Raw genomic sequence first — 57,671 nt, forward strand, 5'->3', positions numbered from 1 at the left:
ACGGCCGGATCGCGGCCATTTACATCGTGCGCAATCCCGACAAGCTGCGCCATCTTGCGACGGAATTTGGCGAAAGCGGTCGTTTATCGCTTGACCCCTGAATGTCTGGACCTGGTCGCGTGCAGACGTTAGGTGGAGATAAGCCCGACCTGGCAGCTTCCGACCAGAATACGTCTTTCGACGAGCAGCACGCGAATGGCGGCTCCGTACAGGAGCGGCCATCCCGAGGCGCTACAGAGAAAAAGCTGCAAGCGCCTGCTCTGCTCAGGGTAGTTCTGGTTCAGCCCGCCGATTTGTATTCAGACCTGCGGACGGTCGGGACCAATTGATGCCATGGTTAGCCTGCGGCCGGATGCCTGTCCGCCGCCCTCCGCTGCATGTCCAGAAGTGCGTTCATGCGGTCTCGATTCGACGATTGCTGCGTCAGACACTGCCGACGTCGGCAGGCGCCAACACCATCTGGCCCCGGCTTGCATCGAGAGTGCGGCTCAGGATTTGCGCCCTCGCGTCCGCTCCGACGTGATCGACGGACCTCTGACCCAGGTCTGCTCGACCGCGACGACCTGCCCCTATTGGTTCCGCGGTCATAGCGAGAGTCTGCCGGTTTGTGCTCTGCTTCTCAACCTCGGATTGGTCGGGGCTAGAGCTTTCGGCCTGGCCCGGGTGCAACTCATCATCGTGTTAAACTGCCCTTGCTAACAAAAGACGTCGAGCTACATTTCGCAAAAAAGGGGGCACTTTTATGAGTCGGATGGTAATCTCAATAGGAACAACACTCGCGACTCTGTTTTCCTTGCTGTCAGTTGCTCCGGGCGTAGCGCTGGCGCAGACTGAATGCGATCCTACCAAGTATTTCGACTCTGTCGGATTGCAGACCTTTGAGCTTCAAAACTTGGCGCTGGCCTATAACATCACGGAAGCGAGGTGGAATCGAGAGCTTCAAAGCGGAGGAGCAAATGCAAGGATTTATGGGATACCGGTGGGTGCAGATTATAGTTCATTCCGCACGCGCGTAATGCAGCGTGCGGAAACCCTTAATTACTCGAATTTCGAACAGCGGTCACTGGCACTCGCGACCAGTACACTCAGTGGTAATGGGCTGAGCGGGTACAAGGCCTGCCTTGCGTACAATGGCGGTTTCGACTTGTTGTTAGAAAAGATGACCGCAAGTGGCTATGAAATTTCGGCAGTTTATGTTCCGCCCTTAAATGCCCGAAGAACGCGTGCTCGGATCATAAACTACGCGAATCTGCAATTGACAGATATCAAAAAAATCAAGAAGTACCTGCGTTCGCTGAGGCCTGAGAGGATGAGTGGCGGTCTTGCGGTTAGACCTATCGACGCGACCAGCGAGGCGATGATCAATATCGCGGTGGGGCAGCACTCACTTCCACTTACACTCCCACCGATCAACCCGCCGCTCAATCCGACCATGGTGGTTTTGCCGACCTTGATTGACCGCATTAGAGGCGGAGCACCCTTTACCATCGTTATAGACGAACCGTCTTGCCAGAAAATGCAGTTCGGAAGCATTGGCTGTGGGCATCTATATAGTGGACAATACAATGGTGCTACGAACACGTGGACCATTGCCGGGTACAACATCGGTCGAAAAAAATGGACGCGATACTCGTACAACAATGCACCAAACGTTCCGGGAGCGGTTTCGCACTGGGGTGTAGTCATGTCGTTCGACAATGCAGGTGTACTGAGCCGAGACGGACAGGGAGTAGGCCGAGTCATCCTGCAATAATCTCATCATCGATTGAAGATGATCTGACACCATTCTCTGGATCACCCCGGGTTAGGGTTTTCCGGTTGCAGAGCTGACCCGTAGCAAGGACTTACGCGGCTATACGAATGACCAGTCTCGGAAAGACTGGACGTTCTTACTAGGCGCTGCGATCGGCTGCTAAGTCCCAGCCCACGTCATTCAAGCGCCCCGCGGCAACTCGCCATGAGTGCGGCAGACAAAGCTTCGTCAAGCCATTTTACCGGTGAGTGCCTTCCTAGCATAAGCACCGAAAATGGCACGCACTCAGTGTTTGCGACTCAGTGCACGGCGAACATCGGCCCAGCTGACCAGCTTGAAGTTCTGGGCCGCCGGCGTGTTATCACCGTCCTGTGCGATGAACAGCCCGCGCGGATATGCGCGTCCGAAATTGCCGGGGGCGAGGGCGATGCCATCGGTTTCTTCGGTGCCGCCGAACTGGCCGGGCACGATGCGGAACCGGCCTGCCGGTACAAGATCCGGTAGCCGGAACAGCGCATAGGCATTGTCGCCCTGGCTGGAGGCGATCAGCCAACCGCCTCGGACCCCGTCGGGCGCGATGGCCAGCCCTTCCACATCTGCCAGAAGATGCTGTCCATCAACTTGTGCCACCAGAGTGGCCCGGCGATCATCCTCATGCGTGGAGAAGGCCCAGATGCCGCGATCTTCCTCCCCGACGTAGAGTGTGTCGGTGCGTGGATCGGCGACGCAGCCTTCGGTCTGTGTCTGTAACTGGAGGCTGCGCACGATGCGGCCGGAGGCACGGTTCGCGTCTAGCGAGATCCGCACCTGATGAATCGCACCATGCTTGAGCACCGAGAAGGCATCCAGCCCGTCTGGGCGTGGTAGCAAACATACACCGTAGGCTTCGCCCGCCCCCCCCGTGACTGCACCGAGTGAAACGAGCGTGGCCGCGCGAGTATCAAGCCGGTAGACTTGCAGCTTCGCCTGCGCCTCATCGTTGCGATCGCTTGCCACCACGATCACGCCAGCCGGGCCGAGATCAATCAGATCTACGTTATTGACCCGACCGGCCGCCACGAAGGAGCGCGACCGACCATCCAGCCCATAAACGTAGAGGCCGGCCTTCTTGTCGGTGGCCACGATGAGGCTCGCCTGCGGACGCGCGGGATTGCGCCAGATCGCCGGATCGTCGGCCGCATCGCCCTGCGTCGTGGCCACGGGACGGGTCTCGCTGCGGGCCTTGACCGAAGCTGTTGGATAGCTGTGCGCCGCCGCCGCCCGACCCTGGACCGGCCAAGCAGCAGCAAACAGCGCAAACGCCATGGCCAGTTCGCGCCCGCGCATCAGAAGGTCACCCGCACGCCGCCGCTAAAGCGCCGGCCGAACCGCTCCCATTCGATGGTTTGGGACTTGATCATCGCTGTTGGCGTGCCGAGCGCTGTGAGGATGCCCGAGGGATCCGAGAAGCGGCGGCCGGGCTGGTTGGTCAGGTTGGAAGCATCGAAATAGATCTCGAACTGCTTGTTGACCGCGTAACGGGCCGAGAAGTCCAGTTCCTCGTCGGCGTCCCAATAAGTATCGCCGCCATCGACATCGCTGTCGGCAATGGCATCCAGCCAGAGACTGCGACGCTGGTACTGCAGTCGCAGCGACAGGCCATACTTCTCGTAGTAGACGCCGATGTTGTAGACGGTGTCCGAAGTGTTGGGCAGCCGCACTTTGCGCGCGGGTACCGCCCCGATGGCCGGCTTGGTGATCTCGCTGTCGTTGAGCGTCAGGTTGGCGCTGATGCCGAACCCGCCCATCCAGTCGGGCAAGCCGAGCGACCGGGTCCACGGGTCAAGCTGTAGTTGCGCGGCCGCTTCGAAGCCGATCAGTCTGCCCTTGCCGCCGTTGGTGATGCCGGTGAAGATGTACCCCGACCGGTCCACTCCGCCGAAGTTGAGCGCATCCGACCCGAACGTCCGCGTCTGGGTGAACAGGACATCAGTCACGTCCTTGTAGAAGGCGCCGATCGAGATGTAGCCTTGTGGACGGACGTACCACTCGAAATAGGCGTCGATGCCCTTGGCCCGCTCGGGCTTGACCGCCGGATTGCCACCCGAGATCGTCTGCGCGAGATCGTTGTACGTGATGTTCGGCCGCATCTGGTCATAGTCCGCGCGGGCAGCCCCGGTGTTGAACGACAAGCGCAGCTTCTTGGTCTCGTCCAGATTGTAGTTCAGGTGCAGACTTGGGAAGACAAGCGTCTGGTCAGTCTGGGCAGTGATGCCTGTGGCGATCCCGCGGTTGGTCACCTTCTCTACGCGCACGCCCCCGATGACCGAGCCCCAGTCGTAACGCAGCGTGCCCATCAGGTAGCCGGCATAGACCCGCTCGCGCACGTCGTAGAGATTGGCGGTGTTCGGGGTGAAGGCGTAGAGTTGCCGCACAGCGTTACCGGCCGCGCGCATCTTGTCCGTATCGAAATAGTGGAAGGTGTAGCCCATCCGGATCTTGCCCATGAAAGGCTGGGTGATCGAGAACTGGTTATAGTCGGTCGGCACGCCGATCGCGGCGAGGCGCACGCTATCCGTTCCGGCAATCGTCAGGGCATTCTCGTCGACTACCTTCGTGCGCTGATCGAACTGGAAGCCGGCCTTGAAGGTAGCCTCGCCACCGAGCAGCGGCAGCGACTTGGTAACGACCAGACGGCCGGTGTAGGCCGTGGTCGTGTCGACGGCATCGAGAAAGCTGATCGAGCTCAGCGGCTTGGTGAAGGTGTCGATCGCCGTCACCGCCGTGCCCGCCTGGTAGCGAGTGGGGTTCGATAGCTGCAGCGTCGTGCTGAGGTTCAGCAGTGCGAGCTGCGGGTTCGTGAAATCATAACCCACGGTCGGCCGCAGGGTGCGAGTGCTCGGGCTTTCCCACGAGGCTTCGCCGATCACGGTCCGGTCATCCTTGGACCGGGTATAGTTGCCCAGCCAGTCGATTTGCCAGCCATCGCCAAGCGTGTGTGTGCCTTCGAGCGTGTTGGTGAAGATGGACTGCTTGTAGGCGCGCAGCGTCGAGCGCTGGCGGATGTCGATGCCGTAGATCGTGCCCTTGTAAGGATCATTGCCGATGCAGACGTCGGCATAGCCGCTGGTCCGGGGGGTCGTATTGACCGTTGTTGCGCAGTCTGCGGTGTTGGCGACAAGATCGCTCTGGCGGTCATCAAGGTCGAAACGATAGTTGTCGCGCGCCTCGTCGTCTGTGAAGATCGTGTAGATCGAGCGCAGCGAGACGATGTTGTTGTCGTCGGCCTTCCAGTCGAGCCTCCCCGAAACCGACCAGTTCTTGCGCGTCAGCCGGTAGAGCTTGTTTTCGGTTTCCTGCACCCAGTAGCGGGTGGCGGCGCCAGGGCGCTGGTCGGCACTGACCTTTTCCCAGTCGTTTTCGAAGTTGTCGGTGATCATGTTGCGCTCGTAATAGCTGCCCGAGACGAGGATCCCGAGTTCGCCATTGCCGAGCGGCAGCCGGTGCGCGAGCACCAGCGACCCTTCGTATTCAGGGCGGTTGCCATATTCGGCCACGCCATAGCCAGCCTTGCCGGCAATGTGGAAGCCGCTGTAATCAAAGGCGGAACGCGTCACGATATTGACGTTGCCGGCCACCGTCTCGCCCGGCATGTCGGGGGTCACAGCCTTGGACACGATCACCTGCTTGGCGATCGCGGAGGGGATCGAATCGAATCTCGCATCGCGGCCTTCGGGGCTCACGACGTTGATCCCGTCAAACGACAGGGTCGTCCATGTCTTGGGGGCACCGCGCAGCGAGATGTAGCGCGCCTGGCCCTGATCGCGCTCCACGGCCACACCGGGCAAGCGACTGGTCGCCTGAGCGATGTTCTGGTCAGGCAGACGTCCGATTCCGTCAGAGGCAAGCACCGTGACCAGCGAGTCCGAACTCTTCTGGACCTGCAAGGCCGCCGCTTCGGATTCAGCGATCGGCCGCGATCCGGTGACCACGATTTGGTTGCCTGCGTCCTCTTCGGCAGCTTCCGCAGCCCTGGCTGGGACCGCCGTTGCCAGCAGCATTGCGGCTGAAGTCAGTAGCTGAAGGTGGAAACGCGACGATGCGTTGCGTCGGTGATGCTGGATCATGGGGGCCCCTGAACATTGCGGATTGGTAATGTTTGGGGCTGCTAGTGCGTGACGGTTGCAACAAAAGGTCGCTCCCTTGACGAGGATGTGACGCTCTTGACTGGGCTTTGACATCCACGGTTAGACTGAGGGCCGATCAACGCTTTTGGCCCGGCAGCTACCCGCCGTTCATTGACCGAGCGCATGACGCTGAGCAGTATCAGTCGGGCAACTTTTCCCGGAGCCCTTGATTAAAACCGTCGCTTGCCATGCCGCGGGCGAATGGCTTCTTAGTCCCAAGCTAAGTCTTTCCGCCGCTGTTTAGGCCGGCTGAACGAATGGTGGGAATTGATGACGCTTGATCAGGCTGGGAACGGCCGTCTTTGCGGCGCCTTCCGCCGGTCGCTCAATGATCGAGCAGCGATGGAACGACGAAATCGGCGAGCATTTCGCGCTGTTGTGCCTCGTTGTAATCATTGCGCATGTTAAGCATGGCGTGCACGTTTCGAATCCAGTCGACAGCCTGATCAGAGGTCATGCCTTTGCGCAATCGCCCAGTGTCGCGCGCGCTATCGAAAACTGGCCCCCAGATTTCGAGCATGACGGACTGCACCTTCGGCGAGCCACGGAACATGTATTGATCGACCGCGTGGTTTGCTTGCTCCTGGATCTCGACCAGGATCGAATCGGTCCTGCCTACGGCTAGCGACAGCAGTGACCCCTCTATAATTGCATCCTCGATCGTTTCGAATTTTGAAAACTCGCGCGCCAATTGGACGGCAAGTTTCTCGATGCGGACGTCTGCAACCGCCTCGATCAGCTCGTTGCGTGTCTCAAACAGCCGGTGGACGGTCTGCCTGGTCACCCCGAGCACGCGCGCGACGTCCGTCATCGAAGTCTTCGCAACACCGAACCGCTCTATGCAACTGATGGCGGCCTCGATCACCTCGGCCTTGGTCAGCGGGTTTCGATTGCTTGCCAAGCCTAGCTCCAAGTTTGTGCCGATCCGTGACGTCATATGCACCGATCCCGGAACCAAACAATGCAATTTGTCATTTGACACCTAACGATATGTGTAAGATGTAATCTCCCGAGCGAGAGACTCGCAATGGGAGAGATTGATGGCGCATTTTGACATCCTGATCAGGGATGGCTGGCTGGTGGATGGTACCGGCGGTCCCGCGCGTCGCGCTGATGTTGGCATAGCCGCAGGAAAGGTGGTCGAGGTAGGCAATCTGGCCACTTCAACTGCTTCAGAGACGATTGACGCAGCTGGACGCATCGTGGCTCCAGGCCATGTCACCCAGCACGCGCATTATGATGCAGCGGTGTTCTGGAGCCCGACCTGCCTGGACTCCGCCGAGCACGGTGTGACTACGATCCTCAATGCCAATTGCGGGTTCAGTATTGCACCGGCGCGCCCTGCAGACCGCGAACGGTTGATGCTGATGCTGTCCACGACCGAACAGGTGCCGGTGGAGCAGCAGCGGCTGGCGCTGCCATGGACCTGGGAGACTTTTCCCGAGTTCATGGATCATCTGCGCGCGCTCCCCAAGAGCGTGAACTTGATGACCTATGTGCCGGTCAACCCGCTGCTGGTTTACGTCATGGGTGTGGATGCGGCGAAGAACCGTCGTCCCAACGGGGCCGAGATCGCAGAGATGCATCGGTTGGTTGATGAGGCGATGGATCTTGGTGCCGTCGGCATCGCACTCTCTGTCATGGGCATCGAAGGCAATTCTCACGTCGACTACGATGGCTCGGCCATGCCGACCGACGTTATGCACGATGATGACATCGTCGCACTCGCTGAAGGTTTGGCCCAGCGCGGCAGTGGCATCGTCCAGTTACTCGCGCAGATCGGAAGCAACGGAAACAAGGAAGTCTCTGCCAAAGTGGCTCGCATGGCCAAGGGCACAGGCGTCCGCGTGATCCACAACATCTTCATGGCGCTCGACGGGCACGAGGAGATGATCAACGACGACCTTGCATGGCTCGACGATCTGAGATCCGAAGGGCTCGACATCGTCGGAGCAACTCTCCTGCACGCTGGCTGGGTTGAGGCTGGGATCCGCGATCTCGATACCGCAGCGGGACAGATGGCCGGGGTTCGGGCGATCGTTGCCTGTCAGAATGATGACGAAGTGCGCGCCCTGCTGGCGGACCCGGCCTTCGTAAAGTCATTCTCCGATGAATACCTCCGCGATGGTCCGACCAATGGTGCCGGTGGCTTCGAGGGGCAAATCATCATCGATGTCGGCACGGGTCCTGAACTCCAGTACTATCTGGGCAAGTCGCTGGGGGAAGTCGCTAATTACGAGCGCCGAACAGTTGTTGAGGTTCTTTGCGACCTTGCATTGCGATCGGATCTTGCTCTCCAAATAAAGTCACAACCTTACGCTGCGACGGATGCGCGGCTCGGCGCCAAATTGTTGGCGCATCCTTGTGTCACCTCGGGCGTGTCGGACGGCGGAGCGCATACCAAGGCGTTCTCCAGCGGCTTCTACGGCACCGAGATGCTGATCCGGATGGTGCGGGAACAGAAGGCCATGACGGTCGAAGCCATGCATCACCAGCTGGCGTTCAAGGTTGCGAGAGCGCTCAACCTGGCCGACCGCGGCGCGATCCTTCCCGGCTACTGGGCCGACATCCTGATCTATTCGCTCGAAGACCTCTACTTCGACCGGTCTCGCTACATGATCGTCAACGACATGCCAGGTGGCGACTGGCGCAGGCTGGCAAAGGCTGGGGGATACCACCGCATCCTCGTCAACGGTGTCACCACCTTCGCGGATGGAGTGAACTCTGGAGCAACGCCGGGCCGCTTCCTCGCTGCGAATGACAGCGAACCGGCTCAGGCGCTCGAAGCAGCGGAATAAAAGATAACTATGGGGAGAGGACGACAATCATGAAAATCAAAGCATTTCTGCGTGCTGGTGCGACGCTGGCGGTCTGCGTTCCGACCATCGCAATCGCCCAGGAAGCGCCAGCCGCCACCAGCGAAGAGATCGTGGTGACAGCGATGAAGCGCAGCCAGAACCTGCAAGATATCCCTGCGGCAGTCTCAGCCGTATCGGGCGAAGCCCTGGCGGCGCGCGGATTGATCGATGTGCAGACTCTCACGCAGGCGGTGCCAAGCGTGAATTTCGGTCAGCATGCTGGCACAACCCTGATTTCCATCCGCGGGGTCGGCTCCACGGTCGATTCCGGCGTAACCGAGCCAACCGTCGCCACTTATGTCGATGGGGTGTTCATGCCGCGTGCTACCATGGGCTTCCTGCGCGCGGTCGACCTCGATCGCATCGAGGTTCTGCGTGGTCCTCAAGGTACGCTTTACGGGCGAAATGCGACTGGTGGGGCGATCAACTTTATCTCGGCGGCGCCCACAAAAACGTTGAGCGCCGGTGTCAATCTATCGGCAGGAAGCCGACAGATGTTCGGTGCCAGCGGCTTCGTTTCAGGCCCCATTAACGACACCGTCCTTGTGCGCTTGAGTGGCGGTCATGAGGAAGACGACGGCTTCGTGAAGCTCCTGCCGAACAAGGGACGGATCGGAAACACTAACGTCGATTACGTACGTGGCGCGATCCGCTTCCAGCCTTCGAGCACCTTCTCGCTGGATTTGTCCGCGCGTTACGAACAGCTCGATGGTGCCAATGCATTCCAGCAACTGTTGACACCCTCAGCGCTTCCGGTGCCGCAATCGACGGTTCCCAACGAGATCTACGGCGACGCACCCTACGCGGCGCATGTGAAAACCCTTGTCCTTGCGGGCACCATGAACTGGGCCGTTAGTGATACGGTCAGCCTCAAGTCGGTTACCAGCTATGTTGACCATAAGAGCTCGGTCGATTTCGATGCGGACGCAACCGACGTGCCTGGGCTTTACGTTACCGATTTTTCGCGTCCTTCCAAATCGTTTGGCCAGGAACTGAACCTGGTCGGTGAAAGCGGACCGCTGAAGTGGATTCTCGGTGCGTATTATTTCGACGAGAGAGCTGGCAATGCCCTGCCGCTAGGTATTGGCGCTGCGTTCGCGCCGGGCTTTGGCGTTCCTGCTGACACCTACCTGACGCAGGGCGTGAAGACCAAAACCAAGTCGTTCGCGTTGTTCGGCGATGCGACCTATTCGCTGACCGACGCGCTACGCTTGAACCTTGGCCTGCGCTACAACCACGAAGATAAGGACTTCCGGCAGGATCTCTTCCTGGCTCTGCCGGGCGGAACAATTGCTCCGATCGCTACCGATGTCAGGACGAGCACAAAGACCGACCGTGTCTTGCCCAAGGTGAACCTGCAGTTTGACGTGACACCGAATGTCAACGCTTATGCCCAGTGGTCGCGCGGCTTCAAGTCGGGCGGACAGAACCTGCCGGGTGGCGATGGTGGCAATCTCGGCGCGGCCGGCTTCTACCTCCCTGAAACGCTCGATGCCTACGAAGTCGGCCTGAAGACCCAGACGGCCGATCGGCGGTTTACCGCAAACTTTGCGGCGTTCTACTACGACTACAAGAACCTGCAACTGACCATCACGGTCCCGCCTACCACTACCCTGGTTCAGAATGCTCCGGCCGAAGTTTATGGCCTCGAGAGCGAGTTCGCGTTCAAGTTTAGCGACGCCTTCAAAATCGAGGCGTCGGCCAATCTGCTGCACGCCCGCTTCAAGAAGTTCCTTGCGTTCGACGACGCTCAGCCGGGTCTGGGCACGCAGAACCTGAAGGGGCGGGCATTGCCGCATGCACCAGACTTCGCCGGAAACATTGGGGCCGAATACCGCCTCGGTCTCGGCGGCGGGTTGCTTTCGTCGGTCACCTTCCGAGGGGATCTATACTACACCAGTCGTGTAGTGCTGCGGTACTTCGGCACCGATAACGACGCCCAGAAGGCTTATGCGCTGGGCAACCTCTCGCTGACGCTGGCAGGTGCCGATGATAAGGCAAGGCTGCGGCTGTTTGTGAACAATGTGACTGACCGCAAGTACCGCCAGAACAGCACCTATCTAGGAGCTTTTGGTGCCTACTTCGGCAATTATGGGCCCCCGCGCACTTGGGGCGCGGCCTTCAGCTACCGATACTGAGCCGAGCCACCTCTCCGGCAATCGGCGATACTTTCCGAAGGCAGGTCGGCGCCTGCCTTCGGAACTTTCCAATCGAACAAGGAGCGCTGCTTTGCCGCAACGTGATGCAAAGTCGATCGGCAACGCGTTGGTAAGTCCAGCCGTTCATGCAAATCCTGATCAATATCATGAACTTCTGACCGAGCTTCGCGCAAACGCTCCCGTCAGTTGGGCAGAGCCGGACCAATACGCTCCGTTCTGGGTTGTCACGCGGCACGCCGACATCATGGAAGTCGAACGCAATCCTGACGCCTTCATCAATAGCCCGCGGACCCTGCTACGGAAAACCGCGGTGGACGATCAGATCCGCAAGGTGACCGGTGGCCGGCCTTTCCTGCTGAACAATCTGACGAACATGGATGGAGCAGAACATAGGCGCCATCGCAAGCTTACCCAGGCATGGTTCGCCCCCTCGCGGATCAAGGTACTCGAACACGAACTGCGCCAATACGCGCGCGACCTGTTCGAGCGCACGCTTTCGCAGGGCGGCCAGATCGACTTCATGAAAGCGGTGGCGAGCTGGTATCCGTTGCGGGTGATCATGCGGATCATCGGCGTGCCTGCGCAAGATCAAGCGATGATTCTGCAGATGACTCAACAACTGTTCGGACCCGACGACCCTGACATCAAGACCGAAAGGGTCGATGTCATTTCCACAGTCCAAGGCTTCTTCGCCTATTTCCGTGAACTCATGGCAGCGCGTCGCAATACCCCGCAGGATGATCTTGCCACTCTGCTTTCCGACGCAGAAATCGGTGAGCAGGAGGCGCTGTCCTACTTCATCCTGGCCGCGACGGCCGGACATGACACGACGAGTTCCTCGATCGCTGGGGGCTTGCTTGCCTTGCTGCAAAATCCCGACCAATTCGCGCGTCTGCGTGCGGAACCGTCGCTTCTGACCACGGCAATCGACGAGATGATTCGGTGGGTTTCACCGGTCACGCACTTCTTCCGGACGGCGGTCGCTGACTGCGAAGTGCGCGGCCAGTCCGTTCGTGCAGGCGAGGCGCTGATGATGTGCTATCCGTCCGCCAATCGCGATGAAGACGTGTTCGAAGATCCGTTCCGCTTCAACATCACTCGCCCGCCATCCAAGCATCTCGCATTTGGTTATGGCCCTCATGTGTGCCTCGGGCAGCACCTGGCTCGCATGGAAATGCGGATCTTCTTCGAGGAGCTCCTGGCCCGAAACGAGCGCCTTAGGTTGAGCGGAACACCCAGTTGGGTCCAGACCAACTTTGTTGGCGGCCTGAAGCGCCTCCCCGTCCATCTCGGCAACTGACCCAGCGCCCTTCCCATGACGGCAGATCCCATGACCGAACTCCATGCTCTTCTGGAACGCCAGCGGCGCGCGCACCTTCTGGAGGGAGCGCCAGACCTCAAGACACGTATCGATCGGCTTGATCGCTGCATCGCGCTCATCAAGGAAAACGCTGGCCCGCTCGAAAATGCGATGAGCGCCGACTTCGGCAATCGGTCACGCCATGCGTCGGCGCTCACCGACATCATGACCCCGGTCCTGTCGCTGCAACATGCGCGCAAGCACCTTCGTAAATGGATGCACCCGGAACGCCGCCGCGTAGACCCATGGTTGCTGGGCCTTCTCGGGGCAAAGGCCGAAATCCATTTCCAGCCCAAAGGCGTTGTCGGCGTAGTTGCGCCGTGGAATTTCCCGGTCGGGCTGGTTTTCTCGCCACTCGCGTCGATCTTCGCGTCGGGCAATCGGGCTATCGTCAAGCCGTCGGAGCATACCCCGCGTACCTCTGAACTCCTGCAGGAACTGGTGACGCATCGGTTCGCGACTGAAGAGCTCACCGTCGTCATCGGGGGGGCAGACATCGGCGCTGCGTTCACAAGTCTCCCGTTCGATCACCTGATCTTTACTGGCGCGGGCGCAATTGCCAGCCATGTGCTGCGCGCCGCAGCCGACAATCTGGTTCCGGTTACCCTTGAACTGGGCGGCAAAAGCCCGGTGGTGATCGGCAGGGACGCCGATCTTGAGGTGTCTGCAGCCCGCATCATGGCGGGAAAGCTGCTCAACGCCGGCCAGATCTGCCTGGCACCCGATCACGTCTATGTGCCCGAGGAAATGCGGGACACCTTCGTTATGCAAGCGCGATCCGCGACCGCAACGATGCTGCCGACCCTGCGCGACAACCCCGATTACACCGCGATTATCGCCGACAGGCATCTTGAGCGTTTGCAGGGGTATCTGGCCGACGCCAGGGCGAAGGGGGCAACGCTCGTCGAGATCAATCCCGCCGGTGAGGATCTGACCCAGCAAGAGCATCGCAAGCTGGCGCCCACCCTGATCCTCGACGCCACGCCTGATATGCAGGTGATGCAAGAGGAGATCTTCGGTCCGATCCTCCCAGTGGTCACCTACCGCTCGATCGACGAGACCGTCGCGCACATCACTGCGACGGATCGTCCGTTGGCGCTCTATTACTTTGGCAATGACCGCACCGAATTAGATCGCCTGCAGCGCGAAACGACATCGGGCGGAATGTGCGTCAACGACGTCATCATGCACTGTGCGCAGGAAAATCTGCCGTTCGGCGGGATCGGCCCCTCTGGCATGGGCGCCTACCATGGCCGCGACGGCTTTCTCGAGTTCAGCCACCGCAAGGCTGTCTACCACCAGATCCGCCGTGACCTTAGTCCTCTCAAAGCGTTCCGCCCTCCTTACTCGCAAGCCGTCCGTAAGATGATCCGCCAGACGATCGGGAAATAGGCCGCGTCCCGCGCAAAACGACAAGCAACAGGTGATCCATGAGTTCTCGCGTCAATGACCTTGCGCGGCTGATCGAGCGCGAAGCTGCTGCCCAGCCGGATTTCCCAGTACTGACGTTTGTCCATGTCGAGGCAGATGGTTCGCTCGGCTCGACGGTTCGCAACTACGGCTCGCTGTGGTCGAACGGCCGGAAGTTTGCCGCCTGGCTGCAACAGCAGGGTGTGGCGCCGGGCGACAGTGTCGTGGTGATGATGCGCAACTATCCCGAGTTCGTAGAAGTCATGGTCGCAAGCGCGCTCATCGGCGCCGTCCTAGTCCCGATCGATTCGCGCAGCATGGGCGAAAAGCTCGCCTACATGATCGATCATGTTGGCGCCGAAGTGGTTATAGCTGAGGCTTCCGCGCTTCCGGCGCTTGATGCCGTGATGCCTCAACTGGTCGCGAAGCCGACGCTTCTTTCGATTGATGACTATGCTGGCCTTGCGCTTGTGAACATCACTCCGCGCCCTGTCGAAGACGTCTGGAATACATGCGACACCAGGCTGGCTCCCCTCATGCCCGATCCGCATGCGCCGATGTACCTGATGTTCACATCGGGAACGACCGGCAATCCCAAGGCTGTCGTGAGGACCCACGCGAGCTACATGAAGGGGCTCAAGGGCTTGCGCGCCTTGGGCGTCCAGCAAGGTGATGTGCTCTATACCGGCTTGCCGCTGTGCCACATCAATGCGCATTCCACGCTGGCAGCAGGCCTCTCGATGGGCCTTCGCACCGTGATCAGCCGCCAGTTCACCAAGAGCCGTTTGTGGGAAGTCTGCCGTGCGCACGGCTGTACTGTCTTCACCTTGCTGGGCGGCATGATCCCCGAAATCTACGCTGTGCCCGCACGTGACGATGACGCCGCCAACCCGGTTCGTCTGGTGATCTCCTCAGGTATGCCGGCGGATCTATGGGAGAAGTACGAAAAGCGCTTCGGAGTAACGATCACTGAAGTCTACGGCAGCACCGAGAACGGCGGTACCTTGATCAACCGCATGGGCGAAGGACCGCGCGGATCGATGGGTAAACCGCCCAAGGGCCTGATCGCAGCGGTACTCGATGAGCAAGACCGGCCCTGCGCACCCTACCAGCCCGGCAATCTGTGCTTCCGCAAGGAAGTCGGCGGCACCGAACCAATCGCCTACTTCGGCAACGCCAAGGCTAGCGCAGAAAAAGTGGCGGGCGGCTGGTTCCGGTCGGGCGACATCGCTTATGTCGACGAGAACGGCTGGTTCTACTTCCAGCACCGTGTCGGAGGCGGGGTTCGTCGCAATGGCGATTTCGTGAATACCGCGCTTGTCGAAACGGTATTGGCCCAATCGCCGGCAGTGCTCGATGTGTATGTTTATGGCGTCGCGACAGCGCGAAATGTTGCGGGTGAAAAGGCGCTGGTTGCCGCTGTCGTACTGGCTGAAGGCAATGGCATCGCCGACGTTCAGGTGTGGGCTGCTGGTCACTTGCAGCGCAACGAAATTCCCGAAATCTGGCAGGTTCTGCCCGACATTCCCAAAACCGTATCACAGAAGCCGGTGGAGCGAGAATGCATCGCTCTGCTGCAATCGGTCGGCCTGCTGTCCGCTTACGAGGAGCGTCGCGCATGATCGAACTGCTGACCGCACCCACGCCCAATGGGTGGAAGATCTCGATCATGCTCGAGGAGTGCGGCCTGCCGTACAAGGTTCGGTGGATCAACATCGGCAAGGGCGAGCAGTTTGCGCCCGATTTCCTGGCCGTAAGCCCCAACAACCGCATTCCGGCGATCATCGACCATGAGCCTGCTGATGGTGGCGCACCGATCCCCGTCTTCGAAACCGGAGCGGTCCTGGTCTATCTGGCCGAGAAAACCGGACAGTTCCTGCCAAGCGACATTCGCAGCCGCAAGCAGGTGATGGAGTGGCTGTTCTGGCAAGTCGGCGGACTAGGGCCGATGCTGGGGCAGCATGGGCACTTCAAGCTCTATGCACCTGAAAGGATTGCCTACGCCACCGATCGTTACCGCAACGAAGCCTTGCGGCTCTATGGCGTGCTCGATCGTCGACTTGCCCAGTCGCGCTTCGTCGCAGGAGACAGCTACACGATCGCGGACATGGCGTGCTTCCCCTGGGTGCAGACGTGGAAGGCGCAGGACATCCCCTTGGCTGACTACCCCGCGATCACGGACTGGTACGAACGTTTGAAGGAGCGACCCGGCCTCCGCAGGGGGATGGAGCTAGGGCGCAAGCACATCAACAAGCGTCCGCAGGATGATGCGGAAACCCGCCGGCTCCTGTTCGGCATCAAGGAGGAGGAACAGTGAGCTCAAGTGTCGAATTCTTCTTTGACCTGTCGTCTCCTTGGACCCGCATCGCCTTCGCCAATTTTCGCAAGGCGATCGGAGGAAAAGATGTGGTCGTCACCTGGCGACCCTTCCTGGTTGGCGGCGTCTTTAATGCAGTGAACGACAGCGTGTACGAAGGGCGCAAGAACCCAAACAATCCCAAGTTCCGGCTGACATTTGTCTGGCTCAGGGAGTGGGCAAAACTGGCGGGCGTGGCGATGAATTTCCCGTCCCCCCATCACCCGGTCAAGTCGGTCAACGCCATGCGCTTCTGCTGCGCGCTCGAGGATGACCAGGCTGCGCTCGAGCGGTTCAGCGACGCTGCCTTTGAGGCATACTTCGCCAGTCAGCGGAACATCGATGATCCCGGCGAACTGGAGCAGATCGCCAACGCCTGCGGCCTGGACGGCGCCAGCCTGCGCGCCATAGCTTCGGGTGAGCCCTGCAAACAGCGTTTGCGGGAAAACACACAGGAGGCGATAGACCGCGGCGCCTTCGGCTCACCCACGATCTTCGTTGATGGCAAGTTCATGTATTTCGGCAACGACCAGCTTCCGTTGGTACGGCAGCGCATCGCGCAAGGGTGAATAGAATGGCCAAGAGATTCGTTGTCTGTGGCGCATTTGGCACCTTGGGTGGCGCTCTCAGCAAGACCCTCAGTGCGACCGGACATCATGTCGTCGGAATAGACATGGCACCCCGACCGGAATTCTTCTCCGGGGAAGCGATTGGCGGGGTCGACCTGACGAGCGAACAGCAGGTTGTCGAAGCTTTTGAAAAGGCCGCATCGGCAGAGGGGCAGTTCGATGGCCTGGTCAATGTGGTCGGCGGCTTTGCTTGGGAAAGCATCGCTGGCGGGGTCATCGACACTTGGGATAAAATGTACGCGGTCAACCTGCGGACGATAGCAATAGCTTGTAAGACAGCGGTTGCGCATCTGCCATCGGGCGGCGCAATTGTTAACGTGGGCGCCGCAGCAGCAACGCAGGCAGCTGCGGGAATGGGCCCCTATGCTGCGGCAAAAGCAGGCGTCATGGCGCTTACACAGAGCTTGGCAGATGAATTGCGAAGCACACGAATCCGGGTCAATGCAGTATTGCCGACGATTATTGATACGGCACAAAATCGCCGGGATATGCCTGATGCCCACTTCGGTACTTGGGTCTCGCCCGACGCGATCGCTCGGGTCATTAGATTTCTGCTATCCGAAGATGGTTCTTCGATTAGCGGAGTCGGGATTCCCGTTTCTCTACCTTAATTTTCAGACCCATCCCGCCCGCAATCTCCCGACGGCGTGGCCAAAGAATCCCCGCTCCTCTGCAAGTTCGGTGCAGGCGAGACGCCTGGCTGAAGAGGAGAAGAGCTTTCGCGGCTGGTAGGACGGTTTCGGATACATCGTGGCTCAAGACCTGTACAAATCGGTGGGATCGAGGTTCCGAGGAAAAGCTAGTCTGTTAATCGCCACTGAGAATTGACCCGGGTAGGCATGTGCCCCCCGGTGCAGGGGTAAGGGTCAAGCGGGTAATTTGGCCTTTCATGATTTAGGGCTTGCGGCGCTGCCAGCCCTGAAGCGGAAGCTGTCGTTTCCGGTCTCCAGGATGTGGCAGTGATGGTTGAGCCGATTGAAGAGCGCGGTGCCATGACGACTAAAAGCTGGACCAATCGTCAGCGATCGCGAGCGCAGCGTTACCGGCGCCGGCCTTCACCGGCCGTAAAGCAGCGCGCTTGGTGTGCGCGCTATTATCGCCAAGTGAAACGACGTTCGACGGCGATATTCTGAACTCGCTGACCAGCCGCGACAAGTTCGCGGATTGCTCGGCAAGCTGGCGTGACGCTGCGCTGTTTTCCTCAACCATCGCGGCATTCTGCTGCGTCATCACGTCCATCTGGTGGATTGCGTCCATGACACTCGCAAGCGCTTCTGACTGGGTGGTCGAGCTCGACGCGATGACGTTGATGGAGTCGACAGTGCTGTCAATCCGGGCGGCAATAGCCGTCAGTGCTCGGCCGGTCGCATCGACCAGTCCTACGCCTTCCTGAACTTGCGCAGTGCTGGCCTGGATAATCCGTCGTATCTGCGTGGCCGCCTCCCCTGACCGCTGCGCCAGCGCGCGAACTTCAGTCGCTACGACGGCGAAGCCTTTGCCGCTTTCACCAGCGCGTGCGGCCTCCACGCCCGCGTTGAGCGCAAGAAGGTTGGTTTGGAACGCGATGCCATCGATCACTGCGACGATCTGGGAAATCTCCTCGGATGATCCCTGGATCTTGGCCATTGCATCGATCGCCTGGCTCACCACATCGTTCCCGTCGCTGGCTTGATTCTGCACATCCCGGACGGCGTGCGACGCCGCCACTGCAGCTTCGGCATTCGAGGTGATAGCCCTCGAAACCAACGATAGACTTGACGCACTATGTGCGAGCGATGCGGCCTGTTCTTCGGTCCGGGCCGCGACATCGTTTGACGCAGTCTGAACTTCTCGGGAGCCACCAAGGATGTCAGCAGCTGCTCCCGCGACGCTGGACATCGTGCGGTCCAAGGCGATCGCTGCCGAGTTGAAGTTTTCTCGGATGTCAGCGTATTCGGCGGGGAGCCCCTCGTGCATGCGGGCATCCAGTTCGTTTGCTGCAAGTCGCCGAAGGCTTGCGGAGGTGGCGCGGACCACTTCTGCCTGTGCGATGGAAGACCGCTGCAGTTCAAGAGCCTGATCACGGAACACTGCCAGCGCTTTAGTAAGCCTTCCGACGCAATCCTCGTAGTCGGTGTAGGCAATGGGCGATGTAAGGTCGCCCGCGACAAGCGCCTCGATCCGCTCGACCGTTGCAACATACGGGTCGCTAATAAGCTTGCCAGCGTATGAGATGATGATGGGTCCCGCTATTGCGCAACCCACGACCACCAGCGTCGCCAGATGGCTGGTCACGATGTCCTCGACAGACATCACCGTCAGGATTGCTGTGACTATGCCCATCGCGAGCTGTGCGACGCTTAACACGCGAAACTTAAGCCGAATGGGGGCGACCTTCTTGAACCAAAGCAGCATGGCGAACTCCGCGGGTCGCTGACACCGTGTCACGCGTGACCAACACGGATTGCTCGTTTAAAATCGGTCGCTTGCAGAAATTGTAATCGATTGCGGCGCCGTCCACGGAGGAACAAGTTAGTGTCAGGTTAAACAAACATTGCCCTTTGGTGCATAGTCAAAAAGGCATATATAACTATAGTTTACCTGAACCGGAAGTAAGATCATCACCCATCCAGGGTGTCACAGATAATCTGGTTTTACGTGGAATGAATCTTTTGCAATTGGCGCTTGTTTGGTAAAAATACGTAAACCGGCCAAGTAACTGTTATTAGGACATAACGTCAGGTTTGCAGTTGACTCTGCGTCAGTGGAAGACCTGACGTCGCCATTGCCGCCCGTGGCAACCTGGATTTCTTATCAGCGCCCGCACGATCCGTTCCTGATTCAGTGACAGACCAGAGGTGAGGCAATGAAACTCAACGAGCGCCTTAAAGCGGGCGGGGCGATGCTCGCCCTTGCCTTTCTTGTCCAGGTCGGCGTCACAACGTTCATGGAACGCCGTCTTGTTGGCGCTAATGATGCCGAAAGGCTCAATTCGGCCGCCATGCACAATCACATGCAGGCGGATATGTTGCACGATGCCATCCGTGGCTCAGTCTATCGCGCGCTTCACGCGGCTCAGCAGGGTAATGCCAAGGAACGTGACGAAGCGATCGGCGAGGTTTCCGACTACATTCGAGACATGCGCAGTTATCTCAATGCCAATCGTGCGCTGGACCTCGACCGCGACATCAAGGCGGGCCTTGAAACAGTCGCGCGCGACCTTGATGCCTATACCGGCAGCGCGAAGAATGTCGCGAACCTTGTCCGTGCTAATCCAATCGAGGCGGAGCAGAACGTAGGTGAGGTCGAACAGGCGTTTAAAACCTTGGAAGGCAGTCAGGATAGGGTCGCTAAGGCGCTTGAGGCGCGCCAAGCGTTGCTCGACGACACCTCAGACAGTCTCGGCATCACCTCACTCGTCGCGAGCGCGCTTGTCTCTCTCACCTTTGCGGCCTTCCTGGTCTGGGCGATACTTCAACTCAGGCGGTTCGTGGTGAGCCCCTTGCAACGTCTTGCCATTCAATTGGAAATGATGGGCGGCGGCAATCTTGCCCAGGTCATCGACGGTGGCACCGGCGATGATGAAGTGGCGGCGGTTCAGAGAGCTGCGCAGTCATTTTTGAAATCGGCGCGCGAAAACCAAGAATCCGAGCAAGAGCAAGCCCAAGTGGTCTCCCAGATCTCAGCCGGCCTCGAAGCCTTGGCTCAGGAAGATCTGACGCATCGGCTCACCACACCGTTTGCCGCACGCTTCGAAAGCTTGCGCGACGCTTACAACCGCAGTGCTGGACACCTTGCGGAACTCTTGGGCGACGTCGCTCGGTCGGCTGCACGAGTGTCTTCCGGCTCGACAGAGATTCGCTCGGCTGCCGACGACTTATCGACACGTAACACCCGCCAGGCCGCCCATGTTGAAGAAACGGTCGCCGCGATGAACGAGGTGGGGACGCTCGTCACCGCGGCCGCAAACGGAACAGCAGCGGTCAAGCTGGCTGTCGAGACCGCGCATCAGGACGCAAGTGCCGGGGAGTTGGTGGTGCTGAAGGCCACCGACGCCATGCATGCTATCGAAGGCTCATCGCAGGAGATTGGCCAAATCATAGGTCTGATCGATGGCATCGCCTTCCAGACCAATCTTCTCGCCCTCAATGCAGGTGTGGAGGCAGCTCGCGCAGGTGAGGCCGGCAAAGGGTTTGCGGTCGTGGCCACTGAAGTGCGCGCCCTTGCGCAACGCAGCGCAGAGGCTGCCAGCAGCATTCGCTTGCTCATTGCAAATTCAAGCGAGCAGGTGGCTGAAGGCGTGAAGCTGGTTGGAAGCACTGGCGCATTGCTCCAGACGATCCTTGCTAAAATCGGCGAGATCCGTTCGCAGATCGATGGGATCGCAGAAGGATCTTTAACCCAGGCCGACTCCATATCTCACGTGGCGAGCACGGCTCGCGATATGGATCGATTGACCCAACAGAATGCAGCCATGGCCGAAGAGACGAATGCAGCTGCGCGTAGCTTGGCCGAAGAGGCAGAAGAGCTTTCGCGGCTGGTAGGGCGGTTTCGGATACATCGTGAGGCAAGACGCGTCCAAATCAATGGGCATCAAGGTTGCGAGGATAAGCTAGTCGCTTAAGCTCTGGATACGCAGCAGGGAGCGGGTGTCAATTTACCGATTGCGTAGCTGACGAAGAACCCTCGCACCCAAGAACAGAGACAATCCACATATTAGTGTGATAAGTTGATGCTTCTGCAGCATGCAGAGATGCATGGGTTACGGGGGGGGGCGATGTGCGGGCTAGATCCAGAGCAGCACCGTCAGCGTAAACACGAGCACGTGCTGACTGATCAAGGCGCTCGGTCAGATGGTGTTGATAGTGCCGATGTTCAAACAGACTCCTATCGCCTGGCTTTTGAGAGGGCCAACGTCGGCATGGCGCAAGTCTCGATCGACGGACGGTTCATACAAGTAAACCCGTGCCTCGAAGGTCTGCTGGGGCGAACCCAGCAAGAGCTGCGCGCGCTCACGTTCCAAGACATTACCCACCCTGACGACCTGGATGCTGACCTTGGCTACGTGCAGGACCTCCTGAATGGCGAGATGGATGTCTACACCATGGAGAAGCGATACATTCGCCCCGACGGATCTACTGTCTGGACCGAACTTAGTGTGTCGCTGTTGCGGGATGCATCAGGCGCCCCGCTAAACTTTGTCTCCGTCATCTCAGACATTCAAAAACGCAAAGAAGCCCAAGAGCAGGTGCAGCTGCTCCTGGATGAAAGCGGTCACCGCGTCAGGAATCTGATCGCCGTCGTCGGCGCTATCGTCAGCGGCAGCGCAAAGGTAGCTTCAAGCGCTGACGAGCTGGAACGAAGCATATCGCAACGACTAGCAGGAATCGCTGCTTCGCATGATCTGTTGTTAGGGAAGGCTATTGCAGGAGGCCCGCTCGACAAGCTGATCCAGCGTCAGCTCGAGATCTTCGCCCATGGCAGTGCTGACCGGGTTCTCATCGAAGGCGAACATCTGGAGTTGCTGCCAAGCGCCGTCCACGCCTTTGGCATGACGCTGCACGAGTTGGCCACGAACGCAGTGAAGTATGGAGCGCTCGGGGAGCACGGAGGTATCGTGCGCATTCGCTGGCGTATCGATCGAGACGCGGGCGTCCTCCATTTTTCCTGGCGCGAGGTGGACGGCCCACCAGTCGTTCAGACGGGCCGGAGAGGGTTTGGAACCAAGTCGCTCGGCCGCATGCTTGGTAGTGCGCTGGGAGGGCGGGTCAGATTCGATTTGCTCGCCGATGGGGCTTTGCTGGAGGCAGAATTACCGCTGGACCGTGTAGCCTCGCCATGACTCTTGGCTCTGTCGGGGCGTCCGCTCATGGAGCGATTCAACAAATGATCTCCAAACTTTGGCGTGCATCCCGTTACCCGCGACTTCGCCGATCATCCCGACAGTCGAAATCGTGCCCTACTCGTGAGCGCAATTGGCTGGCGCCAAAGTAGCACGCGTATCGAGGAGAGCGCACACACCGCCAATGCTTTCCTCGACCAACGGAGCGGGATGCGTGCGACTACCAAGATGGAAATTCCCGGCGACTTCGGCTGGAGGAGAGGTCGCCGGGAACCCGCTTGCACGGCACCTCCACAGTGCCTCAACAAGATTATCCAAAGTCGGGCAAAAAGTAACCCCCGCCCGTTTGGGCGCGGGGGCCTAGTTGGGATCGTTGCGCACAGAGTGTGCGGTCTCCCAACCTCGCGTAACCATGCCGGTTCCACTGATGAAAGGAAAAGTGCCCCGCCGACAGCAGTTGAGGTGGGGGTGTCGGCGGGGCAGAGCATCGCTAGCGGGGAAGCTTGCAGATGGTCTCGTCGGGAGACTCATCGAGAGTAACTGAAAATAATGAGGTCGCAAGGGGGAGAAGCCGCACAAACAGTGAAGGCGAGCCTGTGCGACTTTCGTCCAAGCTAATATTTTGGAATTATTTAGGTCGCTCATGTAATAATCTGCGATAAATCGCGTGATAACGTCAGGCGCCCCATAAAGTTGGGGGGGGGCGCGAGAGCGGTGGCAGATTGCCGTTAGCAGCAAGTTTTATAGGTTTTGTCATTTGATGATGTAATTTGGTTTCTAAGATGGTAATTGTAATAGGCGATATGCAGTGGATGATCGGATGTTGCTCATCTGCGGGCAACGGTTGTTCGACTGGGTAACTTCTCCCTTTGCCATCAACAGGCTCAATATTTAATTGAAATATCGGGTTCCTGAGCGTTACTCCAAATGTCCAAATTTGAGATAATTGTGGAAGGCTGCGCGTGGAACGGTGCTGATCGGTGCGAGTTTCATACTGAAGGTAAACAACGGGGCGCAAGCCATTGTGGAACTGGCCGGAACACCTCAAAACGACAGGATGAACTGCGAAATTCTAGACAATGTCATCCATGGTGGCGCCGGTAACGGCGTCATTATCGGCGATTGTGGAATATCGGAGAAAAATTGGTCTTTTCCTAAGCAGAAGTGCCGGGCATAACTTTTTAAACCACCCGAGATATATCGCCATTTTCACGTATTGCTTATTTTCGTAACGGTATCATTATGGAAATCTCTCCAATAAAAAACATCGGGAGCGAGTTATGTCTGATATTGAGACTGAGACACGTGGAATCCTGATTTCCCTTACGTCGGATATTGTTGCGGCGCATGTGCAAAATAACAGCGTCGCCATTGGTGACGTAGCGACGCTGATCAGCAGCGTCTTTAATTCCCTAAGCTCACTCGGCCAGGCGACCTTGCCAGCCGAAGAGCGCCTAGAACCGGCAGTTACAATCCGTGCATCGGTCAAAAACGACTACATCATTTGCCTTGAAGATGGAAAGAAGTTGAAGATGCTCAAGCGGCATCTCATGTCGGCCTACAATTTGACACCGGAGCAGTATCGAGCCCGCTGGAATTTGCCCGTAGACTATCCAATGGTTGCTCCTGCTTACGCAGAAAAAAGACGAGATCTCGCCAAGAAAATTGGCCTCGGCCGTAAGTCCAGTGGTAAGACTGCTGCGAAGCGTGGTCGAAAACCGGCGGCTGAAAAGGTTTAAATCTCGTTCAATTTTCGGTGGGGGCGATTGTACCTCTTCATCTGCTTAAGCAATCGGCTAGCGGCCTCGTTCAAGGCTGTTTGGTGTTTGATCCCATTTTTTTATGGTGCGATCCTTTCGTTGGGATGGAAGGATGCCGTATGGGACAGATACGTCATGGGAGCGTCACGGCCACGCACGCCGTCCGAGCAGCAATACAGCGATCGCAGGCTTCGCTCGCGACGCTGAGCCGGGAGCTTGGGGTCAACCCGAAGACGGTCGCGAAGTGGCGCAAGCGGACGACAGTCCATTATCTGAAGACCGGCCTGAAGGCTCCTCATTCAACGATCCTGACGGAGGCGAAGGAGGCGATAGTTGTGTTGTTCAGGCGCCACACACTGCTGACAGTCGACGACTGCCTCTACGCGCTGCAACCGTCGATCCCGCACTTGACGCGCTCAACGCTGCACCGATGCCTGCAGCTGCACGGCATCTCGCGCTTGCCGGACATCGAGGGCGACAAGCCAGAGCGTCAGCGCTTCAAGCGCTAACTGATTGGCTTCATTCACATTGATATCGCTAAGGTGCAAACTGCCGAAGGCAAGCTGCACCTGTTCGTCGGCATCGACCGCACCTGCAAGTTCGCGGTCACACAACTGTCTACAAGGCTGATCGGCGGACAGCATGGGGGTTCCTCGAGCACCTGCTCGCCAAACCAAATCGTCCGTGGATCAACGGACAAGTCGAGCGGATGCACCGAACCATCAAGGAAGCCACCGTCAAACGCTTCCATTGCGACAGCCATAAACAGCTACGGACGCACCTCGCTGACTTCATGGCCGCCTACAACTTCGCCCGCCCGCTCAAAACGCTAAGCAGCCTCACACCCTACTAATACATCACCAAAATCCGTACGTCAGAGCCAGGCCTCTTCATCGCCAATCCGATCCACCAGATGCCGGGACTAAACACCTGGAAGGCTAGGGGCTAATCAAGCCAGAAGTCGGATGTCGCCTCGGGCTTGTCGAAGAGGTGCTTGCCATCCTGGAGCAATTGACGCGACGTCAACCGCGACTCGCGACGAGATTGGATTGTCAGATAACAAACTAAATTCGTTGAAGGGTGTTAAATAGGAGGCAACCGGCGGCCAGAGCTTGTCCGCACTGTTAACTTTGTGTGGTATGCCGTGTTGCGATTTTGATGCAGGAGTGAGGGCGCGCGAATGAGTTCGCGATTAACTGAGGCTGCAAGGCGACTAAGGGTAGCCTCTGGTTATCTCAACAATGCTGATGACGTGGCGTTAATAAATGAATACGCAGATGAGCTTGAGTCTCTGGCAGATAAGGCTCAAGGTCTAACTGTCGATACGATAGGCGAAACGCGAGCAAGTATAATCAAAACTTGCCTGGACAAGGCCTTTCCCATCGAACGTAGCGATCCATTCAATGGTCTTTTGTTCATGCTTGATGAAAGGTACTGGTCAGATCAAGATGAACAAGCTGGGGCACAGTCCGCATGAGCCTAGGACGGGAGTCGCTGAGAAGTAAACGTCGGCGTTAACTCTTCCAATCTAACTTTGGTCCCGCATAGACTTGATCGTTCGGTTAATGGAAGGTTAGTTTGCTGCAAAAACTGATTTATCTCTGCTAGGCTATCTTCGACATATTGGACGGCTAGGGCGTCACGTGATGGATCAAGCCGAGCAATAAATTCAGTAAGTTGAAATTCTATTACTCTGACCTCACTAGCTAACCTTTTGGAAGACTCGCTCAACACATTTTCCACGCGAAAAACGGAACGCCGCCTGACACTGTCCATCGTGCACCCGATTTTTTGGTTTTATATATGAAATATATGTAAAATTCGTGGAGTTGAACCGGCTCGTTAATGTTGGGCACAGAAAGCATCAGTTTGAGGTGCAAAGTCAATCGCTTGTTTTTGCCCCGCCCACGTGAGCGGGCTCGCGCCATTTTTTTATGGGCCTGGCAACGGCGCTTGCTCCGTCAAAAAACCCGCACGAACGCTCATGATTGTGCGCTCCAGAAAGAGCGTATTATTAAAGGTGGCGTGGAGAATCTGGACGGGGTGATAAGTGGATTTTCTGTCTGACGGCGACCATCGCGCCGCATGACAGGAGACGAGATGAGCAGATGACCACGCCGGAATCACAGCCCGGCATTTGGATGGTCGCATCCTCGGTGTCGGCGTCCTTGTTACCTCGTTTGCCGGCGCGCGCGAGCTCTCAACCGAGATATTCTTCTCTCAATCTCTTGTCTTTCTTAATCTCCTCAAGCGTCTTCCCCTCCCTCGATGAGCCTTCAGCGTAGGATCTGTTGATAAGCTTTGCCTTGTACCGTGGCCCTACGACGTCATTGATTATATCGAACATGCGCTGCTCGAAGTGCCAGTCTTCGAGGTACCGGGCCTTGCGCTCGGGATCGCGGGTCCGGCGGTACTTGTCGGCATAGTAATTGACTTCCTCCTGTGCCTCGGACCGGCGAGCAAGAGCCTCATCGAGCCGCTTTTTCTGTTCTCGCGTTTGCGGTCCCATCACCCGGGCTTCGCCTGTGTTTGGATCGAGGTGTATGTCGTCAGGGTGAGGGACAGGTTCGGGCTCCGGCAGACCTGCCTTGCGACAACGGTCAATCTCCTCGCTCCACTTGTGCTGGTACTCGACCATGGTGCCGAACAGCTCGATGCGCGAGGCGTGGTGCTCCGCCTCCATGCGCGCCACCATCTCCGCCAGGGTCTTCTGAACGAACCGGTTGCCCTTCATGGCGGCGACGCCCATCGCGCGGAACACGGCCTGTATCGCTGGCAGCTCGATGACCTGTTCGCCTTCACGAACCATCACCGGCCGATAGGCCTCGAGACGCAGGTATTCCTCTGCTGCCTTCATACCGAAGCCGGTGTCGACCTTCTTCGGCTTGGGTTTGGCCCGCCTGGGGCGGCCCGCGGGATTGCCAGACTGTCCCTTGCGGAACCGGGTGTTTGCAGGTGGCTTGCCGTAACCCACCTCGTACGGAATGGGCAGCGTGTCTTTATCCATCATGCCGCCTCGGTGCCAAGATCGAGGCCCAGCCGCTGCTCGGACACGTCCTCGAAGCTATCGCCAGTGACGGAAAGGCTAGCCCGCTTTCCCGTGAGCTTTTCCCAGCGCCTGACGATCGTATCACAGTAAAGCGGGTCGTATTCGATGAGCCGCGCTGAACGGCCTGTCTTCTCCGCGGCGATCAGCGTCGAGCCGGAACCGCCGAAGCAGTCGAGCACGATCTCGCCGCGGCGCGAACAATCACGGATCGCATCGGCAATCAGCGTCACGGGTTTGACGGTCGGATGCATCGCAAGTTCCTCGGACCGGTTTGCCCCGATCGAGCTGATCCCCGCGTAGTCCCAGACGTTTGTGCGATACCGTCCCGTCTCGCCAAGGCCGAAGCTGTTGGTGTGCTCGGCAGTGCCTTGCTTGAAGACGAAGATGAGCTCGTGCTTCGAGCGATAGAATGCTCCCATGCCGCCGTTGGTCTTGTTCCAAACCACGAGGTTCTTGAGCTCGGTGAAGACCGCGCGCCCTGCGACGAGCAGTTCGCCCATGTGACGCCAATCCATGCAGACGAACGCAATCGCGCCATCGCGCATGACACTCGCCGCATTTCCGAGCGTGTCTGTGAGGAACGCGGTGAACTGGCTTTCGCTCATCTCTCCGCTCGCGAACGCGAACTCGCGGTGGCGCACGCTACCCAACCCGCAGACGTTGCCGTCGATCTTCACGTTGTAGGGCGGGTCGGTAAAGACGAGGTCGGCCTGCTCGGTACCCATCAGGGCGGCAAAATCTACGTCCGAACGGGCATCACCGCACAGCAGCTTGTGGCGGCCCAACTGCCACAGGTCGCCAAGCCGCGCGACTGGCCGCCCGCTGGCAAAGGACACCGTGTCCGCTTCATCAGCGACCGCTTGCGGATCGGCCTCGTTCGCCTCGTCGAGCACGATATCGATCTCGGCCAGGCTGAAGCCGGTCAGTTCTACGTCAAAGTCAAGGTCCACCAGCGCCTGAAGCTCGATCGCGAGGATGTCGCGGTCCCAGCCGGCATTCAGCGCAAGCTTGTTGTCTGCAAGGACGTAGGCTCGCCGCTCGGTCTCTGAGAGGTGGGACAGGACAATGGTTGGGACTGCTTTCCAGCCCAGTAGCCTCGCCGCGCTGACCCGACCATGACCTGCGATGATCTCGCCGTCGTCCGAGATCAGCACCGGGTTGTTAAATCCGAAGCGCTCGATCGAAGAAGCAATCTGGCGGACCTGCTTCTTGGAATGGGTGCGGGCGTTGCCCGCGTAAGGCTTGAGCGAGGTGATACTGCGCTCGACGACCTGGTTGGTGGACATGGTGCAACCCCGTTTTTGACAGGGTCGTATACATAGACTGAACGCTTGCAAAAGTCAATCTGGCGCGTATGACTGCGCACATCTCGATTGAACGGGTGAATGATGAGCTTCGCGCGCAAGCTCCACGATCTACGGATTGCCCAGAAGCGATCTCTTCAGGATGTCGGCGACGCCGTCGGCGTGTCCAAGGCGCACGTCTGGAACCTGGAGAAGGGGACAACTGCGAACCCCTCAATGGAACTGGTTCTCAAGCTCGCCGAATACTTCCGGGTGAGGGTGGCTGACCTTGTTGGCGACTCCCCCGATACCGGCGATGAATCCCCCGAAATGATCGCGATGTTCCGCGACCTCAAGCAGCTTGACGAGCGCGACCGCGAGACGATCAGGCTGCTCATGGATTCAATGAAAAAGAGCAGGGACAAGCGCGATTGAGCGTCAGCAGGATCGAACTCGACGGCATAGGCTCACCGCTGGCCCTGGCGCAAAAGATCCACGAGTTGGCGCCGGACCTCGCTCCTGACTTCGACCTGGCTGAGCTGTGTTCCAGCCTCGATATTCCCTCGATCTCGCAGGTGCAGACGTCCGCTTACGAGGCAGCAATCATCATGGACGAGCTTAAGGCACAGGGCGCGATCCTCGTAGCGGAGGGTCGCCGGCCTGAGCGACGGCGCTTTTCAATCGCGCATGAGCTCGGTCATTTCCTTATCGAGACCCATAGGCCGAGAGCCGGAGAGCCATTTGCATGTGCGCTCGCTGATCTTCACCAGACCGATACGAGGGCAGCAGACCGACACAGGCGCATCGAAGCAGAAGCCAACCGCTTCGCCGCAGCCTTGCTGATGCCCCCAGCAAAAGTTCGCAGGGCGATGACAGCGCGCGAACCCAGCCTTGCCGAGATCGTGACACTTGCCCGCAAGTTCGCTGTCAGCAAGGAGGCGATGGCCCGCGGTTACGTCGCAGCGTCACGGGCAGACGTCGCGGTCCTCGTTCTCCAGCACGGCAGGATCAAGAGCATCTACCGTTCGGGGGATTTTCCCTGGATCGAGGTACCGCTCGGCGCGCCGGTGCCAGCGGCATCCATTGCCGCTGATCACGGCCTTGCTTCAGGCGTTCACAGCGAGATCGAAGAGTGCGAGCCTGAAACTTGGCTTTCTCATCGAGAGTGTGCCCGCGTGGAAGCGATGACCGAACAGGTCCTCGGCCAAAGCAACGGCTATGCGATGGTGCTTCTGCACATCGAGCGAAGCGAGCGCTAACGCCGCCATTCTCGCTCGGCCAAGTGCCGGTCGATCGCTGTTCGATCCAAGATCACTTCGCTGATGCCAGACTCTCACTTCCCTGTTTCGCGACAAAGAATTCCCTGTTCGGTTCACCGTGCAACACAGGCGAAAATGCTTGTTTTCCGGGCGTTCAGGAGCGTTTTGAGGCGTTCGGAGCCTCATGGAATTGGTGCAATTCCCTGATGTCCGTTTGAAAACAGGGAAAATCAAAGGGAGAGCGGTTCGCTCCGGACTGCGCAGCGCACCAGACAGTCAGCACAGAATACTGATCTTTGCCTTCGGGCACCTTTGGGTGCTTGGGCGAACACGATGTCCCTTTGCCGGATGGCTTGTTGTGGCCTGAATCCGGGGAGCGCAAGTCTAGTTCCTGGACGTGCGCCGTGAGCTCTCTTTCCCGCCCGAGCCTCCTGGCTGCAGCCCGAACGCTTGCTCTCTCCCACTCCGGTCGGATGGCAGGTCCGCGCCGTGCAAGGCCCGTTCAAGCCACCTTGGCCAGTCGGCGCAGGGTCTGCGGTGGTTGGCCATATTGGCGCATGAACGCCTCGCGCATGCGGCGGATGTCGACGAAGCCGGCCTCGCGCGCGATCTGGTCCATCGGGTGGCGGGTTTCCTCGATCATCAGGCGCGCAGCCTCGAGCCGCATCTGCTCGACAGCCTTGGCCGGCGTTTGCCCGGTTTCCGCGCGAAAGGCGCGGGCGAACTGGCGCGGGGATAGCGCGGCGACTTCGGCCAGTTCTTCCACCGTCAGCGGATTGGCAAGATGGGCCTTGGCAAAGAGCACGGCCTTCTGGATGCGGTCGCTGCTGGGAGCGAGTTCAAGCAGCTCGGAGTGCTGCGATTGGCCCCCGGCGCGGCGATGGTGCATGACAAGGCGGCGGGCGATGGCACCGGCCACGTCGCGCCCCAGATCCTTCTCGATCAGGGCGACAGCTAGGTCGAGCCCCGCCGTCAATCCTGCGGAGGTCCACACCGAACCCTCGTTGACGAAGATGCGATCGTCCTCGACGCGCACGTTGGGGAAGTCCTCGCGCATCTGGCGGGCATAGGACCAGTGCGTTGTGGCGCGGCGGCCATCGAGCAGTCCCATCTGGCCGAGCAGAAAGGCGCCAGTGCAAAGCCCTGCCACGCGCCGGGATTCGCGTGCCATGGTGCGCAGGGTTTCAAGTGTGGCTTCGTCTTGCCGGGGCGGCGGCTGCAGGCCGGCGAGCAGCAGTAGGGTATCGACCTGCCCGACATCTGCCAGTGGCACGGTGGGCACGGCAAAGCCGCTGGACGAGGTGATCGGGCCGCCTGCGACCGAAGCGATCGACAGGGTGTAGTAGGGCTCACCCTTGACGACATTGGCGAGTTCGAATGCTGCCTGCACGCCCAATGCCAGGAACTGGAAGCCGGGGGTGAGCACCATGGAAACGTGTGGCATGCGCCCTCCGTGCGTAATGTCCTAAAAACGTAATTTATACGTCATATCAGCCATGACGGTTCGCGTCCATAAGGTTCGTGTCGAGAGCGATGGCGCTCTCCCCGACACCAAAAAGGACAACGAAAATGACCACTGCTTCCAAGGGAACCGCTCTCATCACCGGCGCATCGACCGGCATCGGCGCGATCTATGCCGACCGCCTCGCTGCCCGCGGCTACGACCTCATCCTCGTCGCCCGCAACAAGGACAAGCTGCAGGCGCTCGCCGCACAGATTTCGGACAAGACCGACCGCTCGGTCGAAGTGCTGGCCGCTGACCTCGGCGATGCAGCCGATCTCGCCCGGGTGGAAAAGGTATTGCGCGAAGATGCCAGCGTGACGGCTCTGGTCAACAACGCCGGGATCGGCACGCACACCACGCTGCTGGAAAGCGATGTCGAGAAGATGGCTGCGATGGTGCAGCTCAATGTCACGGCGCTGATGCGGCTGACTTACGCTGCGGTCCCGGGTTTCGTGGCGCGCGGCGGCGGCACGGTGATCAACATTGCCTCGATCGTCGCGGTCGCTCCCGAACTGCTCAACGGCGTCTATGGCGGCACCAAGGCGTTCGTCCAGGCCTTCACCACCTCGCTCAACCATGAACTGGCCGACAAGGGCATCCGCGCACAGGCCGTGCTGCCCGGCGCCACCCGCACTGACTTCTGGGCGCTTGGCGGGCTGCCGGTCGAGCATCTGCCGACCGAGATCGTCATGGACGCCGAAGACATGGTCGATGCGGCATTGGCCGGGTTCGATCAGGGCGAGACCGCCACGATCCCGGCGCTGCGCGACATCGAACTGTGGAACGCTTTCGAGGCTGCCCGCGCCGCACTCGGTCCTCAGCTTTCCGCCACCCGGTCCGCCCCGCGTTTCGGCGTCGCGGCCTGATCCCTCCCTCCTGTTATCCTCTCCCAATCAAAGGTCCAATCCCATGAAACTCACCGGAAACACCATCTTCATCACCGGCGGCACCAGCGGCATCGGCCGCGGCCTGGCCGAGGCGCTCCACAAGCTCGGCAACCAGGTGATCATCTCGGGCCGCCGCACCGCTTTGCTCGACGAGGTGACCGCCGCCAACCCGGGCATGGCCTCGATCCAGCTGGACGTGACCAGTCTCGACAGCATTCGGGACGCCGCAAGCGAGCTGACCCGTCGTTTCCCCGACCTCAACGTCGTGTTCAACAACGCAGGCTTCATGCCGTTCGACGACGTGAGCGGGCCGGTGGACGACGATCTGGCGCAGGAGCTGATTACCACCAACCTGCTTGGCCCGATCCGGTTGACCTCCGCCCTGATCGAGCATTTGAAGACCAAGGCGGAAGCGACCGTGCTCTATACCAGCAGCGTGCTTGCCTTCGTGCCCATCGCCACCAACGCGATCTATTCCGCCACCAAGGCCGCGCTCCATTCCTACGCGCTGTCGCAGCGGTTCCAGCTGCGCGGCACCGGTGTGCGGGTGCAGGAGATCGCACCGCCGTGGGTCGATACCGACCTGATCTACAAGAGCGGCGATCCGCGCGCGATGCCGCTGCCTGATTTCATCGAGCAGACGCTGGTGGCGCTGGCAACCGATGCGCCCGAGGTGATCGTCGATGGCGTCAAGTCGATGCGCGACAACCCCGGAGCGGGCGAGCACGCCCTGTTCGAAGCCTTCAACCAGAGCCTTGTCGAAAACCCCATCCCGACCGGCGCCTGAGTGGCGGGCGGCTCCACCAAGATCAAAAGGAAATCATCATGTCCCGTATCCCCATCCCCGAAACGGCTGCGGCTCCAGCAGGATCGCAAGCCACGCTTGAGGCCATCAACACCAAGCTCGGCCGGGTGCCCAACTTCTTCCGAGTACTGTCCAACAGCCCCGCCGTCATCACTGCCCATGCCGCGCTGAACCAAGGCCTCGGCAAGGCGCTCGACCTAAAGACCCGCGAACGCATTGCCCTGGCCGTGGCGGCGGTAAACGGCTGCGAATACTGCGATGCAGCCCACACCTTCACCGGCCACACCTTCGCCAAGCTGAGCCGGGAGGAAGTGGAGCTTGCGCGCCAAGGCACGTCGGATGATCCCCACGCCGCGGCCGCTGCTGCCTTCGCCCGCAAAGTGGCTGAGGCCCGGGGCAAGGTGACTGCCGATGACCTCGCAGCGATCCGCGATGCCGGGTTCAGCGACGCGCAGATCGTCGAGATCGTGGCGGTCGTCGCCGAGAACTTCTTCACCAACCTCATCAACAACGTGGCCGAAACCGAAGTGGACTTTCCTGCAATCTAGGGCCCCGCCTGCGACAGCGGATATTGCGGCCCCGTGCGGTTTCAGATCGCACGGGGCCGCGACCATGGGCTAATGCTGTGGCAGCGGGCCAGAGCGCCGCCTGTGCGAGAAGGGGCAAGCTGTCTGGCTAGTCGACAGCCATGATCAGAAGCCCATCAGCTTGCGGTTGAGCGCGCGGTCCGAGCCGCTGTCGGCGAAATCGTCGAAGGCGCGGTCCGTGGTGCGGATGATGTGGCGCGCGATGAACGGCGCGCCTTCGGCCGCGCCCTGTTCGGGATGCTTGAGCGCGCATTCCCATTCGAGCACGGCCCAGCCGGCGTAGTCGTATTGAGCCATCTTGCTGAACACCTGCCCGAAATCGACCTGCCCATCGCCCAGGCTGCGGAAACGGCCGGGACGATCGACCCAGTTCTGGTAACCGCCATAGACGCCGATGCGGCCCGAGGGGCGGAACTCGGCGTCCTTCACGTGGAAGCACTTGATGCGTTCGTGGTAGATGTCGATGAAGGCGAGGTAATCGAGCTGCTGCAGCACGAAGTGGCTGGGATCGTAGAGGATGTTGGCGCGCGGGTGGTTGCCGGTGCGCGCAAGGAACATCTCGAAGGTGATGCCGTCGTGGAGATCCTCGCCGGGGTGGATCTCGAAGCCGATGTCGACGCCGTTTTCGTCGAACACATCGAGGATCGGCTTCCAGCGCCGCGCGAGTTCGTCGAACGCGTCCTCCACCAGCCCCGCCGGACGCTGCGGCCAGGGGTAGAAATAGGGCCAGGCGAGCGCCCCCGAAAAGCTGGCGTGGGTGGTGAGGCCAAGGCGACGGCTGGCCACGGCGGCAAGGCCCATCTGCTCGACCGCCCAGGCCTGCCGCGCCTGCGGGTTGCCACGCACTTCGGGAGCGGCGAAGCCATCGAACAGCGCATCGTAGGCTGGGTGCACCGCCACCAGCTGGCCCTGCAGGTGGGTCGACAGCTCGGTGATGGCAAGGCCCTTGGCGGCCAGCTTGCCCGTCACTTCGTCGCAGTAGTCCTGGCTCTGCGCGGCCAGCGCCAGATCGAACAGGCGCGTATCGTTCGATGGCAGCTGCAGACCCTTGTAGCCAAGCGCAGCAGCCCAATCGGCAATCGCGTCGAGCGAATTGAACGGGGCCGCATCGCCCGCGAACTGCGCGAGGAAAATGCCGGGGCCCTTGATCGTGCGCATCAGTCCTCCGTCAGGGCGCGCCATTCACGGGCGCGAGCGCTTTCGAGCGCCTTGGCAATGAAGGCCATGCTGCGCACGCCTTCGGCGATGCCCGGGACGTCGGGCGAGGGCACACCCGCGCGGACGCCGGCAGCGAAATCGCTGTAGATGTTGGCGAACGCCTCGATGAAGCCCTGCGGATGCCCGGCAGGAAGGCGCGGGCTGGCAAGGCCGGCACTGGCTTCGCCGGCATGATAGGTTGCCGTCGGTTCTCCGGGCCGCTCGAGCACGAGCTCCTCGCTGGCCTCATGTCGCCAGATCAGCCCCCCGGTTTCACCCCAGACCTTGAGCATCAGGCCGTTGCGCGCGCCGGTGGCGACCTGCGATGCGTGGAGCACCCCGGGCGCACCGTTGGCGAAACGCAGCAGCACGTTGCAATCGTCATCGAGCGTGCGGCCAGGAACGATGCTGGACAGGTCGGCACACAGGTCGGTCACGGACAGCCCGGCGACGTACTCGGCAAGATTGAATGCGTGGACGCCGATGTCCGCGACGCATCCCCCGAGGCCCGCTTGGCCGGGATCGGTGCGCCAACCTGCCTGCTTCTGGTCCTGCTCTGCTTCGAGGGGGCGCCACAGCCAGCCTTGCGTGTAATCGACCACGACCTTTCGCACCCCACCGATCGCGCCTTGCGCCACCAGTTCGCGCATCCTCCGCACAAGCGGGTATCCGGTGTAGGTGAAGGTGAGGCCGTAGTGCGCATGAGCGCGTGCGGCGAGGGTACGCAGCGCGATCGCTTCATCGAGCGTGGCCGTCGCCGGTTTGTCGGAAAGGACGTGGAAGCCTGCTTCCAGCGCGGCGCTGGCGATGGCGAAGTGGGTTGCGTTGGGCGTGACTATTGCGACCAGTTCCGCGCCGTCCGGTCTCGTTGCTTCGGCCGCGAAAAGGGCGCGGTAGTCGCTGTGGCACCGCGCGGGATCAAGGCCCCAGGCAGCACCGGCAGCGCGCGATCGGCCAGAATCGCGGCTGAAGGCGCCGGCTACCAGCTCGACCTTGCGATCCAGCTCCGCCGCCATGCGATGGACCGGGCCGATGAAGGCGCCGGGACCACCGCCCACCATCGCGAGGCGGACGGGCGCGGGAGGCGCGGGGGCGGGCGGGACCGTCATCATCCGGCTTCCGGCGCGTTCGCGGGCAGGACGACCGGTCGGTAGCCGCCGCGGCGGCGGAACAGCAGGATGAGGCCGAGATAGCTAGCCAGCATGAAGGCCGGGAGAACCGCGACCGTGCGCAACGCGTCCTTCTTGGCCGCGCCGCCGATCGACGCCAGCAGTTCCGCGTCCGGGGGCGGTGCCGCCGCGGCAGCGGTCGGATCTAGCGCGCGGTAGCTTCCCGTGAGCGCGCCGGCGCGGGTCGTGAGGTATCGCTGCGACAGCGCGGTTCCCTGCGCGAGATCGTGAGCTTCGATCGCTCGTGCGGTGCCGATGTCCTGCACTGTGCCGAGCAGGGCAGAACCGATGATCCCGGCGGCAAGCATGCCGGCGCCGGCGACGATGTTCATCGTCACCGCCCCGCCGCGCGGAAACTGCTCGGAGGAAATGGCAAGGCTGGTCCCCCAAAAGAAGCTTTTGCCGATGCCGTACACGGTGGCCGCCAGAAGGAGCGCCGGTCCGTTTGCGCCAGCGAGCAGAAGCAGGCCGACGGCCGTGACCGCAGAAGCTGCCGCAAGGGTGCCCAGCGGGGTGAGGCGCGCGATCACCGAGCCTGCAACGAGACGGATGCCGAACACGACCAGCGACGCATAGACGAGAACCCAGCCGGCCTGGAGGCCAAGGGCGTGCATCTGCGGCTCCATCAGCGAACTGATCCAGCTGTCGGTCGAAAGCTCGGTAATTGCGAGCGGGATCATCAGCAGCACGAGCACGATGTAGAGCGGGCGTCCGGCACTGCGGGCAAATGCGGCGAACGCTCCGGTTAGCACCGCGACTGCCGCCAGCACGGCCAAGGGCGAGAGCACGAGCAGGCGGCCGATCTCCAGCATGATCAGCGTGGCGATCACAAGGGCGCTGCCCCATCCGGCCTCTGCCAGCATCTCGCGATAGGATACGCCCGAGGCGACTCGCTCGCTCAATGGAAAGCGGGCCGATGGCAGCATCGCAGCATAGGCAAGGACCGGCAGTGCCATCAGCGCGACCTTCACTTGCCAGGCGGTGGCGTCACCCAAGGCCATGGCGAGCACGCCCCCCGCGATCATCCCGCCGGGCCATGCTGCATGGAGGCGATTGAGCCAGCGAGGCTTGTCCTCATGGAACAGGGTCGCGATCAGCGGGTTGGCCGCGGCTTCCACCGCACCGTTGCCCAAAGCCATCACGAAAGTGCCCAGATAGAGCCGACCGTAGCCAGTCGCCGTTAGCAGGACGAGAAGTCCGCCTGCGTGGCACAGAGCAGCAAACCAGAAGGTCGCCTTGAAGCCGACCCGGTCGATGACGAGGCTGAACAGCACGATGGTGATGGCGAAGGGCCACAGACCCGCGCCAAGCAGCTCGCCTTTCTGCGTCTCGCTCAGGGCAAACGCGCTACCCCACTGGTCCACGACCAGCGCCCGCAGGATGAAACAGAACGACGTTGCGGTGATCGCCGCGAACGACAGGCTGAACAGGCGCTGGCGTGGCATGGTTCCCTCATCCGAAGTGTTCTGATGTAAATGTTTACATAATTGAACATTGTCAACCGCGACCGACCTGCGCGACCTCATGGAAAGCGGCCCAGCCAGTGGTTCGAGCAGGTAAGCGACATAAAAAGGGTGGCAGGTCCCCCAAATTGGATGTTGCAATCCGTCACAAACGCGATAGCTTCGACAATGAAAACGTTATCATCGATCATTGCCGCGGATGACGCAGCGTTATTGCGGATGCGTTCGGGGCAATGAGCTCTGTTTGGCCAGCCGCCGTGGATGGCGTCAAATAAAGCGGTGAAAACGTTTTACGACGATTGTGAAGCCAAGACAGGCAGGGGCGCGCCGGCTGCGCGCGAGAAGAAGGGGTCTCGAAGATGGTTGCCAGAATTCTCGTTGGAAACAGCGTGTCAGTAGCGGCCGTGGCCGCAGCCCTCGTGCTCGCCGCACCTGCCGTTCACGCGCAGGAGGCAGCCGTGGGCGCTTCCGAGGGTGGTCTGGGTGAAATCGTGGTCACTGCCGAAAAGCGGCAGAGCACCGCGCAGAAGACTCCGATCGCCATGACGGTAGCGACCGGCGCCCAGCTGACCGCGAACGGCGTGTCGGACGTCAACAGCCTGACCAATGTCGCGCCCACGCTGAACATCGCGCAGAACAACCAGAACACGCTGATCACGATCCGCGGCGTTTCGAGCCGCGACTACACCGAGACCGGCAATCCCGCCGTCGCGCTCAGCATCGACAATTTCTATCTTCAGAACGGGACCGCACTCAACGTCGGCTTTTTCGATCTCGAACGGATCGAGGTGCTGCGGGGCCCCCAAGGCACCCTTTACGGTCGCAACGCCACAGCTGGTGCGATCAACATCCAGACTGCCAAGCCGAAGGACCAGCTCGAGGGCAATGTTGCGCTGGAATACGGCTACAAGAATCTGCTGATCGGCGAGGGCATGATCAACTTGCCGCTGTCGGAATCGCTGAAGCTGCGCGCCGCCTTCTCGGTGCACCAGCGCGATCCCTACCGCGACAACGGCTCGCTGCGTTCCAACAGCGGCGTGGTGACCAAGGGCGGCAACGATGACGTGAGCCAGGCGGCGCGCGTCCACCTCGCTTACGAGCCGGCCGGCACCGGCTTCACCGCGCTGCTGACCGGCGAATACACACACGTCGGCGGGGTAGGCGCAGTGCTCAAGGGCGTGCCTTACAGCGACGTGGTGAATGGCGAACTCAAGATCGGGTCGGACCGCAAGTGGGAGCTCAACAACCAGGGCTACATCGATCTGACGATCAAGAATGCGCGCTGGAACTTCAACTATGACGCGGGCCCGGTCACGCTGTCCTACTTCGGCGGCTATCGCGACCAGAAGCTGCGCCGGTCGAACGATCAGGATGGCGGCACGGCACTCAACTATGCATTCCCGACCGACGGCAAGACCGAAACGCAGAACCACGAACTGCGCCTTGCCTCCAATTTGTCGGGACCGTTCGGCTTCCAGACTGGCCTGTACTATTTCAAGGAGCAGGGTCAGGCGCTGACCTACTTCCAAGTCCTCGGCGGGGCGACTCCGTTCAATTTCTACACATTCGACTATGACACCGGCTCGCGGTCCTATGCCGCATTCGGCCAGGCCTGGTACGAGATCACCCCGGGGCTGAAGATCGAAGCGGGCGCGCGCTACACCAAGGAAAAGAAGAGCCAGGTCGGCTACAACATCATTGCCGGAACCTACACCGCGGTGAACGCGAAGTATGAAGGCGGCAAGGACACCTACCACATCGGCATCAACTGGCAGGCGACGCCGGACAATCTCGTCTATGCCAAGTACGATACTGGCTTCAAGGCGGGCGGTTTCCAGAACGGCTTCACTTTCGGCCCTGAAACCATTCGCGCGTTCGAGGCTGGCGTGAAGAACCGCTTCTTCGGCCGCACGCTCGAAGTGAACCTGTCGGGCTTCCTGTACAACTACGTCGATCTGCAGGTGCAGCAGAACGATCCGGTCACGGCGATCTCGCGCGTGTTCAACGCAGGCAAGGCCCGGATCTATGGCGGCGAGCTCGAAACCACATGGCGCGCGACGCCAGACGACCAGATCGACCTGACGGCCGCCTACCTCAACGCGAAGTACAAGGACTTCTACACCGGTGGGGTCCAGTATGCCGGCAACGTCCTGCCACAGGCGCCGAAATGGTCGCTGTCGGGCGGCTACAGCCACGACTTCCATATCGGCGATGGCAAGGTCACCGCGCGCATCCAGAGCCGCTACCAGTCGAAGTCGTATTTCACCTTCCGCAACTTCGAGACCGAAAAGCAGGACAGCTATACCAAGACCGACTTCATGCTGACCTACACGCCGGATGCGAAGAAGGGGCTGTCGGTCTCGGCCTACGTCCGCAACATCGAGGACTCGGTTATCCTGACGACGTCGGAAGAAGCCGGCTATGCCGGTGGTTACCTGGTGCAGTTCGCCGATCCGCGGACCTGGGGCGTACGGCTTTCCTACGCCTTCTGATGACGGTTCCTGGCCACGGCCCGCTCGTGCTTCTCTCCCGGCACGAGTGGGCCGACGGCCAGACAGCGGCGAGCAGGTCCCCCGTCCTGCTCGCCGCTCGATTCTGGGGAGCGCGCCTCATGACGCCAGATGCCTGTGATGGCGGCTGTCTTCGATCTGGACAGAGTTTCGAACGAAGCGAGGTCGCCCCCGCGACAGGCTATGTCTGAAATGTCGCGCCGTTAGGGATGCACAGGGTGGACGGTGGCGAAGCGGCCATCGCACCAGGCGAGCGGCGAGACATCGTCCCGCATTTCGATAGAATCAACGCGTCCCACGATGATGCTGTGCGTGCCATAGGCGAAAGTCGCATCGCGCTTGCACAGGATCGAAGCCTGCGCATTTTCGAGTAGCGGGATGCCGGCTGCGTCGAAGCGCCAATGGGGGCCGGCGAAGCGCTCCGCCTTGCGGTCGGGATCGGCAAAGACACCGGCGATGGCCTGCTGATCCTGGTGCAGGATCGCGATACGGAAAGCCTCGGTTGCGGTCAGATCGGCGTGCATCGACGCCGACGTGTTGACGCAGACGAGCAGGCTGGCGGGTTGCGTCGAAAGCGAACAGACCGCAGTCGCCGCCATTCCGAGCGGCCCTTGCGGACCGGCCATGGTCACGATGTTGACGCTTGCGGCGAGGCGCCGCATCGCGAGCTTGAAGGCCTGGTCGATGCTGGTCATCCGGCTGCTCTTGCGAAGGGTTTGAACGGGCGCGCGATCACAACCTGCCAGCCTGCATCTGTTCGACCGCGTACGCTGCGGCGCGCGCGGTCAACGCCATGTACGTCAGCGACGGGTTCTGGCAGGCCGACGAGGCCATCATTGCGCCATCGGTGACGAACAGGTTGGGCACGTCGTGCGCCTGGTTGTGCGCGTTGAGCACCGAGGTCGCCGGATCGTGGCCCATGCGCGCGCCACCCATCTCGTGCACGGCGGACCCGGCAAGATCCGGTTCGGCAACGCTGGCGAGAATGTTGCCACCCAACAGGCCCAGCATCGCGCGTGCCTCGCTCGCGGCGTCGGAAAGAAGCGCGCGTTCGTTCTCGCCCTGGTCCAGGCGGATGTCGAGCTGCGGCATGCCCCATGCATCGGTCGCCTTCGACAGGGTCACGCGGTTGTCCGCGCGCGGCAGGCACTCGGCGAAGGCGACCATGAAGATCCGCCATTCGCCCGGTGACGCCAGCTCGCGTCGCAGGGACGGTCCGATGCCGGGCAGGTGCACGCCGCGCGGCCAGTTGGCGCGGATGCCGACGCCCTGGTAGCTGTAGCCGCGCACGAAGCGGGGATCGGCGGTGTCGAGGTTGCGGAAACGCGGGATCACGAAGTTGGATGGCCGGTTGCCGAAGTACGTCCTGTCCTCGAGCCCCGGCGCCGTCGCGATCCCGGCCACGGCCGTCGCGTGGTCCATGATGAAGCGACCCAGCACGCCGCTGCGGTTGGCAAGCCCTTGCGGGAAAGCTTCGCTCGCCGAACGCAGCAGCACGCCGACGGAGTTGAAAGAGGATGCGTTGAGGAAGAAGATTCGCGCCGCATAGCGATGGCGCGCGCGCGTGCGGGCGTCGATGCAGTGAACCGCCACCGCTCGCCCTGTCTTCGGATCATGCTCGATCCGTTCCACGATCATGTCGGTCTGCAGCGTTAGGCGTCCGGTCTTGCGTGCCGCCGGCAGGGTCGAACTCTGCGTCGAGAAGTAGGCGCCATAGCTGCAGCCGCGCGCGCAGAGGTAGCGGTACTGGCACTGCGCGCGGCCTTCGTCCTCCTTGGCGACGGTGAGGTTTGCAGAGCGCCCCGGGATCAGGCGACGGTCGGGGTAGGCTGCGGCGATCCGGCTTGCGAGAGCCTTCTCGCCCGCGCTCAGCGGCATGGGCGGCTGGAACTCCCCGTCGGGAAGCTGCGGCAGGCCTTCGTGGCTGCCGTTCACGCCGATGAAGCGCTCGACGTGATCGTACCACGGCGCGATGTCGGCGTAGCGGATGGGCCAGTCCGTGCCGTGGCCGTCACGCGCATTGGCAGAAAAGTCGTAGTCGCTCCAGCGTTGGCACTGCCGCCCCCAGGTCAGCGAGCGCCCGCCCAGCTGGTAGCCGCGCCGCCACTGGAAGGGCTTGTCGCTGCTGGTCTGGTAGGGATGGTCCGCATCGTTGACGAAGTGGTCCATCGTGTATTCGTCGAAATTGGTGCCCTTCTGCTGCACCGCATATTCACGATCCAGAAGGTCCTGATCGCCATAGCCGCGGAACGGCATCTCCCACGGCGCCTTCAGCTCGTTTGCATAATCGGCCTGGTGCTCGATGGCACGGCCCCGCTCGATCATCAGCACCTTCAGGCCGCGTTCGGTCAATTCCTTGGCGGCCCAGCCGCCGGAGATGCCCGAGCCTATTACGATCGCGTCGAATGTGTCGGTCATGAAAACCAGATCGCCAGCCAGTCGTTGGAAAGGGGGTGGGGGTGATCGCCGATCGGCAAATCCGGGTCCCAGCGGCCCGGGACAAGCTGAAACGCAAGATCGCCGGCGCCACCTTGTTCCGAGGTGTACCATGCCGTCAGCACGGCACGCTTCAAGGTCTGCCAGGACTGCCCTGTCTCTGCATCGACCGCGCGGCTTGCCGCGGGCGCCCTTCCGAAGGCTGCGGCGTCAAGCGACGCCAGCGCGGCGTAGCGCTGAGCGAGATCGCGTCTCAGGAACTGCCCTTGCACGGCCTGATCAAGCCACCTGCCTACGCGTTGGACATCGTCGACGGTCAGGCCGCGCCAGCGCGAGGGCAAGACCGAAGTGATGAATGCGCCCGGTCTTGCGACCCGCGATCCGGGCAGGACGAGATCGGAGACCTCGTCGATCAGCGGCGTGAGATCGGCAGGATCGATTGCAGCATTCTGCGCGATTCGGGGCGTGGCGAGGGCAAGGGCGCCAACAGCGGCGGTGCCGCACAGCAATTCGCGGCGGGAAAGCGAATGAGCTGGCGAAGGAGCAGAAGTGGCAACGCTTGTCATGGCGAGCCGAAGCTATGGCCGGAAAACCGCAATGTAAACATTTTCATTCCTGGTTCTTCACTCCTTTTTCGGATCACGGCAGGCTTGCGGGGCGAGCGGCAATCGGCAAGGTGAAGTTCCGTTTTCTCATGTGAAGGACTGCGCATGTCCAACATCAAGGACATTGCTGCCAAAGCTGGTGTCTCGATCGCGACCGTTTCCCGGGCCCTTCGCCAGCCCAATCTCGTCAAGGAAAAGACCGCGCTCAAGATCCGTGATGCGATCGAAGCTCTTGATTACAAGCCGAACATGCTTGCCGCGTCGTTGCGGCGGCAGAAGGCCGATGCCGTGATCATCGCGGTGCCCAGCATCCACAATCCGTTCACATCGGCCTTCGTCCAGGGTGTCGAAAACGTCGCGCGCGAGAATGGCACCAAAGTGCTGCTCGCGCTGACCGAAGGGCGGCAGGATCTGCTCGACCGGCATTACGAAATGATCGCGGGCAAGCAGGCGGATGGATTGATCCTGCTTGACGTGATCTCGCCTTCGGCGCTGGCAGGACAGACGCCGGGCGACGACCCGTTGCCGATCGTTCTTGCCTGCGAATACGACAGCGCGGTCGACCAGCCGCGCGTCCGGGTGAACGACCTCGAGGCCGCGGCCGAAATCGCGGCGCATGTCGCATCGCTCGGCCATCGCCAGATCGCCATTCTGTCTGGGCCATCGGCGCAGCGAATGAGCCGCGATCGCCAGCGCGGTTTCCGGCTGGGATTGCGGCGCGCCGGGATCGAAGAGGATGACGCACTTGTCGTCGGGGGCGATTACTCGCTCCGGTCGGGCGTCGCGGGCGCAAACGCCCTGCTTGATTCCAAGCGCAAGTTCACAGCGATTCTTTGCGAGAACGATGAGATGGCGCTTGGGGCGATCCACGCGATCGCGGCGCGCGGCCTGCGTGTTCCGGACGATATAAGCGTTACCGGCATCGACAACCTGCGCTTTGCCGAATTCGCCAATCCCGGCCTCACGACGATTGCCTTGCCGAACGAGCAGATCGGCGAGGAAGCGATGCGGCTTATGCTGGACTTTGCGATCGATCCGGACGGCGCGCGGCGCGAGGTCGTGGTGCCGCACCGGCTGATCGTTCGGGGAAGCACTGCCGCGCCAACACCCCGCATCTGAGCCAGCCGACAAACCTGTTCCCGGCCAACCCTTTTAAAGACGCTCGCGTATTGCCCTTGACTTGACCGATCCAACCCTCAAAATGAAAACGTTTCCATTTGAGGGTTTGCATGCACCGTCGTCGTTTCCTGTCGTTGTCCTGTCAATCCGGCGCTGCCTTGGCTGCGGCGTCGCTGCTGCCTGGTTGCGCGACTTTGCCCGCTGTTTCCGGTGGCGCGGGGGCGGCGCCGTCGCCGATGCGTCCGGGGCTTCAGCTGTTTACGGTGATGAAGCTCCTCGATCAGGATTTCGATGGAACACTCGCGGCGGTTGCGGCGATCGGCTACCGCGAAGTGGAGACGGTCGGGGCATTTGACCGCGATCCCGCCCAGGTCGCCGACGCGCTGGCAAGGCACGGGCTGACCACGCCCTCGCAGCACCTCATGCCGGGCAACCTCTATCGCGACTTCTCGCTCTACAATCGCGGCGGCCTGTCGTGGGACGAGATCGTCCGGCGCTTTGCGGTCGCGTTCGACTTCGCCCTGGTCGACCGCTTCATCGCCGAGGCCATCGAGCGGGCCACCAGGCTCGGCCAGCGATACATCACGTGGCAGACCAACTGGCAGAAGCAATACGGCCTTGCCGAACTGAAGCAGCACATTACGGCGTTCAACAGGGCGGGGGCGCTGTGCCGCAGCGCCGGTCTGCAGTTCGCGTTCCACAACCACAACCTCGAATTCGCGGTCATCGATGGCATGCCTGGGTACGACCGCATGGTGATCGAAACCGACCCCGACCTCGTCAAGCTTGAGCTCGATTTCATGTGGATGACGGCCGCCGGGGCTGACCCGGTCGCCTATCTCGAGCGGTTCCCGGGGCGCTACCGGATGACCCACCTCAAGGACCGTACGGCGGACGGCCGGATCGCTATCCCGGGCACGGGCGTCGAGAATTTTCCCCGCCTCATCGCGGCGAGCGAGAAGGCCGGCATCGAGCATGCTTTCGTCGAATTCGACCAGCCGGTCGACCCGCTCAACGAAATTACGGCCGCGTGGAAGTACCTCGTAAGCCTGAAGGGCATGCGGGCGTGACCGAACCGAAGCCCTGGCTTGTCGAAGCGTTCGGGATAACCGCGCTTCCCGGCGACGAAGAGCGCCTGCGGCTGCACTGGCAGGCCGATCAGGCGCTCGTCACCCGGGCGCTCGAAGCAGCCGGAAGCGATGGCGCGCCTTCGTTCTTCGACCGGCCCCAGCGCCTGTTCGACGGGCTCGTCCGCCGATGAGCGACGCGCTGGCGGACCTCGACCTGGTCGCGCTGGCAAATGCCATCGCCGCGGGAGACGTGACGGCAGAGGCCGCAACGTCGTCCGCGCTCGAAGCGGCGACGAGACATTCCGCTCTCAACGCCTTCGTCCGGCTTGATCCCGAAGGCGCTCTGGAGGCGGCGCGCGCCGCAGATCGCCGCCGCGCTGCCTCGGGCGTCAGCGGGCCGCTGCATGGGGTGCCGCTGGCGCACAAGGACATGTTCTACCGCGCCGGCCGGGTCACCGGGTGCGGCTCGATCGTCCGTCGCGATGTCGTGGCGACGACGACGTCTCCGTTGATCGAGCGGCTCGATGCCGCAGGGGCGATCGAGATCGGACAGCTCCACATGGCCGAATTCGCGATGGGACCCACGGGGCACAACGCCCACCTCGGCCGCTGCGGCAATCCCTGGAACCCTGCGGCCATCAGCGGCGGCTCATCGTCCGGATCGGGCGCGGCGGTGGGCGCGCGCATCGTCGCAGGCGCGCTCGGGTCCGATACGGGCGGTTCGGTTCGCTTGCCCGCCGCCCTTTGCGGGGTGGTGGGATTGAAACCGACCCACGGATTGCTGCCGCAGGACGGAATGATGCCGCTGTCCGAAAGCCTCGACACAGCCGGCCCGCTGGCGCGCTCGTCGCGCAGCGTCGCGCGGCTGCTAGGCGTGCTGACGGGCGGCGAATGCGACTACGAAGCTACGCTGGCGCAGGACTTGCGCGGCCTCACCATCGGCAAGCCGACCGGCTACTTTGCCGAAGATCTCGATCCGCCGGTGGCCACGGCCTTCGATGACGCCCTGCGCTGCCTTGCCGACCTTGGCGCGCGCGTTGTCGATGTGGCCTTTCCGGACGGCGAGCAATACGCCGCGATGGCCGCGCTGGTCTGGGCGCCGGAGGCGGCCGCCCAGCATCTCTCGTGGTTGCGCGACCGACCCGGCGACTATGGCCCGCAGGTGCGCAACCGTCTGCTGCACGGGCTCGCGATTCCGGCGGTGAACCATGTCCTTGCCCGGCGCTTGCGGGGATCGCATCTCGCTGCCGTCCTCGCCGGGCCGTTCAGCCTGTGCGACGTGATCGCCACCCCCGCGATGCGGACGGTGACGCCGATGGCCAGTGCGGTGGAAGCCGATTCCGGCCCGGCGATGGACCGCGTCGTCGGCGGATTGTCCGCCTTGACCCGCCCGGTGTCCTATCTCGGCCTGCCCGCGCTGGTAACGCCGATGGGGCACGATGCCCGCGGCCTGCCGATAGGCCTGCAACTGATCGCTCGCCCGCAGGACGAGCAGAGCCTCCTCACGATCGGCGCCTGCTTCGAAGCAGCCACCCGCCACCTCGATCGTCGACCCCCTTCTGCCCCCTGAACCGCAGATTTTCTGAAGGAGACCGTGCACATGGAAATCGGAGTCTTCATTCCCATCGGAAACAATGGCTGGCTGATCTCGAAGAACGCGCCGCAGTACATGCCGAGCTTCGAGCTCAACCGCGAGGTGGTCCAAAAGGCGGAAGGGTATGGTTTCGACTTCGCGCTTTCGATGATCAAGCTGCGCGGCTTCGGCGGCGAGACCAGATTCTGGGACTACAACCTCGAAAGCTTCACGCTGATGTCCGCCCTTGCGGCGGTGACCACCAGGATCAAGCTGTTCGCGACCACGGCCGTGCTGACCCTGCCGCCCGCGATCGTCGCGCGCATGGCCGCCACGATCGATTCGATCGCGCCCGGTCGGTTCGGCATCAACATCGTCTCGGGCTGGGCGAAGGGCGAATACGACCAGATGGGCCTCTGGCCCGGCGACGCCTACTTCGGATACCGCTATGATTATTCCGAGGAGTACGTCCAGGTCCTCAAGGACCTCTGGCAGGACGGCAAGTCCGACTTCCAGGGCAAGTACTTCCAGATGAGCGACTGCAAGCTCGGTCCGCAGCCCCAGGGCAAGATCGAGATCGTCGGCGCCGGCCAGTCCGACCGGGGCATGGATTTCGTCGCCAACTACGGCGACTACAACTTCGTCACCTGCGGCGGCATCAACCAGCCGCGCCAGCACGCGCCCGTCGTCGAAAAGCTCGTCGAGGCCTCGCGCAAGTCGGGCCGCGACGTCGGCGCCTATATCCTGTGCATGGTCATCATGGGCGAAACCGACGAGGAAGCGATGGCCAAGTGGGAGCACTACAAGGCCGGCGCCGACATGGGCGCGCTCGCTTGGATGGCGGATCAGGGCTCGAAGGACACGACCTCCGACAGCAATTCCACCGCGCGCCACATCAACCTTCCCGAAGGCGCGATCAATTTCAACATCGGCACTTTCATCGGCAGCCATGCGACGGTCGCCCGCCTGCTCGACGAAGCGGCCTCGATCCCCGGCACCAAGGGCATCATGCTGACGTTCGATGACTTCCTGCAAGGGCTCGACGAATTTGCCGAACGCGTTCAGCCGCTGATGGAGTGCCGCGCGCACATCGTCTCCGAAAACGCCTGAGGCTCAAGGCGCACACAGATCCACCCGGGCTTGTCCCGGCCCTCGGCAGGTCCGTCGCTTCACCGCGCGGGCCTGCCCTTTTTTGCCGATCCCCAACAAGGAGACCCAAGTCCCGTGTCATCGCCACTCGATCAGGCTGCCCTCGCGCAGCTCTTCACCCAGGCCCGTTCGCGCAATGCCTGGCAGAAGGAATCCCTGCCCGACGCCACCTGGCGCGACCTCTACGATCTGGTCAAGATGGGCCCGACCTCGGCCAACGTCAGCCCCGCGCGCTTCGTGTTCTGCGTGAGCGATGAGGCCAAGGCGCGGGTCGCGGCGCACATGTCCGGAACCAACGCCGCCAAGAGCATCGACGCAGCAGCGATCGTCATCGTCGCGCAGGACCTCGATTTCGCGCAGAAGATCCCGCAGCTGTTTCCGCACAATCCCGGCGCGCAGCACTGGTTCGGCGATCCGCAGGTGCGCCACGACACCGCCTTCCGCAACGCCACGCTGCAAGGCGCCTACCTGATGCTGGCCGCGCGGGCGCTGGGCCTCGATTGCGGCCCGATGTCGGGTTACGACCAGAAGGCGCTCGATGCCGATTTCTTTGCCGGCACGGCGGTTTCATCGAATTTCCTCTGCGCGATCGGACACGGCGTCGACACGCCGTTCGACCGCCTGCCGCGCCTGGCCTTCGAGGAAGCCTGCCAGCTGCTGTGATCTACCCCTTGGCGATGGTCCGGCGCTGCAGGGCCATCGCCATGCTGGCAAGGCCGCCCGCCGCGGTCAGCGCCGCGATGCAGGCGAAGGTCACGTCGTAGCGGGCCGTCACCTCGTAGAGCAGGGCATAGCTCGACGGGCCCATCATCACCCCCAGGAAGGTATAGACCAGCGCTCCGCCCATCACTTGCCCGGTCATCCCGGGCGGGCTGAAGCGGGCGATTTCCGACATAGCGACCCCGTTCCAGCCGGACAGGCTGAAGCCCAGCGCCACCAGCAGGCCCACCTGCAAGAACACCGGCAACCGCATCAGGAAGGGCAGGGCGCAAAGCCCGGTCGTGCTCAGCAGACCGATCAGCGCCAGGATCGCGAAGCCCGATCCCGCCCGGTCGGCCAGCCAGCCCCAGCTGACGCGGCCAGCGGCGCCGCTGGCCTGCAGGGCTCCGCCCACCGCCGCGGCAGTCGCCAGCTTCCAGCCCTGATCCTCCACCAGCATCAGCACGATGAAGGCCGATAGCGAAAGTTGCGCCGCCGAATAGACCATGCCGACCAGCGACAGCACCAGCAGCGGTCGCGACTTCCAGACGAGGCGCTGCTCGGCCAGGAAATTCGCCCGGAACGACCGGCGAGCGGCCGGTGCGTGGGGGGCGTCGCGATGATCCACCCACAGCTTGAGCGCAAGCGCTGCGGGCACGATGGCCGCCACAGCCAGCGTCCGCTGCCATCCGAACGCGGCATCGAGCGCGGGCAGGGAAAGGCTCGCCAGCACCGCCCCCAGCGGCACGCCCGCCTGCTTGATCGAGAACACCACGCTGCGCTTGGCGGGCGGGCACGCGGCATTGAGGATCTGCGACGATGCCGGGTTCTGCAGGCCGTAGCCGAGCCCGATCAGCAGCGATGCCACGATGCCGATCCACAGCGTGCTGGTGGCCAGCAGCACCAGTCCCGCCGCGAACAGCAGCAGGGTTACGATCTCGATGACATAGGCGCCGTGGCGCTGCAGCAGTGTCCCGGCAAGCGCGGACCCCAGCGCGCCGGCCATGTAGATCAGGCTGATCTGATAACCGACGTAATGCGCATCGATGCCGAAGCCCAGTGCGGCGCGCGGCGCGATTGGCGCGAGCGCCAGCGCCACCGCCGTGGCGATGACCTGCACCAGCGTGGTGAGCACGAGGACGCGGAGAAGCGGGGCGTCATGCTTGCTCGAACTGTGCATCGCTGTCGGGTGCTCACCGGATGGAAACGACCGCCGGTTGCAGCAAGGCACACCGCAATGCAACTGCTTAATGAAAAGCTTTACATTAAGGGTGTCGTCCGTGATGCTGCGGCGGCCAGTGCAAAGGAGCGACAGCCGTGGACTCACACAATTCCACACGCCCAGGGCGTCGGGACGCCTTGCGCGCGGCGATGCAGCGCATCGGCCTGCGCGACTCGCAAGTGCGCGCCTGGACACATCTCGATCCGAATGCGGCCGGGAAGATCTACGAAGGAGAGAGTGGCGAAGGCGAGCGACCGCTGGAAGGGGTGACTGTCGGCGTCAAGGATGTGATCGATGTGGCGGGCATGCCGACCCGGCACAATTCGCCGCTGGGCTCAAGCCTGCCCGCGGTGCTGGACGCGCCCTGCGTTTCGGTGCTGCGCTCTGCCGGCGCGATCATCGTCGGCAAGACTGACACGACCGAATTTGCCGCAGCGGGCCGCGATGCCGCCACGGCCAACCCGCACGACCTTGCCCGCACCCCCGGCGGCTCCTCGTCGGGCTCTGCCGCAGCGGTTGCCGATGGCCACGTCGACCTCGCCTTGGCGACGCAGACCGGCGGGTCGACGATCCGGCCGGCGAGCTTCTGCGGCATCTACGGCTTCAAGCCGACCTGGGGTCTGATCTCGCGGGAAGGCGTGAAGCTCTATGCCAACAGCCTCGATACCGTCGGTTTCCACGCGCGCGACCTCGGCCTGCTCCAGCGCGTCGCCGGCGTCTTCGGATTTGCCCGCGCCTCCCTGCCGGATGGGCCCCTGCGCATCGCGATCTGCCGCACGCCCTGGTTCGAGCAGGCAGAGTCCGACACGCGAGCGGCACTTGCCGACGCTGCCCGAAGGCTTGCCGCAAGTGGCGTCGAGACCGCGGCCATCGACTTGCCGGGTGGGTGCGACGCGCTCGAACCCGCCTTTCACGCCATCCTCCATCGCGAAGGCGGGGCAGCCTTTCTCGATCTCGCACGCCGCGCGCCCGATCTGCTGCATCAGGATTTCCACCAGCGCGTGGCGAGCCGTGAGCGCCATGATGACGACGTCCTGCGCAGATCCTACGACATCGTCGCGCAATTGCGGGCGGCGGTGGAAGCGCTGTTCGCGCAGTTCGACGCGGTACTGGTACCGAGCGCGCCGGGGATCGCCCCGCTGGGACGCGGCCCGGGCAACCCCCTGTTCAACCAGCACTGGACACTGCTGCACCTTCCGGTCCTCAACCTGCCGCTCTACCGCGCCAGCCACGGCATGCCCCTTGGCCTCAGTCTCGTCGGGCCGCGCTTTTCGGATGGGCGCCTGCTTCAGGCGGCGGAGCAACTGATCGCCCTGTTGAAGGAAAACCAGCCCTTGCCCGCCTGATTGAGCGCGTTCGGCTCGCGGCGAAACCCGCCCTGCAATGCCGCGCGGCAAAGCACGGGCAGTTTTCGGTCCCGACTGGCGCAGCGGGCAGGATTGCTTCAGTCTGTCCGCCTAGATCGTGGAGAGGAAACGATGGCCACTGAACCAACGCTTGCCGGCCAGCTTGTGCGCAATTTCGGCAACCCTTCGGCAATGGCCGGCCTCTATGCGCCCGACGTGGAATGGAGCCTGCCGCCATCGCTGCCTTTTCCCGTGCCGATGAAGGGGATCGACGCGGTATCCGCGTTCAACCGCTCAGTCTGGGGCGAGGTCTATTACCCGGATTGCTCGGTCGAGATCCTCGACGAAACGGGGTCGGCCACATGCAGCGCGGTTCGCTTCATCTACCGCGCGCGGTTCCGCGCCAACGATCTGCCGTACGAGAACGAATACACCCTGTTCGCCCGCCATGGCGAACAGGGCATCACCGAGGTTTTCGAATCCCTCGACCTGACGCGGCTGGCGCAGCAGGCGCCCGGCTAAGGGCAATGGGCGGGTCGCAAGCGGTACTTCCTTACAAAGAACGGCCTCCTGCGCCCGAACTTGCTTGAAGGAGCGAAATCGACTGTGTTTAGAAATGGCGCGAGTTAACTGTGTGGGTACCGGTCGAAGATGGAAGCGAAGCTTGTGGCAAAGCCTGTGAAGGCGAAATCCGGGCCGGGCGGGGCGGAACCTGCCAAGCGGGTACCGCGCGCCGGGCGGCCGGCTTCCCCCCTCATCACGCGTGAGGCAGCGGCCGAGGCGGCGCTGCAGATCATCGATCGCCAGGGGCTGGAGGGCTTGAGCCTGCAGGCGGTGGCGCAGCAGATGGGGGTCCGGGCGCCTTCGCTCTACCATCACTTCCGCGACAAGGAGGCGCTGCTGGTCAAGGTGGCGCGGCTGTTGCTTCACAAGATCAATGTCGAGCAGGACACCTGGTCCGACGATTGGGAGACGCGCACGATCGAGCTGGCGCTCGCGACCTACCGCGTCACCATGCGCCATCCCAATGCCGCGCCGCTGGCGCTGCGCTTCTTTCCCCGTCAGGTCGTGCTGCCGGCCTACGAGCGCACGCTGGCGACGTGTCCTTATCCGCCCGAAACCCACGTCGTCGTGCTCGAGGCGATCGAGCGCTTCACGTTCGGCTTCACCCTGTTCGCGGCAGCGGCGGCGAGCCACCACACCCCCTCGACTCCCGTGCCCGATCGCGAGCAGTTCCCGGTGCTCGCCGCCGCGCTCGATGCAGCGCCCAGCGACGAGGAGACCGTGTTCGTCGAGGCGCTGCGGGTGATCCTCGACGGCCTGCGCGCGCGCTACGGCCGCAACTAGGCGGCCTAGGACCGGACACGAAAAAGGGGCGACGCCAATGGCGCCGCCCCAGCTTCTTACTGGACAGGAAATTCAGAACTTGAAGCCGACTTCCACGAAGATTTCGCGGGGGTTGTCGACGAAGGCGGACATGTCGGCCACGGTGCCACTGGCCGTACCGGTCCCCGTGCCGCCGGCGAACGGGATGTCGTTGGCCGCGGTCACCACCAGCTTGTTGGTCAGGTTGCGGCCGATCAGCGATGCGGTCCACAGCCCGTCCTTGCCCGACAGGCTGATCGAGGCATCGACCTTGGCATAGCCCTTCTGCACTGCATCGGGGCGCAGCGCGTCGGTGAAGTTGTACTTCGAGGTATAGCCGACGTCCCCGTTCAGGCGCAGCGACATGTCGCCGCCGACCGGCGTCTCGTACGTGAAGCCGGCGCGCCCGGCAAAGTGCGGCGCCTTGGGCGGGGTGCGGCCCGAATAGTCCTGCGCGTTGCCCACGCCGCCCACCTGCAGCAGGTTGCAACCCTGCGACAGCGTCTGCCCCGGATAGCACTGGCCGATGAAGTCCTGGTACTCGGCATCGTTGTACGCCGCCGAACCGCGCAGCGAGAACCCGTCGAGACCCGGCACACGGAAGTTGAAGTCCGCCTCGATCCCCTGCGTGCGCAGCTTGCCGGCGTTGCCCGCGGTCAGCGATACGGTGACCGGATCGAAGAACTGCACCTGCAGGTCCGAATAGACGTAGCGATAGGCGGTCAGGTTGAAGCTCAGGTGCCGGTCGAGCAGCAAGGTGCGCACGCCCACTTCACCACCTTCTGCGGTTTCCGACTTGTAGCGGCCGGCCGCGACCGAGGCTGCCGGCGTCAGGGCCTGCGAGATGTTGAAGCCGCCCGCCTTGAAGCCCTGCTTGTACGCGGCATAGAGCGTCAGGTCGCTCGAAGGCTTGTAGCGCAGCGTGACCTGCGGCGACAGGTTGCCTTCGTCGTACTTGTCCTTGAGCGAGATCCCGCCCGGGAACGCGCCGGCAAAGGCAATGTGCGCGGGAAGCGAGCGCTGATAGCTGTCGCGCGATTCACGGCTGTAGCGCGCACCACCCGAAAGCTCGAGCTTGGGCGAGATGTTGAGCGTGCCTTCGGCGAAGAACGACAGCGAATCCGTGCTGAAGCCGTTGTCGCGCTTGAACGTGGTATAGGTGTTGTTGATCGGATCGAGCGGCACCGGGAAGATGTAGGCATCGGTGTTGAACACGAACTTGCCGTGGGCATAGAACGCGCCGAACAGGATGTTGAACGGCCCGTCGAACTTCGACTGGAAGCGCATTTCTTCCGAAAACTGCTTGAAATCGGCGAGCTGCGAGAAGCTGGCGGGGTAGGATTCGCCGCTGACGTTGTTCAGGTCGGTCTGCTTGAAGTGGTAGTACCCGGTGATCGAGGTGACGTCGAACGGATCGCTTTCGATCGTCCCGGTCAGCACCGCGTACTGCGACTTCAAATCACCATACAGCTTGCCGTCGCGGGCATAGCGCATGCCGGTCGTGGCGACCTGCACGGGCAGGGCGGAACTGTCGGCGCGGCCGTCGATCCGGCAATCGGTGTTGGGGCTCGAAGGAATGCCGTTGGCCGGCAGCGGCGTGGTGCGTCCGCCACCGCAGATGCGCTCGAGCGTATCGGTCGGCCCGCCGTCGACCACGCTGGTCAGGCCGGCCTTGAGCTCAAGCTTGAAGCTGTCGGTCACCTGCGCGTCGATCGTGCCGCGCACGCCATAGCTTTCGGCAAAGCCGCGACGGTCCGAATTGCGCGTGCGGAACTGGTCGGGGATATAGTTGGTGTAGCTGTCGGCAGCGGTGTTGGTGAAGGCCCCGTCGCTCTTCGAATAGCGGCCGGCAAGACGCGCCGTGATTCCTTCGGTGACCGGGCCCGAGACGAACCCTTCGACATAGCGTTCGCGCGCCTTGAAGCCATAGCCGCCCTTCAGGCCGGCTTCGAAATGGTCGGTCGGGCCATTGCTGGTCACCGAGATCAGGCCGCCGGTGGTGTTCTTGCCGAAGAACAGCGCCTGCGGGCCCTTGAGCACTTCGACACCCTTGATGTCGAACTGCGGCAGGCTGATTTCACGGCCACGGCTCATCGCGATGTTGTCGATGACGAACGAGACCGACTGGTCGAACCCGGCGGAAAGCGCGGTCGAACCGACGCCGCGCAGGAAGATCGACGCCGAAGAGCCCGATGCCGCCTTGCCCGCGATCAGCGAGGGCACCATCGTCGCGATGTCGGACACGCGGGTCGCCTGGTACTGGCTCAGCGTCTGGCCGGTCACCGCAGTGATGGCGACGGGCGCGTCGATCAGGCGTTCGGTACGGCGACGCGCGCTGACGATGATCTCGTCGGTGGATACGTTGTCGTCAGGCGCCTGCGCGGCGGCGGTCGTGACCGGTGCAGGCGCGGCCTGATCCTCGCTCGCCATCGCCTGTACTGGCGCCAGCAGCACCAGCGTCGTCGCCAGCGCCGAACCCAGCGTCAGTGTGCGGCCGATAGTTGGACGGGTCATCTTTTCATTCCTCCCCAATAATCTAACATGCATAGGATAAAAATCTGGACGCAGAGCGGCTCTTGCGGCCTCGCAAAAGCTCAGGCTGCGCGGGCCAGCTGCCTCCGGTCTGCAAGGATCAGGTCGGCCGCACGCCAGGCCATGGCCATCGTCGGCCCCTGGGTGTTGCCCGCCGGGATGACCGGCATGATCGAGGTATCGACCACGCGCAGTCCTTCTACCCCGCGCACGCGGGTCCGTGGATCGACTACCGAGCCTTCGTCCTTGCCCATCCGGCACGATCCCACCGCGTGATAGGCACAGGTGCCGAAGCGGTCGTAGGCGGCCAGGATCTCCTCGTCGGTGGAAAAGGCGGGCCCGGGCATCGTCTCTTCCTCGATCAGCGCGGCAAGCGGGGGCTGTGCCGCCCACTGCCGCACCACGCGCACCGCGCCGATCATCGCCGTGCGATCGGCATCGTTGGCGCGATAGTTCGGGCTGAAGGTGGCCGCGGCGTCGGGATCGGTGGTGTTGATGTGGATCGAACCCCGCGACGTCGGGCGCAGCGCATAGACCACCACGTGCATGCCCGGGTGACGTTCCACATCCTGCCGGTTCTTGGCAAAGTCGAACGAGAACGGCGCGATCAGCATCTGTGCGTCTGGGCGGTTCAGGCCGGGGCGGGTGCGGAACCAGGCCCCAAGCTCATAGGCCGCCGCCGCCATCGGGCCGTTCTTGGTCAGGTAATAGCGCAGCGCCGACCGCAGCAGGCGCCACCCGCCGAACTCCTTGTTCTGCGATATGTCCCGCTTCAGCTTCCACTGCATGATCAGGCCGCGATGCTCGATCAGGTTCTCGCCGACTTCGGGCGCGGTGTGCACGGGCGCGATGCCGAGCGCGCGCAGCCGGACGGGATCGCCGATCCCGGACCGCTCCAGGATCGCCGGGCTCGCCATCGCGCCGCCGCAGACGATCACCTCGCCATGGCAGTCGATCGTCTCGCGGTTGCCGTTGCGCAGGATCTCGATGCCGACAGCGCGCCCGTCCCGGAACACCACGCGATCGACGGTCGATTCGACCAGGACCGTCAGGTTGGGCCGGCTTTCGACCGGGCGCAGGAACGCCGTGGCCGCGCTCTGCCGCTTGCCCTTGTGGATGGTGCGCGGGGTATAGCCGATCGCCTCGCCGTTGTCGGGCGTGTTGACGTCGGCCTTTCGCGGCCAGCCGAGCGCCGCGCCGGCCGCAATCTGCGCCTCGGACAGTTCGTCCTGCAACGTCGGCATCGATACTTTGAGCGGCCCCGAATCGCCGCGCGTGTCGCCCGCGCCAAGCTCGTGGCTTTCCAGCGCGGCATAAGCCGCGCCGATGTGCCGCCACGACCAGTCGTCGCTGGTCAGCTCGGCGATGGCGTCGAAGTCCGCAGGTTGTCCGCGCACGTACATCATGCCGTTGACCGAGCTTGACCCGCCGAGCACGCGTCCGCGCACCCACGTCTCCGAAGCGCCCGCCGTCGACGCTTCGGGCGCGCTGGCATAGGCCCACAGGTGCTTGGGATCGTTCATCACCTTGGCCAGGCCCTTGGGCATCGAAATGAAGGGGTGCGTGTCGCGCGGACCCGCTTCGATCAGGCAGACCCGAATCGAGGGATCGGCCGAAAGGCGGTTGGCCAGCACGCAACCAGCCGCACCTGCACCGGCAATGATGTAATCAAAGCTCTTCACGCGATCTCTTCCCCACGCGCCGTGCCGCCTGCACGATCTATCTAATGGCCATAGATTGACAGCTTGCGCAGCGCTTCGCAAGTGGAGTTTGCGCTGGCCGCAACAAAATCTATTGTCATTAGGTATCGCCCGCGTTAGCGTCCGTTCGGCAGCAGGAATGGTCGGCCCGCGAAGGGTGAAGGACCGCGAAAGAGGGGAGATGATGGCGCAGACCTTGTCGAATGCGATTGCCTGGTGGGCGCGGATGCGCGGCGAACAGCCGGCAGTCATTCTCCATGGCGACGTTCTTACGTATCGTGATCTGCGCGACTGGTCCGAACGTGTCGCGGCGATGCTGCTGAATTTCGGTTTGCAGCCCGGCGACCGGGTCGCGGTATGCTCGACCAACAGCCTTGCCTACATCGCGCTGATCTTCGGCACGATCCGCGCCGGCGGCATCGTCAGCCCGATCAACTTCCGCTACAAGCCGCGCGAGATCGCCGAGCTGGCCGAAACCACCGAGCCGCGGCTGGTGTTCGCAGCGCCCGACCAGGCGGACGCCGTGCGCGAAGCCGGGCTCGATCCGCGCCCGCTCGACGATGTGCTGGCGCTGCGCCACGGCGCGCGCACCGCCGTCGCCCACGATCCCCAACCCGATGCGGCGGTGGTGATCATCGCCACCTCCGGCTCTACCGCCAAGCCGAAGGGCGTGGTCTTCACCAACCGCACGATGACGGCCTATGCCGCGAACTGGTCGGTCGAGGAAACCTCGGCGGCGGCGGGGTCCCGGGTCATCACGCTTGCCCCGCTCAACACCTCGGCAGGCTTCGTCCAGCTGATGCACTACACCACGCTCGGCTGCACGCTCTACATGGAGCCGCAGTTCGATCCGGCCCGTGCGCTCGACCT

46 protein-coding genes and 2 pseudogenes (2 of these 48 only partly in view) are annotated in these 57,671 nt (G+C 62.0%); 31 read left to right on the top strand and 17 right to left on the bottom strand.

Annotated elements, in window-relative coordinates:
* Both AACH40_RS02195 and AACH40_RS02200 read left to right on the top strand, forming a co-directional pair.
* A protein-coding gene (locus tag AACH40_RS02195; protein WP_422394895.1) for a sigma-70 family RNA polymerase sigma factor crosses the window boundary here: on the top strand, positions 1 to 101 show its 3' portion. Its footprint begins 727 nt before the window's first position; the window shows 101 of its 828 coding nt (coding positions 728-828); the start codon falls outside the window, past its left edge; it ends in the stop codon at positions 99 to 101.
* Between the two features lie 641 nt (positions 102 to 742).
* The gene (locus AACH40_RS02200; protein WP_338644008.1) at positions 743 to 1,753 is read left to right on the top strand and encodes a hypothetical protein; all 1,011 of its coding nucleotides are present in this window, start codon (positions 743 to 745) and stop codon (positions 1,751 to 1,753) included.
* Between the two features lie 285 nt (positions 1,754 to 2,038).
* Here AACH40_RS02200 and AACH40_RS02205 read toward each other — a convergent pair whose 3' ends face one another.
* The 3 genes from AACH40_RS02205 to AACH40_RS02215 all read right to left on the bottom strand — a co-directional run bounded on the left by AACH40_RS02205 (position 2,039) and on the right by AACH40_RS02215 (position 6,820).
* Complete coding sequence (locus tag AACH40_RS02205; protein WP_338644009.1) at positions 2,039 to 3,079, bottom strand: phytase; 1,041 nt, start codon at positions 3,077 to 3,079, stop codon at positions 2,039 to 2,041.
* A complete protein-coding gene (locus AACH40_RS02210) occupies positions 3,079 to 5,724 on the bottom strand; it encodes a TonB-dependent receptor (RefSeq protein ID WP_338644010.1) in 2,646 nt (881 codons plus the stop codon). The genes AACH40_RS02205 and AACH40_RS02210 overlap by 1 nt, the downstream gene beginning before the upstream one ends.
* Before the next feature lie 520 nt (positions 5,725 to 6,244).
* The gene (locus AACH40_RS02215; RefSeq protein ID WP_338644012.1) at positions 6,245 to 6,820 is read right to left on the bottom strand and encodes a TetR/AcrR family transcriptional regulator; all 576 of its coding nucleotides are present in this window, start codon (positions 6,818 to 6,820) and stop codon (positions 6,245 to 6,247) included.
* Positions 6,821 to 6,959: 139 nt separating this feature from the next.
* Here AACH40_RS02215 and AACH40_RS02220 point away from each other — a divergent pair, with 139 nt between their 5' ends.
* The 8 genes from AACH40_RS02220 to AACH40_RS02255 all read left to right on the top strand — a co-directional run bounded on the left by AACH40_RS02220 (position 6,960) and on the right by AACH40_RS02255 (position 17,302).
* Positions 6,960 to 8,717, top strand: a complete 1,758-nt coding sequence (locus tag AACH40_RS02220) for a hypothetical protein (RefSeq protein ID WP_338644013.1) — start codon at positions 6,960 to 6,962, stop codon at positions 8,715 to 8,717.
* A gap of 29 nt (positions 8,718 to 8,746) precedes the next feature.
* Complete coding sequence (locus tag AACH40_RS02225) at positions 8,747 to 10,915, top strand: TonB-dependent receptor (protein WP_338644014.1); 2,169 nt, start codon at positions 8,747 to 8,749, stop codon at positions 10,913 to 10,915.
* Positions 10,916 to 11,006: 91 nt separating this feature from the next.
* Positions 11,007 to 12,236, top strand: coding sequence for a cytochrome P450 (locus AACH40_RS02230; RefSeq protein WP_338644015.1), 1,230 nt, complete (start codon positions 11,007 to 11,009; stop codon positions 12,234 to 12,236).
* Between the two features lie 30 nt (positions 12,237 to 12,266).
* Positions 12,267 to 13,688 (top strand): coniferyl aldehyde dehydrogenase, encoded by a 1,422-nt coding sequence (locus AACH40_RS02235; protein WP_338644016.1) that lies wholly within the window; start codon positions 12,267 to 12,269, stop codon positions 13,686 to 13,688.
* A gap of 38 nt (positions 13,689 to 13,726) precedes the next feature.
* A complete protein-coding gene (locus AACH40_RS02240; RefSeq protein WP_338644017.1) occupies positions 13,727 to 15,328 on the top strand; it encodes an AMP-binding protein in 1,602 nt (533 codons plus the stop codon).
* A complete protein-coding gene (locus AACH40_RS02245; RefSeq protein WP_338644018.1) occupies positions 15,325 to 16,023 on the top strand; it encodes a glutathione binding-like protein in 699 nt (232 codons plus the stop codon). The genes AACH40_RS02240 and AACH40_RS02245 overlap by 4 nt, the downstream gene beginning before the upstream one ends.
* A complete protein-coding gene (locus AACH40_RS02250) occupies positions 16,020 to 16,631 on the top strand; it encodes a 2-hydroxychromene-2-carboxylate isomerase (protein ID WP_338644019.1) in 612 nt (203 codons plus the stop codon). Before AACH40_RS02245 ends, AACH40_RS02250 begins: the two co-directional genes overlap by 4 nt.
* Before the next feature lie 5 nt (positions 16,632 to 16,636).
* Positions 16,637 to 17,302, top strand: coding sequence for an SDR family oxidoreductase (locus AACH40_RS02255; protein WP_338644020.1), 666 nt, complete (start codon positions 16,637 to 16,639; stop codon positions 17,300 to 17,302).
* Between the two features lie 276 nt (positions 17,303 to 17,578).
* On the opposite strand, the pseudogene AACH40_RS02260 reads toward AACH40_RS02255, so the two are convergent.
* Positions 17,579 to 17,680: pseudogene (locus AACH40_RS02260) on the bottom strand (ATP-binding protein); the annotation flags it as partial.
* 10 nt (positions 17,681 to 17,690) lie between these two features.
* Positions 17,691 to 19,085, bottom strand: coding sequence for a methyl-accepting chemotaxis protein (locus AACH40_RS02265; RefSeq protein WP_338644021.1), 1,395 nt, complete (start codon positions 19,083 to 19,085; stop codon positions 17,691 to 17,693).
* 451 nt (positions 19,086 to 19,536) lie between these two features.
* Here AACH40_RS02265 and AACH40_RS02270 point away from each other — a divergent pair, with 451 nt between their 5' ends.
* From AACH40_RS02270 to AACH40_RS02290, 5 genes and pseudogenes are all read left to right on the top strand, one after another.
* Positions 19,537 to 21,294: a methyl-accepting chemotaxis protein gene (locus tag AACH40_RS02270; protein ID WP_338644022.1), complete on the top strand. Its 1,758-nt coding sequence runs from the start codon at positions 19,537 to 19,539 to the stop codon at positions 21,292 to 21,294.
* A gap of 108 nt (positions 21,295 to 21,402) precedes the next feature.
* Positions 21,403 to 22,512: a PAS domain S-box protein gene (locus AACH40_RS02275; protein ID WP_338644023.1), complete on the top strand. Its 1,110-nt coding sequence runs from the start codon at positions 21,403 to 21,405 to the stop codon at positions 22,510 to 22,512.
* Between the two features lie 1,280 nt (positions 22,513 to 23,792).
* Positions 23,793 to 24,251 carry a MucR family transcriptional regulator gene (locus tag AACH40_RS02280; protein ID WP_338644024.1) on the top strand — a complete coding sequence of 153 codons (459 nt, stop codon included), beginning with the start codon at positions 23,793 to 23,795 and terminating at the stop codon, positions 24,249 to 24,251.
* A gap of 140 nt (positions 24,252 to 24,391) precedes the next feature.
* A pseudogene (locus tag AACH40_RS02285) lies at positions 24,392 to 25,221 on the top strand (integrase core domain-containing protein).
* A 231-nt stretch (positions 25,222 to 25,452) separates the two neighbouring features.
* Complete coding sequence (locus tag AACH40_RS02290; protein ID WP_338644025.1) at positions 25,453 to 25,749, top strand: hypothetical protein; 297 nt, start codon at positions 25,453 to 25,455, stop codon at positions 25,747 to 25,749.
* A gap of 723 nt (positions 25,750 to 26,472) precedes the next feature.
* Here the strand turns inward: AACH40_RS02290 and AACH40_RS02295 are convergent.
* Positions 26,473 to 27,282 carry a DUF5681 domain-containing protein gene (locus tag AACH40_RS02295; RefSeq protein ID WP_338644026.1) on the bottom strand — a complete coding sequence of 270 codons (810 nt, stop codon included), beginning with the start codon at positions 27,280 to 27,282 and terminating at the stop codon, positions 26,473 to 26,475.
* Positions 27,279 to 28,607, bottom strand: a complete 1,329-nt coding sequence (locus tag AACH40_RS02300) for a DNA methyltransferase (RefSeq protein ID WP_338644027.1) — start codon at positions 28,605 to 28,607, stop codon at positions 27,279 to 27,281. Before AACH40_RS02300 ends, AACH40_RS02295 begins: the two co-directional genes overlap by 4 nt.
* Before the next feature lie 99 nt (positions 28,608 to 28,706).
* On the opposite strand from AACH40_RS02300, the gene AACH40_RS02305 reads away from it, so the two are divergent.
* Together AACH40_RS02305 and AACH40_RS02310 are read left to right on the top strand one after the other, a co-directional pair.
* A complete protein-coding gene (locus tag AACH40_RS02305; protein ID WP_338644028.1) occupies positions 28,707 to 29,039 on the top strand; it encodes a helix-turn-helix transcriptional regulator in 333 nt (110 codons plus the stop codon).
* Complete coding sequence (locus tag AACH40_RS02310) at positions 29,036 to 29,863, top strand: ImmA/IrrE family metallo-endopeptidase (protein ID WP_338644029.1); 828 nt, start codon at positions 29,036 to 29,038, stop codon at positions 29,861 to 29,863. Before AACH40_RS02305 ends, AACH40_RS02310 begins: the two co-directional genes overlap by 4 nt.
* A gap of 502 nt (positions 29,864 to 30,365) precedes the next feature.
* Here AACH40_RS02310 and AACH40_RS02315 read toward each other — a convergent pair.
* Positions 30,366 to 31,307 (bottom strand): GlxA family transcriptional regulator, encoded by a 942-nt coding sequence (locus AACH40_RS02315; protein WP_338644030.1) that lies wholly within the window; start codon positions 31,305 to 31,307, stop codon positions 30,366 to 30,368.
* 125 nt (positions 31,308 to 31,432) lie between these two features.
* Between AACH40_RS02315 and AACH40_RS02320 the strand changes: the two genes are divergently transcribed.
* From AACH40_RS02320 to AACH40_RS02330, 3 genes are read left to right on the top strand one after another with little or no spacing between them, the layout of a single operon-like run.
* Positions 31,433 to 32,233 carry an SDR family oxidoreductase gene (locus tag AACH40_RS02320; protein WP_338644031.1) on the top strand — a complete coding sequence of 267 codons (801 nt, stop codon included), beginning with the start codon at positions 31,433 to 31,435 and terminating at the stop codon, positions 32,231 to 32,233.
* A 43-nt stretch (positions 32,234 to 32,276) separates the two neighbouring features.
* Positions 32,277 to 33,041, top strand: coding sequence for an SDR family oxidoreductase (locus AACH40_RS02325; protein WP_338644032.1), 765 nt, complete (start codon positions 32,277 to 32,279; stop codon positions 33,039 to 33,041).
* A gap of 38 nt (positions 33,042 to 33,079) precedes the next feature.
* Positions 33,080 to 33,607, top strand: coding sequence for a peroxidase-related enzyme (locus tag AACH40_RS02330; protein ID WP_338644033.1), 528 nt, complete (start codon positions 33,080 to 33,082; stop codon positions 33,605 to 33,607).
* 144 nt (positions 33,608 to 33,751) lie between these two features.
* Here AACH40_RS02330 and AACH40_RS02335 read toward each other — a convergent pair whose 3' ends face one another.
* Genes AACH40_RS02335 through AACH40_RS02345 form a run of 3 tightly spaced genes read right to left on the bottom strand, consistent with a single transcriptional unit; the run spans position 33,752 to position 37,457 of the window.
* A complete protein-coding gene (locus AACH40_RS02335) occupies positions 33,752 to 34,804 on the bottom strand; it encodes a sugar phosphate isomerase/epimerase (RefSeq protein WP_338644034.1) in 1,053 nt (350 codons plus the stop codon).
* Entirely contained in the window at positions 34,804 to 35,955 is a 1,152-nt protein-coding gene (locus AACH40_RS02340; protein WP_338644035.1) for a Gfo/Idh/MocA family oxidoreductase, read from the bottom strand. Before AACH40_RS02340 ends, AACH40_RS02335 begins: the two co-directional genes overlap by 1 nt.
* Positions 35,952 to 37,457: an MFS transporter gene (locus AACH40_RS02345; RefSeq protein ID WP_338644036.1), complete on the bottom strand. Its 1,506-nt coding sequence runs from the start codon at positions 37,455 to 37,457 to the stop codon at positions 35,952 to 35,954. Before AACH40_RS02345 ends, AACH40_RS02340 begins: the two co-directional genes overlap by 4 nt.
* A 422-nt stretch (positions 37,458 to 37,879) precedes the next feature.
* Between AACH40_RS02345 and AACH40_RS02350 the strand changes: the two genes are divergently transcribed.
* Positions 37,880 to 39,967: a TonB-dependent receptor gene (locus AACH40_RS02350; RefSeq protein ID WP_338644037.1), complete on the top strand. Its 2,088-nt coding sequence runs from the start codon at positions 37,880 to 37,882 to the stop codon at positions 39,965 to 39,967.
* 221 nt (positions 39,968 to 40,188) lie between these two features.
* On the opposite strand, the gene AACH40_RS02355 is transcribed toward AACH40_RS02350, so the two are convergent.
* The 3 genes from AACH40_RS02355 to AACH40_RS02365 are packed head-to-tail and all read right to left on the bottom strand — an operon-like array spanning position 40,189 to position 42,930.
* Positions 40,189 to 40,680: a flavin reductase family protein gene (locus tag AACH40_RS02355; protein ID WP_169492163.1), complete on the bottom strand. Its 492-nt coding sequence runs from the start codon at positions 40,678 to 40,680 to the stop codon at positions 40,189 to 40,191.
* Between the two features lie 37 nt (positions 40,681 to 40,717).
* Positions 40,718 to 42,403 (bottom strand): GMC family oxidoreductase, encoded by a 1,686-nt coding sequence (locus AACH40_RS02360; RefSeq protein ID WP_338644038.1) that lies wholly within the window; start codon positions 42,401 to 42,403, stop codon positions 40,718 to 40,720.
* The gene (locus AACH40_RS02365; protein ID WP_338644039.1) at positions 42,400 to 42,930 is read right to left on the bottom strand and encodes a gluconate 2-dehydrogenase subunit 3 family protein; all 531 of its coding nucleotides are present in this window, start codon (positions 42,928 to 42,930) and stop codon (positions 42,400 to 42,402) included. The genes AACH40_RS02360 and AACH40_RS02365 overlap by 4 nt, the downstream gene beginning before the upstream one ends.
* Positions 42,931 to 43,131: 201 nt before the next feature.
* Between AACH40_RS02365 and AACH40_RS02370 the strand changes: the two genes are divergently transcribed.
* The 6 genes from AACH40_RS02370 (at position 43,132) to AACH40_RS02395 (ending at position 48,600) form a co-directional block, all read left to right on the top strand.
* Positions 43,132 to 44,145, top strand: coding sequence for a LacI family DNA-binding transcriptional regulator (locus AACH40_RS02370; RefSeq protein WP_338644040.1), 1,014 nt, complete (start codon positions 43,132 to 43,134; stop codon positions 44,143 to 44,145).
* A gap of 266 nt (positions 44,146 to 44,411) precedes the next feature.
* Entirely contained in the window at positions 44,412 to 45,215 is an 804-nt protein-coding gene (locus AACH40_RS02375; protein WP_338644041.1) for a sugar phosphate isomerase/epimerase, read from the top strand.
* Positions 45,212 to 45,406: a hypothetical protein gene (locus tag AACH40_RS02380; RefSeq protein ID WP_338644042.1), complete on the top strand. Its 195-nt coding sequence runs from the start codon at positions 45,212 to 45,214 to the stop codon at positions 45,404 to 45,406. The genes AACH40_RS02375 and AACH40_RS02380 overlap by 4 nt, the downstream gene beginning before the upstream one ends.
* On the top strand, positions 45,403 to 46,785 hold the full coding sequence (locus tag AACH40_RS02385) for an amidase (protein WP_338644043.1): 1,383 nt from the start codon (positions 45,403 to 45,405) through the stop codon (positions 46,783 to 46,785). The genes AACH40_RS02380 and AACH40_RS02385 overlap by 4 nt, the downstream gene beginning before the upstream one ends.
* A gap of 30 nt (positions 46,786 to 46,815) precedes the next feature.
* On the top strand, positions 46,816 to 47,898 hold the full coding sequence (gene rutA, locus AACH40_RS02390) for a pyrimidine utilization protein A (RefSeq protein WP_338644044.1): 1,083 nt from the start codon (positions 46,816 to 46,818) through the stop codon (positions 47,896 to 47,898).
* 114 nt (positions 47,899 to 48,012) lie between these two features.
* Positions 48,013 to 48,600 (top strand): malonic semialdehyde reductase, encoded by a 588-nt coding sequence (locus tag AACH40_RS02395; protein ID WP_338644045.1) that lies wholly within the window; start codon positions 48,013 to 48,015, stop codon positions 48,598 to 48,600.
* A 1-nt stretch (position 48,601) separates the two neighbouring features.
* On the opposite strand, the gene AACH40_RS02400 is transcribed toward AACH40_RS02395, so the two are convergent.
* Entirely contained in the window at positions 48,602 to 49,816 is a 1,215-nt protein-coding gene (locus AACH40_RS02400) for an MFS transporter (protein ID WP_338644046.1), read from the bottom strand.
* Between the two features lie 137 nt (positions 49,817 to 49,953).
* Between AACH40_RS02400 and AACH40_RS02405 the strand changes: the two genes are divergently transcribed.
* The 3 genes from AACH40_RS02405 to AACH40_RS02415 all read left to right on the top strand — a co-directional run bounded on the left by AACH40_RS02405 (position 49,954) and on the right by AACH40_RS02415 (position 52,551).
* The gene (locus AACH40_RS02405; RefSeq protein ID WP_338644047.1) at positions 49,954 to 51,204 is read left to right on the top strand and encodes an amidase; all 1,251 of its coding nucleotides are present in this window, start codon (positions 49,954 to 49,956) and stop codon (positions 51,202 to 51,204) included.
* A gap of 132 nt (positions 51,205 to 51,336) precedes the next feature.
* The gene (locus AACH40_RS02410) at positions 51,337 to 51,726 is read left to right on the top strand and encodes a nuclear transport factor 2 family protein (protein WP_169492174.1); all 390 of its coding nucleotides are present in this window, start codon (positions 51,337 to 51,339) and stop codon (positions 51,724 to 51,726) included.
* A gap of 129 nt (positions 51,727 to 51,855) precedes the next feature.
* Complete coding sequence (locus AACH40_RS02415; RefSeq protein WP_338644048.1) at positions 51,856 to 52,551, top strand: TetR family transcriptional regulator; 696 nt, start codon at positions 51,856 to 51,858, stop codon at positions 52,549 to 52,551.
* A 72-nt stretch (positions 52,552 to 52,623) separates the two neighbouring features.
* Here AACH40_RS02415 and AACH40_RS02420 read toward each other — a convergent pair whose 3' ends face one another.
* Positions 52,624 to 55,083 (bottom strand): TonB-dependent receptor, encoded by a 2,460-nt coding sequence (locus AACH40_RS02420; RefSeq protein WP_338644049.1) that lies wholly within the window; start codon positions 55,081 to 55,083, stop codon positions 52,624 to 52,626.
* An 80-nt stretch (positions 55,084 to 55,163) separates the two neighbouring features.
* Complete coding sequence (locus AACH40_RS02425) at positions 55,164 to 56,783, bottom strand: GMC family oxidoreductase (RefSeq protein WP_338644050.1); 1,620 nt, start codon at positions 56,781 to 56,783, stop codon at positions 55,164 to 55,166.
* A gap of 199 nt (positions 56,784 to 56,982) precedes the next feature.
* Between AACH40_RS02425 and AACH40_RS02430 the strand changes: the two genes are divergently transcribed.
* Positions 56,983 to 57,671 carry the beginning of a class I adenylate-forming enzyme family protein gene (locus tag AACH40_RS02430; protein WP_338644051.1) on the top strand. Its footprint extends 814 nt past the window's final position, so 689 of the gene's 1,503 nt are visible here — the first part of the coding sequence; its start codon is at positions 56,983 to 56,985; its stop codon lies off the right edge, out of view.

The organism is Novosphingobium olei (assembly GCF_037076535.1).
In the GTDB taxonomy this organism is placed as follows: Bacteria; Pseudomonadota; Alphaproteobacteria; order Sphingomonadales; family Sphingomonadaceae; genus Novosphingobium; species Novosphingobium olei.

What these genes read in the sequence shown, in the direction of transcription:
- AACH40_RS02200 (WP_338644008.1), top strand. Translation starts at nt 743, where the DNA reads ATGAGTCGGATGGTAATCTCAATAGGAACAACACTCGCGACTCTGTTT.
- AACH40_RS02205 (WP_338644009.1), bottom strand. Translation starts at nt 3,079, where the DNA reads ATGCGCGGGCGCGAACTGGCCATGGCGTTTGCGCTGTTTGCTGCTGCT.
- AACH40_RS02220 (WP_338644013.1), top strand. Translation starts at nt 6,960, where the DNA reads ATGGCGCATTTTGACATCCTGATCAGGGATGGCTGGCTGGTGGATGGT.
- AACH40_RS02225 (WP_338644014.1), top strand. Translation starts at nt 8,747, where the DNA reads ATGAAAATCAAAGCATTTCTGCGTGCTGGTGCGACGCTGGCGGTCTGC.
- AACH40_RS02235 (WP_338644016.1), top strand. Translation starts at nt 12,267, where the DNA reads ATGACCGAACTCCATGCTCTTCTGGAACGCCAGCGGCGCGCGCACCTT.
- AACH40_RS02240 (WP_338644017.1), top strand. Translation starts at nt 13,727, where the DNA reads ATGAGTTCTCGCGTCAATGACCTTGCGCGGCTGATCGAGCGCGAAGCT.
- AACH40_RS02245 (WP_338644018.1), top strand. Translation starts at nt 15,325, where the DNA reads ATGATCGAACTGCTGACCGCACCCACGCCCAATGGGTGGAAGATCTCG.
- AACH40_RS02255 (WP_338644020.1), top strand. Translation starts at nt 16,637, where the DNA reads ATGGCCAAGAGATTCGTTGTCTGTGGCGCATTTGGCACCTTGGGTGGC.
- AACH40_RS02265 (WP_338644021.1), bottom strand. Translation starts at nt 19,085, where the DNA reads ATGCTGCTTTGGTTCAAGAAGGTCGCCCCCATTCGGCTTAAGTTTCGC.
- AACH40_RS02270 (WP_338644022.1), top strand. Translation starts at nt 19,537, where the DNA reads ATGAAACTCAACGAGCGCCTTAAAGCGGGCGGGGCGATGCTCGCCCTT.
- AACH40_RS02275 (WP_338644023.1), top strand. Translation starts at nt 21,403, where the DNA reads ATGCTTCTGCAGCATGCAGAGATGCATGGGTTACGGGGGGGGGCGATG.
- AACH40_RS02280 (WP_338644024.1), top strand. Translation starts at nt 23,793, where the DNA reads ATGTCTGATATTGAGACTGAGACACGTGGAATCCTGATTTCCCTTACG.
- AACH40_RS02290 (WP_338644025.1), top strand. Translation starts at nt 25,453, where the DNA reads ATGAGTTCGCGATTAACTGAGGCTGCAAGGCGACTAAGGGTAGCCTCT.
- AACH40_RS02295 (WP_338644026.1), bottom strand. Translation starts at nt 27,282, where the DNA reads ATGATGGATAAAGACACGCTGCCCATTCCGTACGAGGTGGGTTACGGC.
- AACH40_RS02300 (WP_338644027.1), bottom strand. Translation starts at nt 28,607, where the DNA reads ATGTCCACCAACCAGGTCGTCGAGCGCAGTATCACCTCGCTCAAGCCT.
- AACH40_RS02305 (WP_338644028.1), top strand. Translation starts at nt 28,707, where the DNA reads ATGATGAGCTTCGCGCGCAAGCTCCACGATCTACGGATTGCCCAGAAG.
- AACH40_RS02315 (WP_338644030.1), bottom strand. Translation starts at nt 31,307, where the DNA reads ATGCCACACGTTTCCATGGTGCTCACCCCCGGCTTCCAGTTCCTGGCA.
- AACH40_RS02320 (WP_338644031.1), top strand. Translation starts at nt 31,433, where the DNA reads ATGACCACTGCTTCCAAGGGAACCGCTCTCATCACCGGCGCATCGACC.
- AACH40_RS02325 (WP_338644032.1), top strand. Translation starts at nt 32,277, where the DNA reads ATGAAACTCACCGGAAACACCATCTTCATCACCGGCGGCACCAGCGGC.
- AACH40_RS02330 (WP_338644033.1), top strand. Translation starts at nt 33,080, where the DNA reads ATGTCCCGTATCCCCATCCCCGAAACGGCTGCGGCTCCAGCAGGATCG.
- AACH40_RS02335 (WP_338644034.1), bottom strand. Translation starts at nt 34,804, where the DNA reads ATGCGCACGATCAAGGGCCCCGGCATTTTCCTCGCGCAGTTCGCGGGC.
- AACH40_RS02340 (WP_338644035.1), bottom strand. Translation starts at nt 35,955, where the DNA reads ATGATGACGGTCCCGCCCGCCCCCGCGCCTCCCGCGCCCGTCCGCCTC.
- AACH40_RS02345 (WP_338644036.1), bottom strand. Translation starts at nt 37,457, where the DNA reads ATGCCACGCCAGCGCCTGTTCAGCCTGTCGTTCGCGGCGATCACCGCA.
- AACH40_RS02355 (WP_169492163.1), bottom strand. Translation starts at nt 40,680, where the DNA reads ATGACCAGCATCGACCAGGCCTTCAAGCTCGCGATGCGGCGCCTCGCC.
- AACH40_RS02360 (WP_338644038.1), bottom strand. Translation starts at nt 42,403, where the DNA reads ATGACCGACACATTCGACGCGATCGTAATAGGCTCGGGCATCTCCGGC.
- AACH40_RS02370 (WP_338644040.1), top strand. Translation starts at nt 43,132, where the DNA reads ATGTCCAACATCAAGGACATTGCTGCCAAAGCTGGTGTCTCGATCGCG.
- AACH40_RS02375 (WP_338644041.1), top strand. Translation starts at nt 44,412, where the DNA reads ATGAAGCTCCTCGATCAGGATTTCGATGGAACACTCGCGGCGGTTGCG.
- AACH40_RS02385 (WP_338644043.1), top strand. Translation starts at nt 45,403, where the DNA reads ATGAGCGACGCGCTGGCGGACCTCGACCTGGTCGCGCTGGCAAATGCC.
- rutA (WP_338644044.1), top strand. Translation starts at nt 46,816, where the DNA reads ATGGAAATCGGAGTCTTCATTCCCATCGGAAACAATGGCTGGCTGATC.
- AACH40_RS02400 (WP_338644046.1), bottom strand. Translation starts at nt 49,816, where the DNA reads ATGCACAGTTCGAGCAAGCATGACGCCCCGCTTCTCCGCGTCCTCGTG.
- AACH40_RS02410 (WP_169492174.1), top strand. Translation starts at nt 51,337, where the DNA reads ATGGCCACTGAACCAACGCTTGCCGGCCAGCTTGTGCGCAATTTCGGC.
- AACH40_RS02415 (WP_338644048.1), top strand. Translation starts at nt 51,856, where the DNA reads ATGGAAGCGAAGCTTGTGGCAAAGCCTGTGAAGGCGAAATCCGGGCCG.
- AACH40_RS02420 (WP_338644049.1), bottom strand. Translation starts at nt 55,083, where the DNA reads ATGACCCGTCCAACTATCGGCCGCACACTGACGCTGGGTTCGGCGCTG.